We start from the raw sequence: 57671 nt of genomic DNA on the forward strand, positions 1-57671 counted from the left end.
GCAGGCGCCAGGGCGAGGCCACGTCGTCGAGGTGGAGCAGGTTCTCGCCCGCGTCGTAGAACTGCACGTCCACCGGGCCGGTCGCGGTCACCTCGTAGACGACGGTGAACCGTCCGGGCCCGCCCGACGGGGTGGTCACCGGCGCCGTGGGGGTCGGCTCCTCGACGATCCCGTCCGGGTCGTCGAGGTACGGGTCGTCATAGGGTTCCCCGGACGAGGTCGAGTCGTCCACGAACGCCCCGAGCACGCCCAGGCCGACGCAGCCGCAGAAGGCCAGCACCAGCGCGGCGACCACGGTGACCACCAGGCCGACCGCCCATCCACCGGTGGACCGGCGCGGGGTCCCGCCGGGATACGCGTACGGCGGCGGGTACGGCCCGGGCGGGTACGCCCCCGGCGGATAGGCGGCCGGCGGATAGGCCGCGGGCGGATAGGCGGCCGGCGGCCAACCGGGCGCGGCCGGGCCACCGGGCGGCGGCCCGCCGGTGTCGCCGGGCGACGGGACGGCCGGGTCGCCGGACCAGCCGGCAGGCGTGACGGCGGGTGGGACGGCCGGTCGGGGGTGGCCGGCCGCTTCCGGCGCCGCCCAGCCCGCGCCGCCGGCCGGTGCCCCCGTCGGTCGGCCCGGTCCTTGGTTGACGCCCTGCCCGGGGGTGTCGGGCCGGTCGGTAGGGCCGGGCGTGCCGGCAGGGTCGGATGTGCCGGAGTGATCGCCGGTCCAGGGGCCCGGTGCCCAGGTCGGCGGCGACCACGGGGCCGGCGGCGTCCACGGCTGCGGGGCGGCCAGCGGGTCGGGCGGCGTCCAGGACGATGCCGCTGGCGGCGCGATCGGGTCGCTGGGCGTCGCGGCCGGGTGGGCCGGTGTCGGGGGTGGGTCGCTCGGCCCGGAGCCCGGCTCGGGGGCGGGGGTCGTTTCGGACATCGGCTCAGCTCACAGGGGTACGGCGCGGACGTCCGCGGAGGGGTGGGCGCGGCCCTCAATGTAGGGCGTGCCAGCCACCCCCGCGGCCCCGCCGCTCACGTCGACCGGTCAGCGCGCCGGGTGAGATGAGCAATTTTGTCCGATCCGCTCCATCCGCTCACCGGTTCGCTCATGTTCAGTGATCGTTAACCCGCCTTCCGAGCACGCGCGGTGAGCGAAACTCGGCTAGGCTGCGGACCATGTGTGGAATCGTGGGTTACGCCGGTGCGCGCCCGGCGCTCGGCATCGTGCTCGACGGACTGCGGCGGCTGGAATACCGCGGCTACGACTCGGCCGGGGTCGCCGTCGTCTGCGACGACGAGCTGCTGACCGAGAAGAAGGCCGGCAAGCTGGCCAACCTGGAGAAGGTCCTCTCCGAGCGGGCCGCGAGCAACCCCGAGGACTGCGCCGCCAGCCCGATCGGCATCGGCGACGGCACCACCGGCATCGGCCACACCCGGTGGGCCACCCACGGCGGGCCGACCGACCGCAACGCCCACCCCCACCTCGCCCCCGACGGCCGGGTCGCCGTGATCCACAACGGCATCATCGAGAACTTCGCGAAGCTGCGCGCCGAGCTGGAGGACGAGGGCGTCGAGTTCGCCAGCGACACCGACACCGAGTGCGCCGCGCACCTGATCGCCCGCGCGCTGGCCGACCTGCGCTCGGCCGGTGAGACCGACAGCCCGCAGCTCCTCGCCGCCGCCATGCGGGTGGTGTGCGCCCGTCTGGAGGGTGCGTTCACGCTGCTCGCCGTCGACGCCGGCATCCCCGGCGCGGTGGTCGGCGCCCGGCGCAACTCGCCGCTGGTCGTGGGCCGGGGCGACGGCGAGAACTACCTGGCCAGCGACGTGGCGGCGTTCATCGAGCACACCCGGGACGCGGTCGAGCTGGGGCAGGACCAGATCGTCCTGATCACGCCGGACAGCATCGACATCACCGACTTCGCCGGCCAGCCGGCGAGCGGCAAGGACTTCCACATCGACTGGGACTCGTCGGCCGCCGAGAAGGGCGGTTACGACTGGTTCATGCTCAAGGAGATCGAGGAGCAGCCGCAGGCCATCGCCGACACGCTGCTCGGCCGGCTCACCGAGAGCGGTGAGATCGCGCTCGACGAGGTCCGCCTCAGCGAGCAGGACCTGCGTGACGTCGACAAGATCTTCATCGTCGCCTGCGGCACCTCCTACCACGCCGGCCTGGTCGCGAAGTACGCCATCGAGCACTGGACCCGCATCCCCTGCGAGGTGGAGCTGGCCAGCGAGTTCCGCTACCGCGACCCGGTGCTGGACCGGTCCACCCTGATCGTGGTGATCTCGCAGTCCGGCGAGACGATGGACACGCTGATGGCGCTGCGCCACGCCAAGGAGCAGAAGGCCCGCGTGCTGGCCATCTGCAACACCAACGGCTCCACCATCCCGCGTGAGTCCGACGCGGTGCTCTACACCCACGGCGGCCCGGAGATCGCGGTCGCCTCCACCAAGGCGTTCCTCACCCAGGTCGTCGCGTGCTACCTGATCGGGCTGCACCTGGCCCAGGTGCGCGGCATCAAGTTCGCCGACGAGGTGGGCGCGGTGGTGGCCCAGCTCCAGGAGATGCCGGGCAAGCTGCGGGAGCTGCTGGATCGGATCGAGCCGGTCCGCGAGCTGGGCCGCGAGCTGAAGTCCGAGCCGACGGTGCTGTTCATCGGCCGGCACGTGGGCTACCCGGTCGCCCTGGAGGGTGCGCTGAAGCTCAAGGAGCTGGCGTACATGCACGCCGAGGGCTTCGCCGCCGGCGAGCTGAAGCACGGCCCGATCTCGCTGATCGACCAGGGCACGCCGGTGATCTGCATCGTGCCGTCGCCGGTCGGTCGGGGCATGCTGCACGACAAGGTCGTCTCCAACATCCAGGAGGTGCGCGCCCGGGGCGCCCGCACCATCGTGATCGCGGAGGAGGGCGACCAGGCGGTGGTCCGCTACGCCGACCACCTGATCTACGTGCCGCGTACGCCCACGCTGCTGGCGCCGCTGGTGACGACCGTGCCGCTCCAGGTGCTCGCCGCCGAGATCGCCGCCGCCCGGGGGCACGACGTCGACCAGCCGCGGAACCTCGCCAAGTCGGTCACTGTCGAGTAACCCACCCGTTCCGGCCCCCTCCGCCCCACGACGGAGGGGGCCGCGTCGTCTCACCCACCCAGCACGATCCGCGCCATCCCGTCCAACGCCGGGTTGTCGGGATCCCAGTAGCCGGTGTGGCCGTGCGGGGCGCTGGGGAAGCGCCGGCCGCCGAAGCCCGGGCCGCTCGGGTCGGCGCCGAACCACAGCCGCCCGGCGTGCGGGTCGAGCGCGGCCAGCGCCGGACCGAGCGGCGTGCCGGCCAGCAGGGTCCGGCGGGCCAGTTCGTCCGGTGGACGGGCCAGCCGGATGACGTCGTCGGGCGCGGTCGCCGCCCACACCTGCCCGGCCGGCATCCGCAGCTCGGTGGCGTGGTCGACGCCCACCCCCGGGGACCCCACGAAGACCAGCGCGTCGGCGCCCAGGCCGTGGTCCCGGGCGGCGGCGCCGACCACCACGGAGCCGTAGCTGTGCCCGAGCACGGTCTGCCGGGCCGGCGGTCCCTCGTGCGTGGCCCGCAACCCCTCCTGGAAGCGGTGCAACGCCGGCCCGGCGTCCTCGGCCTGCCGGGCGCCGGCTGCCTCGGTGAGCCGGTCCGGCGCGTCGTAGTCCAGCCAGAGCACCGCCGCCGTCTCCGCGCCCGGCCCGATCGCGTCGCACCGCTGGAGCACCCGGGCGGCCCGCCCCAGTTCGGCCGGCGCGTCGGCGAGGTCCGAGGTCATGCCCGGCACGTAGGTCAGCACCGCGCCGGCCCGGTCCGGGTTGCCGAGCGCCACCACCGCCCGCCCGTCCCCGGCCGGGTCGAGACCCAACAGGTACGCCCGTGGCGCCCCGGGCGCGGCCAGCCGCTCGGCCAACCCGTCGAGCCCGCGCAGCGCCGCCTCCACCCCGGCCAGCCGGGCACGGCGGGCCACCTCGAACGGCGCCGCCGGCAACGGGCGCGACAGGGCGATCCGACGGGCGAGCAGCTCCTCCCGCCGGTCGGCGAGCAGGAGTCGGTTGGCCTGGTCGCGGGCGGTCACGGGCACCCCGTCGAGCCGGCCCACCCGGCCCGGCTCCCGCCCGACCAGCCACCGCCGTTCGGCCGGGCTCAGGCCGGCCCACCAGCGGCTCACCTCGGCCGGCCCGGCGCCCGGCCCGGGCCGCCAGGCCGGTGGCACGCTCACCCAGCCGCGTGCCGCCGCCGTGGTCAGCTCGGCCAGCCGGCCGGCGGCCTCCCGGTCCGCCGCACCGGCCAGCGTCAGCGCGTCCCGGATCCCGGCCCGTGCGCGCACCACCGCCGGGCCGGCCCGGTCGACGGGCCGGCCGGGAGGCGACCGGACGGCGCCGTGGCGGTCCACCAGCAGGCCGCCGCTCTCGGCCCGGGCCACCTCGGCGCCGAGCCGTGCCTTCGCGACGCCCAGCCGGGCGCCGAACTCGGCGAGCGCCTGGTCGGCCTCGACCAACGCCGGCAGCACGTCGGTGAGCGCCGTCCGCAGCTCTCCGATCCGGCGCTGGGCGGCCGTGGACGCGACACCGGTCCAGCCCGGGCGGAGTTTCTCGACCCGGGCGGTCAGCCCGTCGGCGCGGCGGCGCACCGGGCCGGCGAGCCCACGCCAGGCCGCGCCGGCGGCGGGCCAGGCGACCGGGTCGGCCCGCCAGAGCTGCGCGTAGCCGGCCGGTGCGTCCCGGTCCGGGGCGGAGGCCGGCGCGGGGCGCGAACGCGGCGCGCTCACCGGGAGATCCCGGCGAGGCGGTGGGCGGCCCGGTCGTCCACCGCGTCGTAGCCGTCGGCCCCGGCGCGCAACGCCTCGGCGGTGTCGGCGACCCGGGCCGCCAGCGTGCCCGACCAGCGCTGCACCGCCGCCTCCAGGTCGGCCAGCGCACCGCCCGACCGCCAGCCGTCCGCCGGTGCCACCAGCAGCGGTTCCGACGCCTCGCCCGGCAGAGCGGCCAGCCGGAGCGCGTCGTCGCCCAGCTCCCGCGCCACCGCCCGCAGCAGTTCCGGATCGACGTCGAACGGCTCCTCCACCACGTGCCCTCCCCGCCTCGACCGGCCCCACCGGCCGGCTCCGCACGGCGACGACGCTAGGCGGAACGGTGGTGGCGCCGTCGACCCTGTGGACAACGGGCGAGGTTTTCCACAGGCGCGTTCGTGGGCGGGTTCCGGGCACCTGCCGCCGGTAGGGTGAGGCCTGATCGAGACCCGCGCGCGGGCCCTCGGTCGACCACCGGCACGGTGATCGGCACGCCGGACGGGCGGCACGACGAAACGGGACGGGGTGGCATGAGACCGGTGTGGCGGGTCGCGGACGTTCGCGCGGCGGAGGCGGGTCTGATGGCCACCCTCCCGGCCGGGGCGTTGATGCACCGGGCCGCGGCCGGGCTGTCCCGGCGGTGCGCGCTGTTGCTCGCCGACCGGGGCGGCGTCTACGGCGCCCGGGTCCTGCTGCTGGTCGGCTCCGGCGACAACGGCGGCGACGCGCTCTACGCGGGCGCGCACCTGGCCCGCCGGGGCGTCGCGGTCGACGCGCTGCTCCTCACCCCCGGGCGGGCACACGCCGACGGTCTGGCCGCGCTGCGTGCCGCCGGCGGGCGGGTGGTCGACCGGCCGCCCGCCGTGGTCGACCTGGTGCTCGACGGCATCGTGGGCATCGGCGGTGCCGGTGGTCTGCGGGAGACCGCCGAGCAGCTCGCGGCGAGCCTGGCCGGGCGTTGTGGACGCGACGGCACGCGCGCCACGGTGGTCGCGGTGGACGTGCCGAGCGGCGTCGCGGTCGACACCGGGCACGTCCCGCTGACCGACGCCGGCCGGCCCTGCGCCGTCCGCGCCGACGTGACCGTGGCCTTCGGCGCGCTCAAGCCGGCCCTGGTGGTCGGCCCGGCCGCCGCGCTGGCCGGGCAGGTCGAGCTGGTCGACATCGGGCTGACGCCGTGGCTGCGCGGCTCGCCCGCGCTCCGGGTGACCGAGTGGTCGGACGTGGTCGACTGGTGGCCCGCGCTCGGCCCGGCGTCGGAGAAATACTCGCGGGGCGTGGTCGGGGTGGCCACCGGGTCGGCCACCTATCCGGGCGCGGCGGTGCTCTCGGTCGCCGGTGCGCTGGCCGGTCCCACCGGCCTGGTCCGCTATGCCGGGGGTGCCCGCGCCGAAGTGGTCCACCAGCACCCGTCGGTGATCGCCACCGGCCGGGTCGCCGACGCCGGGCGGGTGCAGGCCTGGGTCTGCGGGTCCGGGCTCGGCACCGGCGAGGAGTCCGCCGCCGAGCTGCGCGCGGTGCTGGCCGCGCCGGTGCCGGTGGTGCTGGACGCCGACGCGTTGACCCTGCTCGTCGACGGCAAGCTGGCCGACCGGCTGCGCGGCCGGGACGCCCCGATCGTGGTGACCCCGCACGACCGGGAATACGCCCGGCTCTGCGGCGAGATGCCGGGGGAGGACCGGGTCGCGGCGGCGCTGCGGCTGGCCGCCTGGATGAACGCGGTGGTGCTGCTGAAGGGCGATCGGACGATCGTCGGCACGCCCGACGGGCGGGCGTACGTCAACCCGACCGGCACCCCGGTGCTGGCCACCGGTGGCACCGGCGACGTGCTGGCCGGGCTGCTCGGCTCGCTGCTCGCCGGCGGCCTGGCCCCCGAGCGGGCGGCCGCCGCCGCGGCGTACCTGCACGGGCTGGCCGGTCGGGAGGCGGCGCGCGGCGGCCCGGTGACCGCACCCGACGTGGCCGCCGCGTTGCGCCCGGTGCTGGCCCGACTGGGCTGATCCGGGCGCGGCCGTGACGCCGGCCGCGCGGCTCACGGCCACGATGATCACCGGCGGAAGTAGGCTGGGGGTATGTGGCAGTCGGAGGTGCGCGTCGATCTCGACGCGATCCGGGAGAACGTGGCCCGGCTCAAGGCCGGTACCAGCGCCGAGCTGATGGCGGTGGTGAAGGCCGACGGATACGGGCACGGCATGGTGCCGGCGGCCCGCGCGGCGCTCGACGCCGGGGCGGACCAGCTCGGTGTCTGCACCCTGGACGAGGCGCTCCGGCTGCGCCAGGAGGGGATCACCGCGCCGGTCCTGGCCTGGCTGCTCGATCCGGGCCTGCCGCTGCACGACGGCATCGCGGTCGGGGTCGACCTGGGCTGCGCCAGCCTTCCCCAGCTCGACGAGATGATCGAGGCGAGCCGCCGGGCCGACCGCCCGGCCCGGCTGCACCTCAAGATCGACACCGGGTTGTCCCGGGGCGGGGCCACCGTGGCCGACTGGCCCACCCTGCTGGAGGCCGCCGCGAAGGCCCAGGCCGACGGTCTGGTCGAGGTGGTCGGCGTGTGGAGCCACTTCGTGTACGCGGACTCGCCCGGCCATCCCACCACCGACCGCCAGCTCGCCGTCTTCCGCGAGGGGCTGGAGATGGTGACCCGCGCCGGCCTGCGGCCCCGCTACCGCCACCTGGCCAACTCGGCGGCCACGCTGACCCGGCCGGACACCCACTTCGACCTGGTCCGTCCCGGCATCGCGGTCTACGGTCTGTCGCCGATCGCGGGCGAGCGGTTCGGCCTGCGGCCCGCGATGACGGCCCGGGCCCGGGTGATGCTGACCAAGCGTGTCCCGGCCGGCACCGGCGTCTCCTACGGCCACACCTACCTCACCGAGAACGAGAGCAACCTGGCCGTGGTGCCGCTGGGCTACGCCGACGGGGTGCCCCGGCACGCCTCGAACACCGGTCCGGTGCTGCTCGCCGGCGAGCGGCGGACCATCTCGGGGCGGGTCTGCATGGACCAGTTCGTGGTCGACTGCGGTGACGACGAGGTGGCCGCCGGGGACGTGGCGACGCTGTTCGGCAGCGGCGCGGACGGCGAGCCCACCGCCGACGACTGGGCCGAGGCGGTCGGCACCATCAACTACGAGATCGTGACCCGCTTCGGTGGGGTGCGGGTGCCCCGCGTCTACGACGGCGAGCGCGTATGAACCTGCGGGTGCCCCGTCCGCGCAGCGCCGCCGGCAAGGTCGCCGGCCTGGTCGGCGCGGCCGTCGGGGTGGCCGCGGCCGGGCTCGCGGCGGGCGTGGTCAGCGAGCGGGTGCTGGTCCGCCGGCTCAAGAACGACCCCGCCGACCGGTACGCCCACGAGGTCTTCGACCAGCAGCGCTACGACGAGGCGTACGAGCTGGAGATGCCGGACGGCACCGACGTCCACGTCGAGGTGGTCGAGCCGACCCGGCCGGTCCCCGGCCGTCCGACCGTCGTGCTCGTGCACGGGTTCTGCCTCGACATGGGGACGTTCCACTTCCAGCGCAAGCTGCTCACGGAGCGCGGGGACTACCGCGTGGTCGCGTACGACCAGCCGGGGCACGGCCGTTCCGGGAGGCTGGAGTCCGGCGAGTACGACCTGGTCGCGCTGGGCCGCACGTTGCGCCGGGTGCTCGACGAGGTGGCGCCGGAGGGGCCGCTGGTGCTGGTCGGGCACTCGATGGGCGGCATGACCATCATGGCGCTCGCCGAGATATACCCGGAGCTGTTCGGCGACCGGGTGGTCGGCACCGTGCTGATGGCCACCTCCGGCGGCCTGGCCGCGGAGACGAAGCTGGTGGCCCCCGCGCTGCTCGGCCGGGTCGGCGCGCCGGTGCTCTACATGATGAGCAACGCCACCCGCTACGGCGGCACGGTGATCGACAAGGCCCGCAGGTCGACGTCGAACGTGGCCTGGCTGCTCACCCGCAAGTACGGCTTCGGCACCCCGAAGCCCAGCCCGGCCCTGGTGTCGTACGTCGAGACGATGAACTCCCGTACCTCGGCCGACACCGTCACCCGCTACCTGCGCACCCTGGCCACCCACTCGCGCTTCCCGGCGCTGGCCGCATTGGCCGGCACGCCCGTGCTGGTGATCGTGGGGGACAAGGACATGATCACGCCGGTGACGCACTCCGAGGAGATCGTCCGGCGGTTGCCGCACGCCGAGTTCGTGAAGATCCACGACAGCGGGCACGTGGTGATGCTCGAGCACGCGGACGACGTGAACGCGGCGCTGGAAAGGTTCCTGGAATCCCTGTGACGGTGGAGCTGACGACCCTCGACGACACGCACCGGTTCGGCCGCCGGCTGGCCGGCGTGCTGCGCGCCGGCGACCTGCTGCTGCTCAGCGGCCCGCTGGGGGCCGGCAAGACCGCGCTGACCCAGGGCATCGGCGCCGGCCTCGGCGTCCGCGGGGACATCACCTCGCCCACGTTCGTCATCGCCCGGGTGCACCGGCCGGACCCGGCGCGCGGCGGCCGGGTGACGCTCGTGCACGCCGACGCCTACCGGCTGGGGGAGTCCGCCGACCCGCGCGCCGAGATCGACGACCTCGACCTGGACGCCTCGGTGGACGAGGCGGTCACCGTGGTGGAGTGGGGCGAGGGGATGGTCGAGCAGCTGGTCGACGCGCACCTGCGGGTCCGCATCGACCGGCGCGACGACGACACCCGGGTGGTCACCCTGGAACCGGTCGGCGGCGACTGGGCGGCGAGGCTGGCGACCCTCGGCTGAGCGCTGTCGTACCCGCTGCCTAGAGTCCCGGGGACGACTGCGAAAGGTTGCCGATGCCCGACGACGCCCCCGCCCTCGACCTGTTGGCGCTCCTGCCCGAGCCGTGGCGGGAGGCGATCGCCCCGCACCTCGACCCGGCCCGCACCGCGGCGCTGGCCGAGTTCGTCGCCCGGGAATACGCGACCGCCACGGTCTTCCCCCCGGTGGAGGACCTGTTCTCGGCCTACCGCCTGTGCGGGCCGGCGCAGACGCGGGTGCTCATCCTCGGGCAGGACCCCTACCACAAGGCGGGGCAGGCGCACGGGCTGAGCTTCAGCGTGCGTGAGGGCGTGACGGTGCCGCCGTCGCTGCGCAACGTCTTCAAGGAGCTGGGCGAGGACCTGGGCGTGCCGAAGCCGCGCAGCGGCAACCTCGACGGCTGGGCGGCGCAGGGCGTGTTGCTGCTCAACTCGGTGCTCACGGTCCGCCAGGCCACGCCGGGCTCGCACGCCAACCGGGGCTGGGAGGAGTTCACCGACGCCACCATCAGGGCGCTCGACGCGCTCGACCAGCGGGTGGTGTTCCTGCTCTGGGGCGGCTACGCCCGCAAGAAGGCGGCGCTGGTCACCAACCCGCGGCACGTGGTGCTGGAGGCCGGGCACCCGAGCCCGATGAACCCGCGCGGCTTCCTCGGCAGCCGCCCGTTCAGCGCGGCCAACAAGGCGCTCGCCGACGCCGGCCTGCCCACCGTCGACTGGGAACGCTCAGCCGGCTGAGTCGTCCGGCGCCTCGCCGGCTGCGGCGAGGCGCCGCCGGTGCCGGCGGAGCAGCTCGGCCGTGCGCGGGTCCGTCACCTCGATTTCGACCAGTGGCTCGACCGGGTACGTACGCTCTCCGAGGCGGATCTCGACGGGCTCGGGCAACTCCTCGCACATCCGGGCGCGCAGTTCGCCGTGGCGGGTCCGCCAACGGTGCGCGCCCGGCTCCTCGGGCTCCGGGTGCATCCCGCCCCACTCCTCCCAGCGTGCGTTCCACCGCTGCGCGTGGGCCCGCTCCAGCCACTCGGTGAAGCGGGGCGCGTCCCGCCAGCGCACCGCGATCTCGACCGCGTCCACCGGCAGCGGAGCGCCCTGGAGCAGGGCCGCCGTGCCGCCGGTCAGCACGTACGGCAGGTCGTCCAGGGCGTCGATGATCCGGTCCAGCCCGAGATCCGCGATCCGGTCGGTCAACGCAGTCCCGGCGGCTTTGTCGAGCGTCGCGTCGAGGTGGCTGTCCAGCGGCTCCACCTCGATCCGGAGCTGGCGCCCGAGCGCGCCGAGCAGCCGTTCCACGGTCGGCAGGCTCGGTAGCCGGTCGCCCCGCTCGATCCGGGCGACGGCGGCCTGGCTCAGCCCCGCCCGCCCGGCCAGCGCCTGCTGGGTCAGTCCCGCCTGTTCCCGCTCGTGCCGGACGGCGTGGGCGACCTGCCCGGCGAGGCGACTCTCGGTCATCCCGAAAGGATGGCACCTCAGTTTCGAGCGATATACCGCTCAGTCATAAATATGACCCAGCGGTATATCGCTCTCGAGGGGTGCCGTGACCCGACGGCGTCACCGTCCGTCGCGGGCGCGGGCGGCGGCGGCGAGGGCGTGGCCTGACCGGCCGGGCGGGACGGCTAGGCTGGCTAACCGTGCTCGTACTCGTGGTGGACTCCTCGACGCCCGCGGTGACCGCGGCGCTGGTCGAGGTCTCGGCGGCCGGCGTCGCGGTCCGCGCGTCCCGGTGCACGGTCGACGCCCGGGCCCACGGCGAGTTGCTTGCGCCGCAGGTCGACGCGGTGCTGGCCGACGTGGACGCGCGCCCGGCCGACCTGGCCGCGATCGTCGCCGGGCTCGGCCCGGGGCCGTTCACCGGGCTGCGGGTCGGCCTGGTCACCGCCGCCACCATGGCCCAGGTGCTCGGCATCCCCACGTACGGTGTCTGTTCTCTCGACGGGATCGGTCACCCGGCGGCCGCCGGCGACCCGGTGCTGGCCGCGAGCGACGCGCGCCGCCGGGAGGTCTACTGGGCCGTCTACGACGGCGCCGGCGAACGCGTCGCCGGGCCGGACGTGGCGGCGCCGGCGGTGGTCGCGGAGCGGGCCCGCGACCTGGCGGTCGGCGTCGCGGTCGGCGACGGCGCGCACCGGTACGCGGACGTGCTCGGGCTGCCGGTGCGCGAGGAGCCCCGGTACCCGGACCCGCTGGCGCTGGCCCGCCTCGCCGCCGAGCGGATCCGCGCGGGCGCCCCCGGTGAGCCGCTGACCCCGCTCTACCTGCGCCGACCGGACGCCGTCGCGGCCACCGGCCACAAGCCGGTCCTGCCGTGAGGATCGGCCGGTTCCGCTGGTGGCACGTCGAGGAGGTGCTGCCCCTCGAGGCGGACCTGTTCGGCGCCGAGCAGTGGTCCCCGGCGATGTTCTGGAACGAACTCGCGAACGGGCACTTCTACCTGGTGGCCACCGACGACGACGGCGCCGTGCTCGGCTACGCCGGGCTGGCCGTCTACCCGCCCGACGAGGCGTGGGTGCAGAACGTCGCGGTCCGCCGGGACGTCCAGCGTCGGGGTGTCGGCCGGCAGCTGCTGGAGGCGTTGCTCGCCGAGACGGCCCGGCGGGGCGTCCGCAACACGCTGCTGGAGGTCGCCGCCGACAACGCCCCGGCCCAGCGCCTCTACGCCACCCACGGCTTCGAGCCGATCGGCGTGCGGCGCGGCTACTACCAATCGAGCAACACCGACGCGCTGGTCATGCAGCGCACCGAGGACTGACGAGCATGGCTGACGAACCCCTGATCCTCGGCATCGAGACCTCCTGCGACGAGACCGGCGTGGGCATCGTGCGCGGGCACACGCTGCTCGCCGACGCGCTGGCCTCCAGCGTCGAGGAGCACGCCCGGTTCGGCGGGGTGGTGCCCGAGGTGGCCAGCCGGGCCCACCTGGAGGCGATCGTGCCGACCATGGACCGGGCGCTGCGCGAGGCCGGGGTCACCATCGCGGACATCGACGCGATCGCGGTGACCTCCGGACCGGGCCTGGCCGGCGCGCTGCTCGTCGGCGTCGCCGCCGCGAAGGGCTACGCGGTGGCCGCGGAGAAGCCGGTGTACGGGGTGAACCACCTCGCCGCACACGTGGCCGTGGACACGCTGGAGCACGGACCGCTGCCCGAGCCGGCGATCGCGCTGCTGGTCTCCGGCGGGCACTCCTCGCTGCTGCGCGTCGACGACCTGGCCCGGGACGTCGTGCCGCTCGGCGCGACCATCGACGACGCGGCCGGGGAGGCGTTCGACAAGGTGGCCCGGCTGCTCGGGCTGCCGTTCCCCGGCGGACCGTACATCGACCGGGAGGCGCGGGCCGGCGACCCGGCGGCGATCGCGTTCCCGCGCGGGCTGACCGCCGCGAAGGACCTGGTCGGTCACCGCTTCGACTTCTCCTTCTCCGGGCTGAAGACGGCGGTGGCCCGGTGGGTGGAGGCGCGGCAGCGGGCCGGCGAGCCGGTGCCGGTGGCCGACGTGGCGGCGTCCTTCCAGGAGGCGGTCTGCGACGTGCTGGTCGGCAAGGCGCTGGACGCGTGCCGCAGCAGCGGCATCGACACGCTGGTGATCGGCGGCGGGGTCGCCGCCAACTCCCGGCTGCGGGCGATGGCCGAGCACCGGGCCGACAAGTACGGCGTCCGGGTCCGTACGCCCCGGCCGAAACTCTGCACGGACAACGGCGCGATGGTGGCCGCGCTCGGGTCGCACCTGGTCGCCGCGGGCGTCGCGCCGAGCCGGCTCGACCTGCCGGCCGACTCCGCGATGCCGCTGACCGTGGTCAGCGTCTGAACGGGGAGGGGACCGACATGATCGTCCGGATGTGGGAGGCGAAGGCCGAGTCGTACGGCTTCGCCGAGCTGATCACCTGGGTATGCGAGACCGCGCTGCCCGAGTTCGAGCACGACCCGATGCACGTCTCCAGCGAGGTGTTCTCCTCCACCGACCACCGGCTGGTGGTCGTCTCCAAGTGGCGGAGCAACCCGCGTGAGCTGCCCGAGCCGCCCATGCGCCTGGTCGCCCGGCCGCCGCACAGCTGGGACTTCACCCAGGTCGACCGCTGACCGTACGAGAAAGGGGCCCCGGTCGGCGACCGGGGCCCGACGTCCCTCAGGCGCGGCGCATCAGCCGCCAGGTCGTGAACCCGCCGGTGCCCAGCGCGATCAGGAAGACCGCCCACACGATCCCGGTGCCCACCTGGAGCCCGCTCCCGCTGCCCACGTTCGCCTGGGCGGCCGCGACCAGCGAGTCGCTCTGCGCCGGCGGGAGCGCGGGCGGCGGCAGCTGCTGCCAGCGGACCAGTCCGGTGCTCTCTAGCATGGTCATGTGGTCGTTGACGAACTTGTTGGCGTCCTCGGCGAGCTTGCGCACGATCGGATCCTTGGTGCTGGCCCGGACCGCGCCGATCACCGGGAAGATGTTGCCGTGGGCGACCCGGAGCCGGGTGACGAAGATCTGGTCGAACTGCGCGCCGTTGGCGTTCTGCATCTCGGTCAGCCAGCCCTTCTGCTGGGCCGTCGGGTCCGTCGGCAGGACCGCCCCCAACTTGTTGGCCGCCTCGACCACCAGCTGGTCCAGCACGCCGTGCTGGCGGGCGATCTCCGCGCCGACCTCCCGGACCCGGGGGGACTTGCCCTTCTCCGCGGCCATCGTCCCGGCCGGCATCTCCCAGAGCCCGGCCAGCCGTACGCCGTTGAGCAGCGTCATGTCGGCGGCGTTCATCTGCACGCCGGGGTTGGGCGCGGCCAGCGCCGCGCCGGGAAGGACGCCGATCCCCGCGCCGATCGCGACGAGCAGCAGGGTCACCCGGTGCGCCAGCCGGCGACGTGCGGATTCCAGCGATGCCATGGTTGGGTTGCCTCCTCGGTCCGGACCGCTTCGTGGGGTCGCGGACGGCCGAGCCCGCCGGCCGTCCGCACACTGGTACGGATCGCCGGGCCGATCAGTTCAGCGGGTCGGCCAGGAGGCGTTCGAAGGCCAGTTCGGCCGCGCCGATCAGCGCCGCGTCGTCACCGAGTTTCGGGGTACGCAGGCGCACGTGCTCCAGGCACGCGGGCAGCCCGTTGGAGTTGAGCCGGCTGCGGACCTGGGCCGCGGCGGCCAGGTAGAGGTCGCGCATGGTGCCGCCGAAGATGACCATCTCCGGGTTGAAGATGTTGACCAGGTTGGCCACGCCGAAACCGAGCCAGTCGCCGGCCTGCCGCACCGCGCTCTGCGCCCGGGCGTCGCCCCGGTCGGCCGCGTCGAACACGGCCAGCAGAGCCTCCCGCCCGCGCGCCTCGGACCGGCCGGCCGCGCGCAGCAGCCCGTGCTCGCCGACCTCGGTCTCCCAGCAGCCGCGCCGGCCGCAGTCGCAGCGCACACCGTCGCGGACCACCACCATGTGGCCGACCTCGCCGCCGTAGCCGCCGTGCCCGGTCAACCGTCGGCCGCCGGCGATGATGCCCGCCCCCACGCCGACGTCGCCGTACAGGTAGATGACGTTGTCGCAGCCGGTCGCCGCGCCCCGGGCGTGCTCGGCGTACGCGGCCACGTCGGCCACGTTCCCCACCGTTATCGGCACGTCGATGCCCAGCTCGTCGGCGAGCGCCGCGCCGATCGGCTCGTCCACCCAGCCGGTGGTCGGGCTGAGCCGGACCAGCCCGTCGTCGCGGCGCACCATGCCGCACACGGCCACCCCGGCGCCCACGCAGAACGAGTCCGGCGGCACCGCATGGTGCATCTCCTTGACCGCGCCGGCCAGCAGCGGGGCGGCCTCCCCGGCGACCAGGTTGCGCGGCCGGTCCAGCTCCCGGCGGTCGAGCACCTCACCGCCGAGGCCGACCCGCGCGGCCCGCAGCCGGTCCACCTCGACGCTGTACGCGTACGCGTAGACCCGTCCCGACTCGGGCCGGACGACCAGTGACGGTCGCCCGGCCCGGCCGGTCTCCTTCGGCGTCCCCTCGCTGACCAGACCGGCGCCGGCCAGGTCCGCGGTCAGCGCGCCGATGGTGCTGCGGTTGAGCCCGAGCGCGGTGGTCAGCTCCGCGCGCGTGGTGGCCCCGTGCACGTGCACGTAGCGGAGCAATGCGCCCAGGTTCTGCCGGCGGATCTCGTCCTGGCTGGGACCCGCGCGCATTGCCACTGCCATGGTGTGTCCGTACCCGGGGTCAGCGCACGCCGGTGGCGGCGGCGCGCCGTCGCGACAACGCGTCGATGGTCGCCGCGGCGAGCAGCACCACGCCGGTGACCACGAACTTCACGCCCGAGCTGTACCCCATCAGTCCCATACCGTTGTCGATCACCGCGACCACCGCGCCACCGAGCACGGCGTCGAGGACCCGGCCCTTGCCGCCGAAGAGGCTGGTGCCGCCGATCACCGCCGCGCCGACGGCGTAGAGCAGTACGTTACTGCCACCGGTGTTGGGGTCGACCGAGTTGGCCCGGCTGGCCGCCACGATGCCGCCGATGGCGGCCATCCCGGAGCAGATGACGAACACGGAGATGCGGATCCGGTCCACGCTGATGCCGGCCCGGCGGGCCGCCTCGGCGTTGCCGCCGACGGCGTAGATGTGCCGGCCGTAGCTGGTGCGCTGGAGCACGAACGTCCAGACGACCAGCAGCACCGCGATGATCGGCACCACGATCGGCACGCCCTTGAGCGAGACGACCAGCACGTTGCGGCTGCGCTCCAGGTTGAGCACGTAGACCGCGAGGCCGAGGATCACGGCGAGCCCGCCGATCCGGGCCGCGACCACCGCGATCGGGTCGGTGAGCAGGCCGCGGGCGGACCGGTTGCGGTGCCGCAGCAGCTGCACGGCCGCGTAGCCGGCGACGGCCACCGCGGCCAGCGCCCAGCCCAGCGCGGGGGAGAGGTTGCGGTTGGCGATCGCGACCAGGGTGTCGTCGCGGACCGCGATGTTGGCGCCCTCGTCCATGAGCGTCAGCACGACGCCCTGGAAGGCGAGGAAGCCGGCGAGGGTGACCACGAAGGACGGGATGCCGACCTTCGCGACCAGCAGGCCGAGCACGGTGCCGATGACCACGCCGGTGACGACGGCGGCGAGCACCGCCACGTACCAGGGGTAGCCGAGCACGGTGACCACGTTGGCCAGGATCGCGGCGCAGACGCCGCTGGCGAAGCCGGCGGAGAGGTCGATCTCGCCGAGCAGCAGCACGAACACCAGACCCATGGCGATCAACGTGACCGCGGCGCCCTGGGTGAACAGGTTCGCCAGGTTGCCGGCGGTGAAGAACGACGGGCGGGCGATCGAGAAGCCGACGGCGAGCACGAGGAGCATGATCACCGCGGGCAGGGCGCCGATGTCGCCGCCACGTACCCGGCGCCAGTAGTTGTTCACGTGGCTGCCCACGGTCGGCGCCGGGGCGACGCCGGCGGGGCCTTCCTTCTTCACGGCGGTGGCGGTCATCGGACGGCTCCTGGGGTGGTGTCGGCGGGCGCGGCGCCGGTGCCGTTGCTGCCCGGTTCGCCGGCGAGGCCGAGGGCGCCGGAACGGCCGGCGGTGATCAGCTCGACCACCTGCGAGTGGGTGATGTCGGTGGTCTTCACCTGGGCGACCATCTGGCCGAGGTAGAGCGCGGCGATCCGGTCGGAGACGGCGAAGACGTCGTTCATGTTGTGCGAGATGAGCACGACGGCCAGGCCGTTGTCGGCCAGCCGCCGGACCAGCTCCAGCACCTGGGCGGTCTGCGCGACGCCGAGCGCGGCGGTCGGCTCGTCCAGGATGACCAGCTTGCTGTTCCAGAGCACCGCCTTGGCGATGGCGACGGTCTGCCGCTGGCCGCCGGAGAGGCTGGACACGTGCTGGCGCAGCGACTTCACGGTGCGCACGCTCAGGCCGGCCAGGGTCTCGGCGGCCATCTGCTCCATGGTCGGCTCGTCGAGCACGATGCCGCTGCGCTTCTCCCGGCCGAGGAACATGTTCTGCACGATGTCGAGGTTGTCGCAGAGCGCCAGGTCCTGGTAGACGACCTCGATCCCGAGCGCGGCGGCGTCCCGGGGGCTGCTGATGCTCACCGGACGGCCGTCGAAGAGGAACTCGCCGGCGTCGGTGGGGTAGATGCCGCTGATGCACTTGACCAGGGTCGACTTGCCGGCGCCGTTGTCGCCGACCAGCGCGGTCACCTCGCCGGGGTGGGCGGTGAAGGCGACGTCACGCAGCACCTGGACGGGACCGAAGCTCTTGTCGATCCCGCGTAGCTCCAGCAGGGGGGTTGCGGACACGGGTGTCTCCTTTGGGCGGAGGGAGGTCTCGGATCCCGTCCGGCGTGGGCGCCGCCCGACCCGGGTTTCCCCGTGCCGGGCGGCGCCGCCTGAGCGGGTTGGGTCAGCTCACGCCGGCGTCGGTGCAGAGCTTGGCGAACGCACCGGTGCAGAGCTCTTCCTTGGTGACGTAGTTGTCGGCCACCACGTCCTTGACGTTGTCCTTGTAGATGGCCTTCGGCTCCAGCAGCACGGCCGGCACGTCCCGGTTGCCCTCCGGGTCCTTGACGGTCTGGCCGGTCTCCTTCTTCTCGCCCTTGGCGAGCGCGATGGCCAGCTCGGCGGCGGCGTCCGCCTCCTTCTTGACCGCCTTGTAGACGGTCATGCACTGGTCACCGGCGAGGATGTTCTGCAGGCCCTCCTTGGTGGCGTCCTGACCGGTCACCGGGACCTTGCCGTTGAGCTTGTTCTTCTTGAGCACCGAGATGGCCGCGTTGCCCAGACCGTCGTTGGCGGCGAGCACGCCGTCGATCTTGCCGCCGGCCTTGGTCAGCTGCTGCTCGAAGATCGTGGCGGCCTGCGCGTTGTCCCAGGCCGGCACCGAGTCGTCGGCGACCTTGGTGTACTCCTTCGAGTCGAACTTCGGCTTGAGGACCGAGTCGTACCCGTTCTTGAACAGGGTGGCGTTGTTGTCGGTCGGCGAGCCGTTGAGGTACGCGATCGACGGGTTCTTGACGCCCTTGTCCGTCAGGCACTTGCTCAGGCCCTCGCCCTGGAGCTTGCCGACGGCCTCGTTGTCGAAGCTGACGTAGTACTGGGCGGAGCCGCCCAGGGTCAGCCGGTCGTAGTCGATGGTGGCGACGCCCTGCGACTTGGCCTTGTCGAGCACGGCCTTGCCGGTGCCGGAGTCCAGGTTGACGATCATCAGGACGTTGACGCCGTTGGTGATCATCTGGTCGGCGATGGTCTGGAACGCGGTCTTGTCGTTCTGCGCGTTCTGGATGTCCGACTCCACGCCGGCGGCGTCGAACGCCTCCTTGAGGAACTTGCGGTCCGCGCCCTCCCAGCGGGCGGAGGACTTGCTGTCCGGCAGGATCACGCCGATCTTCGGCTTCTTGTCGCTGGAGCCGCCGGCCTGGTCGGAAGAACCGCCGTTGTCACCACAGGCGGCCATGCTGCCGGTCGCGAGGAGACCGACGGCCGCGAAGGTGAGGAGTCCCTTGCGCATGTGCACGGGTCCTTTCGGGGGGTGGGGGAGTAGAGGTCGATGTTTTGTTGTGTCCGGCAACGTATTCCGCGCTTCCCGCGCTCCGCAAGAGTGCCGAGGTCAGAAGTTTGTTGGCGGCGGTAACAATTCAGCAACGCGGTTGTCACCCGGCCGACACCCGCGGCGGAAACGCTCCCACCGTCCGCTACGGGTGGTTCAACCGGCGGCGATCGGGGCGGTCCGCGCCCCGGTGAGCGCCACCAGGTCACCCGGCGCGAGCTGCACCTGCAGGCCCCGGCGGCCGGCCGAGACGTACACCGTCGGGTGTGTCGACGCGGAGGCGTCGACCACCGTCGGCAGTCGCCGGCGCTGCCCGAGCGGGCTGATCCCGCCCCGGACGTAGCCGGTCGCCCGTTCGGCCACTGTCCGGTCGGCCAGCGCGGCCCGCTTGCCGCCCACCGCCGCGGCGAGGGCCTTCAGGTCCAGCTCGCCGGTCACCGGCACCACGGCCACGGTCAGCTCGCCGTCCACCTCGGTGACCAGCGACTTGAACACCCGCTCCGGCGGCACCCCGAGCGCGGCGGCGACCAGCGCGCCGTAGTTCGGCGCGTCCGGCGAGACGTCGTACGGGTGCGTGCTGTGCGCGATCTTCCGCTTGGCCAGCAGCGCGGTCGCCGGAGTGCCCTGTCCCGCCATGACCGTCAAGCTAACCCGGCTGCGGCTCCCCGGCGAGCCGGAACGGGCGCCGGCCGGGGACGGCGGTCAGGCGGCGGCCGGCACCGGGCGGCAGATCAGCACGGTGGGCGCACCGGCCACCCGGGTGAGCACCAGGCTGGCCGCCGCCTCGCCGGCCAGGCGCAGGTCGCGGCGCAGCTTCTCCGGCTCCAGCGCCGAACCGCGCTTGAGGATCTCCACCCGGCCGACCCGGCGCTCCCGCAGCAGCGCGCGCAGGCGCTTGAGCGAGAACGGCAGCACGTCGGTGACCTCCAGGCAGCGCGCGTACGGGGTGAGCCGGGCCGCGTCCGCGTAGAGGTAGGCGATCGACGGGTCCGCGAGGGTGGCGTCGAGGTCGGCCGCCAGCTCGGCGACCAGGTGCGCGCGCACCACGGCCGGGTCCGGGTCGTACAGGAACGGCCGGACCGGGCCTACCGCCGCGTCGACCGCGCCGGTGCCGGTGAGGTGATAAGAGGGGGCCCTTCCTCTACCGGAGGCGTTAACAGGGGGCCCTTCCTTCTCCCGCAGCACGGTGGCGCGGCGGGGGACGTCCGCGAGGGGCCCGCACCAGAGCGCGGCCTCCACCAGGTCCCCGTCGACGCTCACCCACTCCGCCTCGGCGCCGGCCGGGATCAGCGCGTGGTCCAGCCCGGGCGCCACCTTGACCACGGTGCGCGGCACCCGCTCGGCCAGCCCGACGACGAAGTCCCACGGCGGCGAGTAGGCGTTCGGGTCGAAGATGCGCCGGCCGGTGCCGGCCCGTCGTCGCGCCGGGTCGCAGAACGCCCCGTCGACCCGGCTCACGTCGAACGTGGTGGCGTCGCCGCACTCCACCGTGACCAGGTCGGCCAGCCTGGCCGCCTCGGCGTTCGCGGCGGCCATCGCCGCGGTGACCGGGTCGGCCTCCACCGCGTACACCCGGATGCCGGCGCGGGCCGCGGCGAGCGCGTCGGCGCCCAGCCCGCAGCCCAGGTCGGCGAGCGTGGTCACGCCCGCGGCGCGCAGCCGCGCGGCCCGCCGGTCGGCGACCGCCCGGCGGGTGGCCTGCTCCAGCCCCGGCCGGGTGAAGAACATCCCGGCCGCCACCGCGCCGAACTTGCCGGCGGCCCGGCGGCGCAGCTCCGCCTGGGTCAGCGCCGCCGCCGCGAGCCCGCCCGGGATCCCGGCCGAGCGCAGCGCGGCGGCCGCCGCCAGGGGGTCGCCGCCGGCCACCCGCGCCGCCGCGGCGAGCGCGGCCGACCCCTCGGGGGTACGCAGCGCGGTGAGCTGGTCGAGGTCCACCCGCTCATTCTCCCGACCCGCCTGGTGGCCGACACGGCGGGCGACGCGCTGGCACTCTCCTTGACGGAGTGCTAGCCGAGGAATAACCTGCGATTAGCACTCTCACCCTGAGGGTGCCAACGCCCGGGCCCGTGCCCGGGGGTTGAGCGCCAGGCGGACCGGCACCCGCGACGACGGCCCCGCCCGGTGGCATGTGGCAGATTGACGCTGGTCGGCATGCCGACCGGTAACGACACCAAGTACCCGGGAGGGTATGCCCGTGACTACCGCGACCAAGGTTGCGATCAAGCCGCTCGAGGACCGCATCGTGGTCCAGGCGAACGAGGCCGAGACCACCACCGCCTCGGGCATCGTGATCCCCGACACCGCCAAGGAGAAGCCGCAGGAGGGCACCGTCCTCGCTGTCGGCCCGGGCCGGATCGACGACAAGGGCAACCGCGTGCCGGTCGACGTGAAGGTCGGCGACACCGTCCTCTACTCGAAGTACGGCGGCACCGAGGTCAAGTACGCCGGCGAGGAGTACCTGGTGCTCTCCGCCCGCGACGTCCTCGCGGTCATCGAGAAGTAAGCAACCGATCAGTGTCGTTGCCCCGGTCCGGCTCGCCGGGCCGGGGCAACGTCGCTTCGAAGGGATACTGATGGCGAAGATCCTCAGCTTCTCGGACGACGCCCGGCACCTGCTCGAGCACGGTGTCAACGCCCTCGCGGACGCGGTCAAGGTCACCCTCGGCCCGCGCGGTCGCAACGTCGTCCTGGACAAGAAGTTCGGTGCGCCCACGATCACCAACGACGGCGTGACCATCGCCAAGGAGATCGAGCTCACCAACCCGTACGAGAACCTCGGCGCGCAGCTGGTCAAGGAGGTGGCGACCAAGACCAACGACGTCGCCGGCGACGGGACCACCACCGCCACCGTGCTGGCCCAGGCCATGGTCCGCGAGGGCCTGCGCAACGTGGCCGCCGGCACCAACCCGACCGGCCTGAAGCGGGGCATCGACGCGGCGGCCGCCAAGGTCTCCGAGGCGCTGCTCGGCAAGGCCGTCGAGGTCGCCAGCAAGGAGTCGATCGCGCACGTCGCGACCGTCTCCGCGCAGGACTCCACCATCGGCGAGCTGATCGCCGAGGCGATGGAGCGGGTCGGCCGCGACGGTGTCATCACCGTCGAGGAGGGCTCGGCGCTCACCACCGAGCTGGAGGTGACCGAGGGTCTCCAGTTCGACAAGGGCTTCATCTCGCCGAACTTCGTCACCGACGTGGAGGGGCAGGAGTCGGTCCTGGAGGACCCGTACATCCTGATCACCACGCAGAAGATCTCGGCCATCGAGGAGCTGCTGCCGCTGCTGGAGAAGGTCCTCCAGAACAACAAGCCGCTGCTCATCGTCGCCGAGGACGTCGAGGGCCAGGCCCTGTCCACGCTGGTGGTCAACGCCATCCGCAAGACCATCAAGGTCTGCGCGGTCAAGGCCCCCGGCTTCGGCGACCGCCGCAAGGCGATGCTCCAGGACATGGCCATCCTGACCGGCGCCGAGCTGGTCGCCCCGGAGCTGGGCTACAAGCTCGACCAGGTCGGCCTGGAGGTGCTCGGCACCGCCCGTCGCGTCGTGGTCGACAAGGAGAACACCACCGTCGTCGACGGTGGCGGTCAGTCCTCCGAGGTCGCCGACCGGGTCGCCCAGATCCGCAAGGAGATCGAGGCCTCGGACTCCGAGTGGGACCGGGAGAAGCTGGCCGAGCGGCTGGCGAAGCTCTCCGGCGGCATCGCGGTGATCAAGGTCGGCGCGGCCACCGAGGTCGAGATGAAGGAGCGCAAGCACCGCATCGAGGACGCCATCGCCGCGACCAAGGCCGCGGTCGAGGAGGGCACGGTCCCGGGCGGCGGCGCCGCGCTGGCCCAGATCCTGCCGGTGCTCGACGACGACCTGGGCTTCACCGGCGAGGAGAAGGTCGGCGTCTCGATCGTGCGCAAGGCGCTGGTCGAGCCGCTGCGCTGGATCGCGCAGAACGCCGGGCACGACGGCTACGTGGTGGTGCAGAAGGTCGTCGCCCAGGAGTGGGGCACCGGCCTCGACGCCGCCACCGGCGAGTACGTCGACCTGGCCAAGTCCGGCATCCTCGACCCGGTGAAGGTGACCCGCAACGCGGTCTCCAACGCCGCGTCGATCGCCGGCCTGCTGCTCACCACCGAGAGCCTGGTCGTGGAGAAGCCGGCCGAGCCGGAGCCGGCCGCCGCCGGTGGGCACGGCCACTCGCACGGCCACGGCCACCAGCACGGCCCGGGCTTCTGACCCGAGGAGTACGCCCGACGTCGGGGCGCACCGCCGAGCCGGCGGTGTGCCCCGACGTGCTTACGGAACGCTGACGAGATTGGCAGCCGGCCCGCCCGGTCGACCAGACTGGACGGCGTGCGCATGATCTCCCGCCGCCACGCGGCGCTTGCCGGTGTCGTCGCCGCCGTGGTGGCGCTCGGCACCGCCGAGCCGGTGGCCGTCCTGACCGGCCCCCGGTCCGCCCCGCTGATCGCCGTCGGCGGTGTCGTCGTCGACCTGGTGCCCGAGCCGCTCAAGCAGTTCGCCATCGCCGTCTTCGGCACGTACGACAAGATCGCCCTGCTGGTCGGGACGGCGCTGCTGCTGGCCGGCTTCGCGGCGCTGCTCGGCCTGGCGGCGGCCCGGCGACTGGCGGTCGGCCTGGCCGGCATCGCCGTGTTCGCCGTGCTCGGCGTCGCCGCCGCGCTGACCCGACCCGGCGCGGACGCGTTCGACGCGCTGCCCTCCCTGGTCGGCGCCGGCCTCGGCGGACTGACGCTCTGGGCGTTCGTCGCCGGCCCGTTGAGCCCGGACCGCGCCGAGGTCGACCGGGCGCGCCCCGGGCAGGGGCCGGACCGCGCCGGGGTCGACCGGGCGCGCGCCGGACAGGTGCCGGACCGCCACGAGGTCGACCTGGCCGCCGGTGAGCCGGCCGGGACGCCCCCTTCCACGCCCCCGCCACCCCCGCCACCCCCGGCGGCTGCCGCGTTCGCGCGCGAGGAGGAGACCCCGGGCGGCTGGGAGCCGGCCCGGCACGACGTTCCGGAGTCGCGACGTCGGTTCCTGCGGGGCGTCGGCCTGCTGACCGGGGCGGCGGCGGTGGCCGGGCTCGGCGGGCACTGGCTGGCCGGCCGGCGTGGCGTCTCGGCGGCCCGGGAGGCGGTGACGCTGCCCGCGCCCGCGATGCCCGCGCCGCCGGTACCGGCCGGCGCGGACCTGTCGCTGCCCCGGCTCGCCCCCTACGTCACGCCGAACCGCGAGTTCTACCGGATCGACACCGCGCTGGTGGTGCCGCAGGTGGACCCGGTGACCTGGCGGCTGCGCATCCACGGCCGGGTCCGCAACCCGATCGAGCTGAGCTTCGACGACCTGCTCGCCCGCCCGATGGTCGAGCGGTACGTGACCCTGGCCTGCGTCTCCAACGAGGTCGGCGGTGACCTGATCGGCAACGCCCGCTGGCTCGGCGTGCCGATCAAGGAGCTGCTCGACGAGGCCGACCCGGAGGAGGGTGCGGACCAGGTGGTCGGGCGCGCGGTGGACGGCTGGACCTGCGGCACCCCCACCTCGGTGCTGCGCGACGGGCGGGACGCGCTGCTGGCGGTGGGGATGAACGGCGAGCCGCTGCCGGTCCAGCACGGCTTCCCGGTGCGGATGGTGGTGCCCGGCCTCTACGGGTACGTCTCGGCGTGCAAGTGGGTCACCGAGCTGGAGCTGACCAGCTTCGCCGACTTCGACGCGTACTGGGTGCCGCGCGGCTGGTCCGCCCAGGGCCCGGTCAAGACCCAGTCCCGGATCGACACCCCGCGTGCCCGCAGCCGCCCGGCCGCCGGCCCGGTGACGGTCGCCGGGGTGGCGTGGGCGCAGCACCGCGGCGTCCGCCGCGTCGAGGTACGCGTGGACGACGGCCCATGGCGGGAGGCGACGCTGGCCCCGGCGGTGTCGACGGACACCTGGGTGCAGTGGTCGTGGCGATGGGACGCCGCGCCCGGGGAGCACACCCTCCAGGTACGCGCCACCGACGCGGCCGGCGAGACGCAGCCGGAGCGGCGCAGCCCGGTGGCCCCCGACGGCGCCACCGGCTGGCACACCGTCACGGTCACCGTCGCCTGACCGGTCCAGGCCCGTCGGCGCCGTCAGACGCTACGGACCGCGACGCGGTGTGGCGATGCGGGGCGCGGCGGTCCGGGGCGTGACCGGGCGGGACGGGGTGACCGCGTTGGCGGGCCGTGCGGCGGTCGGCCAGGTGAGGCAGAGGCGATCCGCGGGGGTCGGGAAGGGCCTCGGACCTGCCTAGGAACTTGATGACGTGAACGATTCGGTTTCGGGGTCGACCCCCACGCCTCGGGGCGGCCGCTGCTGCGGGCGCTGCCGTCACTCGCCTGAGTCGTTCAGGTCATCAAGTTCCTAGGCAGCCGGAAGGGTGGCCGAAGCGGCGATGCCGCGCCCCGGGACGGGGCGCGGCATCGGAAGGAGCGCGGTGGGTCAGGCAACCTTGCGCTGGTCCGGCACGGCGGTCTTGTGCGGCCGGCCGAGGCGCGCCTCCAGCCGGGCGATGTCCACCCGGCTCTGCCGGCGGTCGGCCAGGTCCTCCCAGCCGAGGGCGAGCAGGCGCAGCCGCTCGGACTCGCTGAAGCCGCCCCAGACGCCGTAGGGCTCGCGGACCGCGAGGGCGTGGGCGGCGCACTCGGCGCGCACCGGGCAGGCGCGGCACACGGACTTGGCGCCGGTCTCCCGGCGCAGTCGGGAGGAGCCGCGCTCGCCGTCCGGGTGGAAGAACTGGGCGCTGTCGCGGCCACGGCAGGCGCCGAGCCGCTGCCAGTCCCAGAGGTCGACGATGGGTCCAGGCAGCCTACGTACGTTCGACATCAGCACCCCTCCTCCCGCGCGGCACCGCGGAGAATGTTCGTGGCCAGCTACCGGGCGGCGGTCCGCGCGGGATGCCGGTTCCGGATGAACGACTCGGTACCCGAGCTGACCCCGCCTCACACATCTGTGATCGAAAACCTCGGACAGTCAGCGGCATATGCACCAGATGTCGGAAAAGTTCGGATGATTGCCCGGAACCCCCTCCCCGGCCGACCCCCACGTGGTCTGCTCTGAGTCGGAGAGGAGACCACAGTGCGTAGCGTTCTCGTGTGCGTTCGGACACCATTGGCGGCCCAGCATCTGACCTCCGCGGCGGCGCGGCTCGGGCTGTCCGGCGTCGTCCGGACGGCCGTCTCCGATCCCGAGGTGATGTTGCGGCTCGCCGAGCGTCCGGTCGACGTGGTGCTGGCCGACACCGCCCTCACCCGGCCGGACAGCCCCGGTTTCGTGCGTCGGGTGCTCGCCCGCGCCCCGCAGGCCGCGGTGCTGCTGCTGGGCCCGGAGGAGTCGGAGTCGGCGGCGGCCACGATCAGTGCCGGTGCGCGCGGTCTGATCCAGAACGCCGACCACGATCTGACCAGCGCGGTGGCGAAGGCGCTGCTGCTGCTCTCCGCCCCCGGGCGGACCAACCGGCACCGGGTGGCCGACCCGGCTCGGGACGCGGCGGCAGTCGGCGGGTCGACCCGGGCGGCGGCGTCGGGGCGTACCCCGGGCGGGCCCGGCTGGCCGGCGACCGCGACGGACGCCGCCGGCCTGCCCACGGTGGTGCCGGTGCAGCGCGGCGAGGACCCGAACGACCCGGCTGCGGACGGGGCCGAGGCGCCCCCGGCCGGTGGCGCCCAGCGACCGGCGCGGACGCCGCGCAGCGCGGTCGGGCTGACCGAGCGTGAGCTTCAGGTGCTGCTCGGCATGGCGGAGGGCAAGAGCAACGCGGAAATCGGGCGGGAGTTGTTCGTCTCCGAGGACACCGTCAAGACGCACGCCCGGCGACTGTTCCGCAAGCTGGGCGCCCGGGACCGGGCACACGCCGTGGCGGCCGGGTTCCGGGCCGGCCTGGTCGCCTGACCGGGGCGGCGATCACTCGTCCGCGGTGTCGTCAGTGCCCTCGGTGAGCGTGTCGTGCACGCCGTCGGCGTAGCCGCGGGCGTAGTCCCAGCTCACGTAGTGGTCGGGGTCGGGGTCGTAGGCCGGCTCGTGCACCCGGGGCCGCCCCGAGTTGAGCAGGTGGCGCAGGTTGCCCCGGAGCAGGTCCCAGTCGAAGTAGTGCGGCTCGCGGCAGTCCTCGCACTCGATCACCAGCCCGCGCACCCCGATCGGCTGGAGCAGCGCCTGGTAGATCTCCAGGTCGGCGAGATCCTCCAGGACGTCCTGCCGCTCGACCTCGGTCAGCGGGTCGAGCGCGTCGTCGTCGCCGGGATCGTGCAGGCCGGCAGCCGGATCGGCCGGGTCGCCGTTGAACGGGTCGATGGGCTCGTCGTGCACCCCCTCACCGTAGACCCCGCGCCGCCGGAAAGCCCGCCCACGGCCGTGCTGTGGCCCGGCCTACGCCGGGCCCGCCGCTGCCCGGGGCGGGGCAGGCCAGTGGGTACGATGAGGCGACGCGCCGTCACGCCGGCGCACGCCGGTGCCCGCGCGCGCCGCCTCGCTGCAGCCCGTTCGACCAGCTCAGGGGAGCAATCGTGGAGAATTCGCCCAGCACCGAGATCCCGGCCGGCCGCGACGGCGGGGAGCTGGGTGGCCATCTGCCCGAGTTGCCGGCCGGTTCGGCCCGGGTGGTGCCGCTCGGGCTGACCTTCGACGACGTGCTGCTGCAGCCGGGCGAGTCGGACGTCGTGCCGAGCCGGGTCAACACCCGCACCCGCCTCACCCGCAACATCGAGCTGACCGTGCCGCTGCTGTCCAGCGCGATGGACACCGTCACCGAGGCCCGGATGGCCATCGCCATGGCCCGCCAGGGCGGCATCGGCGTGCTGCACCGCAACCTCTCCGTCGAGGACCAGGCGCTCCAGGTCGACCTGGTCAAGCGCTCCGAGTCCGGCATGATCACCAACCCGGTGACCGCCAGCCCGGACGACACGCTCCGTGACGTGGACGCGCTCTGCGGGCGCTACCGCATCTCCGGCGTGCCCGTGGTCGACGGGCAGGGCCAGCTGGTCGGCATCGTGACGAACCGCGACATGCGCTTCGTCTCCGACCCGGCCACGCCGGTCCGCGACATCATGACCCGGACGCCGCTGATCACCGCCCCGGTCGGGGTGAGCAAGGACGACGCGCTCGACCTGCTGCGCCGCCACAAGGTGGAGAAGCTCCCGATCGTCGACGAGTCCGGCGCGCTGCGCGGCCTCATCACGGTCAAGGACTTCACCAAGAGCGAGCAGTACCCGGAGGCCACCAAGGACGAGGCGGGCCGGCTCCGGGTCGCCGCCGCGATCGGCGTGGGCGAGGACTCGTACAAGCGGGCCCGGACGCTCGTCGACGCGGGCGTCGACGTGCTGATCGTGGACACCGCGCACGGTCACCAGCGGGCGGTGCTGGAGATGGTCGGCCGGCTCAAGCGGGACGTGACCATCGACATCGTGGGTGGCAACATCGCCACCTACGCCGGCGCGAAGGCGCTCGTCGACGCCGGCGCCGACGGCGTCAAGGTGGGCGTCGGCCCGGGGGCCATCTGCACCACCCGGATCGTGGCCGGGGTGGGTGTCCCGCAGATCACCGCGATCATGGAGGCGGCGCGGGCGGCCCGGCCGGCCGGCGTCCCGGTGATCGGCGACGGCGGCATCCAATACTCCGGCGACATCGCCAAGGCGCTGGTGGCCGGCGCCGACACGGTGATGCTCGGCAGCCTGCTGGCCGGCTGCGAGGAGAGCCCCGGTGAGCTGATCTTCGTCAACGGCAAGCAGTACAAGGCCTACCGGGGCATGGGCTCGCTCGGCGCGATGCAGTCCCGCGGCCAGGTCAAGTCGTACTCCAAGGACCGCTACTTCCAGCAGGACGTGACCAGCGACGAGAAGCTGGTGCCCGAGGGCGTCGAGGGCCAGGTGCCCTACCGCGGCCCGCTCGCCCAGGTCGCCCACCAGCTCACCGGCGGTCTGCGACTCGCCATGGGATACGCGGGCGCGGAGAGCATCGCCGAGCTGCACCAGCGTGGGCAGCTCATCCGGATCACCGCGGCCGGGCTCAAGGAGAGCCACCCGCACGACATCCAGATGACCGTCGAGGCGCCCAACTACCACACCCGCTGACCCCCCTCCACCCCCGAACACATCTGGAGTCCCCATGCGTGACGTGGTCGAGATCGGGCTGGGCAAGACCGCGCAGCGCGGTTACCACCTGGACGACATCGCCATCGTGCCGAGCCGCCGCACCCGGGACGTCGACGACGTCTCCACGGCCTGGCAGCTCGACGCCTACCCGTTCGGCATCCCCTGTGTCGGGCACCCCTCGGACGCGACCATGAGCCCCGCCTCCGCGGTGCGCCTCGGCCAGCTCGGCGGCCTCGGCGTGCTCAACGTCGAGGGCCTCTGGACCCGCTACGAGAACCCGGCGAAGATCCTGGAGGAGCTGGCCGGCCTCGGCGAGGACGCGCGGGCGACCAAGCGCCTCCAGGAGGTCTACGCCGAGCCGATCCGCCCCGACCTGATCGCCGAGCGGGTCCGCGAGCTGCGGGCCGGCGGCGGCACCGTGGCGGTCCGGGTGTCGCCGCAGCACACCCTGGCGCTGGCCCCGGTGATCCTCGACGCCGGCGTCGACATCCTGGTCATCCAGGGCACGCTGGTCTCCGCCGAGCACGTCTCCACCACCGACGAGCCGCTCAACCTCAAGGAGTTCATCGCCGACCTCGACCTGCCGGTCATCGTCGGCGGCTGCACCGACTACAAGACCGCGCTGCACCTCATGCGCACCGGCGCGGCCGGCGTGATCGTGGGCATCGGCGGCGACGACTGGTCCACCACCGAGTCGGTGCTCGGCATCCGGGTGCCGATGGCCACCGCCATCGCCGACGCCGCCGCGGCCCGCCGCGACTACCTGGACGAGACCGGCGGCCGGTACGTGCACCTGATCGCCGACGGCGACATGCAGACCTCCGGCGACATCGCCAAGGCCCTCGGCTGCGGCGCCGACGCGGTGATGCTCGGCGAGCCGCTCTCGCTCTGCGCGGAGGCCCCGGCCGGCGGCGCCTGGTGGCACTCCGCGGCCAGCCACCCGTCCCTGCCCCGGGGCGCGTTCGAGGTGGCCGGCGAGCCGCTCGGCTCGATGGAGCGGCTGCTGTTCGGCCCGGCCGACGAGCCGGACGGCCAGCTCAACCTCTTCGGCGGGCTGCGCCGCGCGATGGCCAAGTGCGGCTACCGCGACCTCAAGGAGTTCCAGAAGGTCGGCCTGGTCCTCGACCGCTGAGCGGACCCGACGTGACGGCGCGGACGCGGGTTCGACCCCGTCCGCGCTGTCGCGCGTCTAGGCTCGCCGGGTGAGACGGGTGCGGTGGTGCGCGACCGCGCTGGCGGTGGCGCTGTTGGCGACCGGGTGTACCGGGGACGACCGGGGCGGGTTCCGGCCCGGCGCGGCGGACGCCGGTGACCCGTACGTGCCGGGGGCCGGCAACGGTGGCTACGACGTCGGGCACTACGCGCTGGACGTCCGCTACGACCCGGGCGACGACCGGCTCACCGGCACGGCCACGGTGACCGCGACCGCCACCGAGGCGTTGTCCCGGTTCCAGCTCGACCTGGCCGGCCTCGACGTCGACCGGGTCCGGGTGGACGGCGAGCTGGCGAAGCACCGCCACGACGACGCCGAACTGGTCGTCACCCCGGCACACGGGTTGCCGTCGGGCCGGCGGTTCACCGTCGAGGTGACCTACGGCGGGGTGCCGAAGCCGCTGCCCAACGAGGTGCTGGGCGACGGCGGCTTCCACCACACCCCGGACGGCGCGATCGCGCTCGGCCAGCCCGAGTCCGCGAGCACCTGGTACCCGGTCAACGACCACCCGTCGGACAAGGCCACCTACGACATCGCGATCACCGTGCCGGACGGGCTCGCCGCGCTGAGCAACGGCGTCCCGAAGGGACGGACGAGCAGCGGCGGCCGGACCACCTGGCGCTGGTCCGAGGGTTCGCCGATGGCCAGTTACCTGACCACGCTGGTGATCGGCGACTACCGGGTCACCAGCGGCACCCATGCCGGTCGGCCACTGGTCACGGCCGTGGCCTCGGCGTTGCCCGCGGACGGCCCGGCCGCCGCGTCGGTCGCCCGCACCGGCGAGGTCGCCGACTTCCTGGCCGCCCGCTTCGGGCCGTACCCGTTCGACGCGTACGGCGGTGTGGTGGTGGCCGACGACCGGATCCGGTACGCGCTGGAGACGCAGAGCCGCCCGGTCTACGGGCCGGGATTCTTCCGGGGCGGGCCGAACACCGAGGTGGTCGCGCACGAGCTGGCCCACCAGTGGTTCGGCGACAGCGTCTCGGTGGCCCGGTGGAGCGACATCTGGCTGAACGAGGGCTTCGCCACGTACGCCGAGTGGCTCTGGGCCGAGCACGACGGCGGGCGGACCGTGGCGCGGACCGTCGCCGACCGGTACGCCACCACCGACTGGAGCCGGCCCACCGTCGACCCGGGCCGGGCCGGGATGTTCGGCGACGCGGTCTACCAGCGGGGCGCGCTGGCGGTGCACGCGCTGCGCCGCGCGGTCGGCGACGACACGTTCTACCGGATCCTGCGCGGCTGGCTGGCGCGGCACCGGGACGGCAACGCCACCACCGCCGACTTCGTCGGGTACGCCGAGCGGACCGCCGGGCGGCCCTTGCGCGCGCTGCTTGACGCGTGGTTGGTCGGGGCGACCCCGCCGGGCCTGCCGTGACGCGGACGTGATCGCCGCTCGGTAGGCTGCCGCGGGCGGAGCGGCCCGCGGGCGGGGCCGCCGTTCGGACCCCGGGAGGGATCGAGATCATGGCGCGGCGCGGCGGACGACGAGGGCTCGGGCTGCTGGCCTGTGGGACGCTGCTGCTGGCCGGCTGCGGATCGCCCGAGGCGGACCGGAGCGCCGCGGCCCCGACCGCGCCCGAGCCGTCGGCCACGCGCCGCTTCGCGCCCGGGTCGCCCGGCGCCGGCGACCCCTACTTCCCGGGGTACGGCAACGGGGGCTACGACGTCGCGCACTACACCGTGAAGGTGCGCTACGACCCGGACACCGACAAGCTCACCGGCACCACCACGGTGCGGGCCACCGCCACCGCCGACCTGTCCACGTTCAACCTGGACCTGGCCGGGCTGACCGTCCGTTCGGTCACCGTCGACGGCGCCGCCGCCCGGCACGCCCGCGACGACGACGAGCTGGTCGTCACGCCCGCCACCGGCCTGACCTCCGGCAACGGTTTCGTGGCCGAGATCCGGTACGACGGTCGGCCGGAGGCGCTGCGCAACGAGGTGCTCGGCGAGGGCGGCTGGCTGCACACCGCGGACGGGGCGATCGCGCTCGGCCAGCCGGAGTCGGCGAGCACCTGGTACCCGGTGAACGACCACCCGTCGGACAAGGCCACCTACGACCTGGAGATCACCGTTCCCAAAGGGCTGACGGCGGTCGGCAACGGCGTGCCGAAGGGGCGGACGACCACCGGTGGCTGGACCACCTGGCGCTGGTCGGAGGGCTCGCCGATGGCGAGCTACCTGACCACTGTGGTGATCGGGAAGTTCCGCGTCACCACCGGGCAGCACAAGGGACGGCCGGTCTACAGCGCGGTCACCACCCGGGTGGCCGAGGGCGCGCCGGACCGGTCGATCGCCCGTACCGTCGAGGTCGCCGACTACCTGGAGAGCCTCTTCGGGCCGTACCCGTTCGACGCGTACGGCGGTGTGGTGGTGGCCGACGACCGGATCCGCTACGCGCTGGAGACGCAGAGCCGCCCGGTCTACTCCGCCGGCTTCTTCCGGCAGGGCGACAACACCGACGTGGTCGCGCACGAGCTGGCCCACCAGTGGTACGGCGACAGCGTGTCGCTCCAGCGCTGGCAGGACATCTGGCTCAACGAGGGGCTGGCCACGTACGCCGAGTGGCTGTGGGCCGAGCACAGCGGCTCCTCGACCGTCCAGCGCACGTTCGAGCAGCAGTACGCCAACGCCCCCGGCCAGGTCTGGCGGACGCCGCCGGGCAAGCCGGGGGTGGAGAACCTGTTCGGCCGCTCGGTCTACGACCGGGGTGGGATGACCGTGCACGCGTTGCGGGTGGCGGTGGGCGACACCGCGTTCTTCGCCATCCTGCGCACCTGGGCGGCCGAGCGGCGGAACGGCAACGGCACCACCGCCGACTTCGTGGCGCTGGCCGAGCGGGTGTCGGGCAAGAAGCTCGGCAAGGTGTTCGACGCCTGGCTGTACGGGACGGAGCGGCCGGCCGCCCCGAAGCCGTTGTAGCGGCTAGGTCTTGACGCGCAGCGTCGGGTGGGCGGCCAGGAACGCCTCGGCCCGCCCGCCGCGCAGCGCGGTGAGGAAGTCCCGGCCCAGCGGCCGGAGCTGCTCGCCCCGGTAGGCGCCGCCGCTGCCCACGCCGGCGCCGGGGAGCGCGACCAGGGTGAGGCGCTCCGCCGGCAGGCCACCGAGGGCGTACGCGAAGTCGACCAGCTTCCGCCCGCCCCCGACGTACACCAGGGTCTTCCCGAGCGCGGCGACGATCTGCTCGACGCGCTGCGGGTCGCGGGCGGTGCCCTGCTCGACGAGCTTGCGGGCGAGCGACCGGAGCAGTTGCTGCTGGTGCCGCTGGCGGGTGTAGTCGCCGCCGGCGGTGTAGCGCTGCCGCGCGTAGTCGAGCGCCTGCCAGCCGGTCAGGTGCCGGGTGCCCTTCTCGTAGACCATCTGCGGGCCGGTGTAGCCGCCGCCGCCCAGCGGCCGCATCGTCCCGTCCGGCCGGCGGTGCCGGGAGGCGACCCGCTGGTCGACGTAGAGGTCGACCCCGCCGAGCGTGTCCACCAGCTTGTCGAAGCCGCCGAAGGTGATCACCGCGCCGGCGTCGATGCGCAGCCCGGTGTAGCGGGAGACGGTGGTGCGCAGCAGCTCGTACCCCTGCGCGGTGCTGGGGTGCCGCTTGTCGCCCGGCACCCGGCTGCCGTAGCTCATCGCGTGGGTGAGCTTGGTCCGGCCGCCCGGGTAGCGGGCCTTGGGAAAGGCGGGGATGTCGACCACCAGGTCGCGGGGGAGCGAGAACAGGTACGCCTGGCCCAGCCCGGCGGGCACGTGCAGCACCAGCACGGCGTCGGCGTGCGGCTCCCAGCCGGGGATGCTGACCCGGGTGTCGACCCCGACGAGCATCAGGTTGAGCGGCCCGGTCAGGTCGGCGCCGGGCGGCGGGGTCGGACTGGCGGTGGTCGGGGCCGGGGTGGGTGACGCCGGCGCCGAGGTGACCGGCGCGGCGGCCCGGTCGGGGGAGCGGTGCGCCACCAGCCGGGTGGTCACCACCGCCCCGGCGGCGACCAGCAGCACCGCCACCAGGGCGGCCAGGCCCAGCAGGCGTCGTCTCGTCACGGTCTCGTCCTCTCCCCGTCGTATTCGACGCCTCGGGGGGTGCCAGCGGTTGCAGCGGCGGGAATCCCAGCGGTCGAAGCGCTCTGCATGATCTGCGAAAAACTCTTGCTGGCGCCATAGCTACCCGTCGGTAATGATGCGTTCATGCGCTACGACGTGGTCGTCATCGGATCGGGCTTCGGCGGCAGCGTCACCGCGCTCCGGCTGGCCGAGAAGGGTTACTCGGTCGGCGTGCTGGAGGCCGGCCGACGCTTCGCCGACGAGGAGTTCCCCCGCACCTCCTGGCAGGCGCGGCGGTTCCTCTGGGCGCCGAAGCTGGGTTGTTTCGGGCTCCAGCGGATCACCCTGCTCCGCTCCGCCGACCGCAGGAGCGGCGGCGGCGTGCTGGTGCTCTCCGGCGCCGGGGTGGGCGGCGGCTCGCTCGTCTACGCGAACACGCTCTACGAACCGCTCGACGCGTTCTACGCCGACCCGCAGTGGCGCGACATCACCGACTGGCGCGACGAGCTGGCCCGCCACTACGACCAGGCGAAGCGGATGCTCGGCGTCACCACGTACCCGATCGTCACCGGCGCGGACCGGGCGATGCGGGCGGTGGCCGAGCGGATGGGGGTGGCGCACACGTTCCACCCCACCCCGGTCGGCGTGCACATCGGCCGCCCCGGCCAGCGCGTGCCCGACCCGTACTTCGGCGGCGTCGGCCCCGACCGCACCGGGTGCAGCCACTGCGGCTCGTGCATGACCGGTTGTCGGCACGGCGCCAAGAACACGCTGGTCAAGAACTACCTCTGGCTGGCCGAGCGGCTCGGCGCGCAGGTGCACCCGCTGACCACGGTCACCGCCGTCCGGCCGGACCCGGCGGGCGGTTACACGGTGCACACCGAGCGCACCGGAGCCTGGCTGCGCAAGCGACGCGCGGTGATCCACGCCGACCAGGTGGTCTTCGCGGCCGGCGCGCTGGGCACCCAGCGGCTGCTGCACGAGATGCGGGCCACCGGCGCGCTGCCGGCGCTCTCACCCCGGCTCGGCGAGCTGACCCGGACCAACTCCGAGGCCATCCTCGGCGCCTCGGTGGCCTCCGGCCCGGCCCGGCGGCGCGGCCTGGACTTCTCCGAGGGGGTGGCGATCACCAGCTCGTTCCACCCCGACCCGCAGACCCACATCGAGCCGGTCCGCTACGGCAAGGGCTCCAACGCCATGGGCCTGTTCCAGTCGCTGCTGGTCGACGGCGGCCCGCGCCGGGTCCGGCGCTGGCTGGGCAGCATCGTCCGGCAGCCGGGGCTGGCGGCGCGGATGCTGTCCGTCCGCGGCTGGTCCGAGCGCACCGTCATCGCGCTGGTCATGCAGTCGGTCGACAACTCGCTGACCACCCGCTACCGGCGGGGCCGGCTGGTCTCCGGGCCCGGCCACGGCGCGCCCAACCCGACCTGGATCCCGGCCGGGAACGAGGCGGTCCGGATGCTCGCCGAGGAGATCGACGGCACCCCGGGCGGCGCGGTCACCGAGCCGTTCAACGTCCCGATGACCGCGCACATCCTCGGCGGCGCGGTGATCGGCGCCACCCCGGACGACGGCGTGGTGGACCCGTGGCACCGGGTGTACGGCCACCCGGGGCTGCACGTGGTGGACGGCGCCGCGGTCTCGGCGAACCTGGGCGTCAACCCGTCGCTGACGATCACCGCCCAGGCCGAGCGGGCCATGTCGTTCTGGCCCAACAAGGGCGAGGCGGACCCGCGGCCGGCGCTCGGCTCGGCGTACGCCCGGCTCGACCCGGTGCCACCGCGCAACCCGGCGGTCCCGGCCCACGCCCCCGCCGCGCTGCGGTGAAAGGAAGGGCCCCCTCTTAACGCCTCCGGTAGAGGCGGGGCCCCTTCTTAACACCCTGGGAGCGACGCGCCGCCGGGGCGCGTCCGCCGGGCCGGTGACTGTCGGTAGGCTTTGCGCACATGAGCACGCCTCGCCCCGTCCTCGTGGTGGACTTCGGAGCCCAGTACGCCCAGCTCATCGCGCGCCGCGTCCGCGAGGCGAGGGTCTACTCGGAGATCGTCCCGCATTCCATGCCGGTGTCCGAGATGCTGGCGAAGAACCCGGCCGCGATCATCCTGTCCGGCGGCCCGTCCAGCGTCTACGCCCCGGACGCCCCGCAGATCGACGCCGGCATGTTCGACACCGACGTGCCGGTCTTCGGCATCTGCTACGGCTTCCAGGCGATGGCCCAGGCGCTCGGCGGCACGGTCGCGCGGACCGGCAACCGCGAGTACGGCGGCACCCCGCTGCGCCCGCGCCTGACCGAGCCCGGCGTGCTGTTGCGGGACCTGCCGGCCGACCTGCCGGTGTGGATGAGCCACGGCGACTGCGTGACCGAGGCCCCGGAGGGCTTCACCGTCACCGCCGAGTCGGCGGGCGCACCGGTCGCCGCGTTCGAGGACCTGGCCGGCCGCCGGGCCGGCGTGCAGTTCCACCCCGAGGTGGGGCACACCGCGCACGGGCAGGAGATGCTGACCCGCTTCCTCTACGACATCGCCGGCGTCGCGCCGACCTGGACGCCCGAGAACATCATCGACGAGCAGGTCGCCCGGATCCGCGAGCAGATCGGCGACAAGGAGGTCATCTGCGGCCTCTCCGGCGGCGTCGACTCGGCGGTCGCCGCGGCGCTGGTCCACCGGGCCGTGGGCGACCAGCTCACCTGCGTGTTCGTCGACCACGGGCTGCTGCGGGCCGGTGAGGCCGAGCAGGTGGAGAAGGACTACGTCGCGGCGACCGGCATCAAGCTCAAGGTGGTCGACGCGCGGGAGCGGTTCCTCGGCGCGCTCGCCGGGGTGACCGATCCGGAACAGAAGCGCAAGATCATCGGCCGGGAGTTCATCCGGGTCTTCGAGGCCGCCGCCCGGGAGATCGCCGCCCACGGCGACGTCGAGTTCCTGGTGCAGGGCACCCTCTACCCGGACGTGGTGGAGTCCGGCGGTGGTACCGGCACCGCCAACATCAAGAGCCACCACAACGTCGGCGGCCTGCCCGAGGACCTGAAGTTCTCCCTGGTCGAGCCGTTGCGCACGCTGTTCAAGGACGAGGTCCGCACGATCGGCCTGGAGCTGGGGCTGCCCGAGGCGATGGTGTGGCGGCACCCGTTCCCCGGCCCGGGCCTGGCCATCCGGATCATCGGCGCGGTCGACGAGGAGCGCCTCGCCGTGCTCCGCCGGGCCGACCTGATCGCCCGGCAGGAGCTGACCGCGGCCGGCCTGGACCGGGGCGTCTGGCAGTTCCCGGTGGTGTTGCTGGCCGACGTCCGCAGCGTCGGGGTGCAGGGCGACGGGCGCACCTACGGCCATCCGGTGGTGCTGCGCCCGGTCTCCAGCGAGGACGCGATGACCGCCGACTGGTCCCGGCTGCCCTACGACGTGGTGGCCCGGATCTCCACCCGGATCACCAACGAGGTCGCCGAGGTCAACCGCGTGGTCCTGGACGTGACCAGCAAGCCGCCGGGCACCATCGAGTGGGAGTGACGCCCGTTCAGGCGGCGGGCGGCGGCCCGGCCTGCGGCCCCGCCGGCGGGACCGGCGGCCAGCCGGGCGCGGTGCCCGGCGGGTGCGGCCAGGCGGGCGCGCCGGCCGGCTCCTCGGGCATCAGGAACCACATCACCGGGTACGCGAGCGCGGCCAGCCCGCCGGTGAGCACGGTGGCGGTCGCGAAGACCACCCGGACCAGGGTGGGGTCGAGCGCGAAGTAGCGGCCGAGGCCGCTGGCCACACCGGCGATCATGCGGTCGCTGACCGGCCGGCGGAGCTGCTTGTACGGGGCCTGGGAGGGGTTCGTGGAGGTCATGTCTCCACGGTCCCGCGCCGGTCGGCGGGCGACCTCGGTGACCGCCCGGACGCCTACCCTGATCCGTCCCTGAGGCGCCAGCGGAGAGTCAGGAATCTGACTCTTTTCGATGGAGGTAACCCGGGCCGGGGAGAATTTGCTCCCGTGACCACCTCGCTGGAGCCGCTGCGCAGGATCGCGGCATACGCAGTTTGTGCTGATTCAAACGGCCGAGTGTTGCTGGTCCGCGCATCGGAGCGCTCCGGCACCCCCGGCACCTGGTCGCTCCCCGGAGGAGCGGTCGACCACGGTGAGGACCCGAAGCACACGGTCGTACGGGAGACCGCGGCCGAGACCGGGCTCTCGGTGGCCGTCGCCACGCTCCAGGACGTGCTCGCCGACATGCGGGCGCTGCCCGAGCGGCGCATCACGATCCACACCGACCGGCTGCTCTACACCGTGTCGGTCCGGGGCGGGACGCTGACCGAGCGGGTCGACCGCCCCACCGACCTGGCCCGCTGGTTCACCCTCGACGAGGCCCGGGAGCTGCCGCTGCGGTCGTTCACCGCACGCGCGCTGGGCCTGCCCACCTCCACCGACGACATCGTGCCGGAAGAGGTCCCCGAGTTTCCCTCGTTCTACGCCGTCCCCGGCCCCGACGGGCTGCACCGGGCGCAGCGCTTCGCCGCGTACGCCGTGGTCACCGACCCGGAGGAGCGGGTGCTGCTGACCCGGGTGTCCGACGGCTACCCGGGCGCCGGCTGCTGGCACCTGCCCGGCGGCGGCACCGACTACGGCGAGCAGCCGGGCGCCGCGCTGATCCGGGAGCTGGTCGAGGAGACCGGGCAGACCGGCCGCCTGGTCGAGCTGCTCGGGGTGGCCAGCCACCGCGACGCCGCCTCGCTCGGCCCCGAGGGCTACCCGATCGACTGGCACGGCGTGCGCGCCTTCTACCGGGTGGTGGTCGACCAGCCCGCGCCGCCTACCGTCACGGACGTCGGCGGCTCGACCTGCGAGGCCCGCTGGTTCCGTCGGGAGGAGCTCGGCGCCCTCCCCACCGACCGCCTCACCGAGGTCACGGCCGAAGCGGTCCAGGCCGCCCACCTTCTCTGACCCCACCCCGGCCCGTACCCACGGGCCCCACCCCGGCGATCATGAAGTTGACGGCGCGAGATGTCCGTCTCGGTACCGCTAACCTCATGATCGACGGAGTGGTACGGCCGGACGGGGTGGGTGCGGGGTGCGGGAAGAGCGGCGGGTCGGGGCGTACGGGGTGCTGCGAGGCTCCGACGGACGGGTGCTGTTGGCGCGCGGGGCGGCCGGATGCCCCTGTCCGGGGGTGTGGCAACTGCCCGGCGGCGGGGTCGAGCACGCGGAGCACCCGGCCGACGCCGTGGTACGCGAGTTCGCCGAGGAGACCGGGCTGAGCGTGGTGGTCGCCGGGATCCGGGCCGCCGTCGCCGACGTGTCCGTCTTCCGGGACGAGGGCGTCGCGCTGCACACCGACCGGCTGATCTTCGACGTCGAGGCCCGGGGCGGTCGGCTGCGTCCCGAACCGGGCGGCGGCACCGACGAGGTGGGCTGGCACACCCCCGGGGAGGCCGCGACCCGGCCGTTGATGCCGTTCACCGCCGAGCTGCTCGGCCTGCCGGTGACGCCGCTGCCGGCCGACCTGCCCCGGGCCCGGCCCGCCGAGCCGGCCGGTCCGACCACCGACCGCCGGCAGCGTTTCGCCGCGTACGGGCTGGTCACCGATCCGACCGACCGGGTGCTGCTCACCATGATCGCGGACGGCTACCCGGGCGCCGGGCGGTGGCACCTGCCCGGTGGTGGCACCGACCACGGTGAGCAGCCGGCCGCCGGGCTGCTGCGGGAACTGGTCGAGGAGGCCGGGCAGCTGGGGCGGGTGGTCGACCTGCTGGCAGTGGACAACCTGCACAATCCGGGCGCCCTCGGCCCGGAACGCCGCCCACTGGACTGGCACGGCATCCGGGTGATCTACCGGGTACGCGTGGACGCGCCGACCGAGGCGGTGGTGACCGAGCAGGCGGGTGGTTCCACCGCCCGGGCCGCCTGGTTCGCGCCGGCCGAGGTCGCCGCACTACGGATGACCGACGTGGCGGCCCGGGCCACCGGACGGCGAGTGAGCTGAACCGCTCGCCGAGCCGGCCTGGGCCACCTCCGGTACAGTCGGGAGTTGGGATTGGTCGACGAAAACGGGCGTTGAGGCCCGAGATGGGAATAAGTGAGCGGTTCGCGCGGTTAAGGGAGTTATAAGTACCGCCGGCAGCTATCGCCAAGCCCCTATCCCCTGTGCAATGGTGTACTCCGCAAATGGGCTGCCGGGCCCGAAAGGTCCGGCACGAGACAGCCGGACACCCGCCCCGACGTGGGCGGTCAGCCGATCCGGTGATGGAGGAAACGTGCCGAGAGCCCCATGGCGCCGGCGTCGTACGACTGACAGTCCGCGCCCCGCAGGGCGTCGCTGGGCGGGCCGGTTGCGCCGCAGCAGCACGTTCGCCCGCCAGGTGCTGCTGGTCCGGGTGGGCCGCCGTGACGGCGCCCCCGGGACCGACCTGGTCACCCCCGACCACCGCTACGCCGACCGCCAGCGGCTCCGCTACGGCCGGCTCGACGCCGAGATCGAGGCGGTACGCCCGATCAGCCCGGTGCTCGTCCCGGCCGTGCCGGTCGACGAGTCCCCGGCGATGTCCATCCCGCTCCTGCCCGGCGAGCGCACCGCCGCCCGCCGTGCCAAGTTCGCGCTGGTCAACGCCTGCACCCTGAGCAGCCTCATGCTCGGCATGCTGGCCATCTTCCTGGCCATGCAGGGCGAGGTGCGGATCGCCGCCGTCTGCCTGATCGCGTGCGTCGCGTTCGACGGCCTCGACGGCGCCCTGGCCCGCAAGCTCGGCGTGGCCAGCCCGTTCGGCGCGCAGATGGACTCGCTGGCCGACATGTGCTCGTTCGGCCTCGCCGCGCCGGTGGTGGTCTACGCCTCGCTGGCCGGCTCGGTGCCCCCGGCCGCCGCCGCGGTCGCCTGTGCCCTGGTCGCGGCGTGCGCGGCGATCCGGCTCGCCCGCTTCAACGTCTCGCCCAAGGACGGCCGCTTCTTCTGCGGCGTGCCGACCACCATGGCGGCGGCGGTGCTCGCCCTGACCGTGGCGATCGGCGTGCCGGTCTCCGGTCTGGTGATGGTCGCCGGCGTGGCGCTGCTCGCCTTCGCCATGGTGTCGAGCTTCCCCTACGCCAAGCTCGCCCGGCTGCTGAAGCTGCCGCCGTGGCTCTGGCTGGCCCCGGTGGTCGGCGCGCTCGTCGACATCCGGCTCACCTTCGCCCTCGTGGTGGTGGGCTACCTGGTCAGCGGGCCGCTGCTCTGGCTGCACCAGCGCCGGGCCGCCTGACCCGGACCCGTACGACGGAAGGGGCGCCGCGCATCGCGCGGCGCCCCTTCCCGCGTTCTCGCGGTCAGCGCCAGCGGGCGATGACCGTGCTGCCACCGACCACCTTGTCGCCCGGCCCGACCAGCGGGTCCGCGGCGTCGGCCGGCAGGTAGACGTCGGTCCGCGAGCCGAAGCGGATCAGGCCGAAACGCTCGCCCCGGGCCAGCAGCGAGCCGACCGGCGCCCGCTGCACGATCCGGCGGGCGATCAGCCCGGTGCGCTGGGCCACCACCACCGTGCCGTGGTCGGTGTCCAACACCGTGTACGCCGCCACGTTGTGCTCGGCGTCCGGCTTCATGGCGTTGACGAACCCGCCGTCGGCGACGAAGTAGTCGATCACCTTGCCGGCCACCGGCGCGCGGTTGACGTGCACGTCCAGCACCGACAGGAACACCGCGATCCGCAGCCACTCGCCGTCGCCGAAACGCTCGTCCTGCAACCGCTGCACGGAGAGGACCTGGCCGTCCGCGGACGCGACCACCGCCGACGGGTCCTCCGGGACGTCCCGCTCCGGGTCCCGGAAGAACGCGGCCACCGGGGCGGCGGCCAGCGCCGGCAGCAGCCAGAGCCGCGACTTCGGCCGGGCGGCCCGGGCCAGGGCGGCCAGGCCGAGCGTGATGCCGGCGGCGGCCACGCCGTTGGAGTCGATGTGCATCTGCCGGGTCAGCGGCACGCTCGACGGTCGGTACGCCGGCGACAGCGAGGCTGCCAGCGCGGCCGGCGCCGGGGTGAAGCGCAGGTGGTGCACGCGTACCGGCGGGGAGTTGCGCAGCACCACGTCGGTGCGGACGCCGTGCAGCACGCCCTGCCGGTCCAGCTCGGCGCCCGCGCCCTCGGTGCGTAACAGCGGCGCGGCGACGCTCAGCACCGCCCCGTCGGCCAGGTACTTCGACAGCCCGTCGACCGCGGCGCGGGCCTCCTCGGCGGTCCCGGTGAACGGCTCGGCGACGACGACCGCCGCCGCGGCGTCCGCCTCGGCGAGGGCGTCGACGACGCGTACCCGGTCGGCGACCCAGCGGCCCTGGGCCGTCACGTGCTCCCGCAGCGCGGCCGCCGCGGCGCCCTCCGCCGGTACCACGACGAGCCGGTCGCCGGGGAGCAGCGCCTCGATCGCCGCGGCCAGCACCGCGGACTCCGGGGTCGCGCCGACCAGCAGGCCGGCCTTGGGGTCGTTACGCCGGGCGAACTCGCTGACGAGCGTACGGGCGGCGCGCTCGCCGATGCGGACCGCACCGGACGGAGCGGTGACGCGCACGGCGGGGGACTGGGTCATGTCTGACGAGCTCCTGACGAGTGAGAGACGGACGGGGACCGCCTCGGCGGCGGCCGGGGAGCGCCCTGCGTGGTCGGGGTGGCGGGGCCGGCCGGCGGAGGCGGGATCTCCACCGACCAGCATAGGCCGCGTCGTCGCGCCGCCGCACCGGCGCGGTCGGGCCGTCACCCGGCCCGGCCCGCCCGCGATCCGTCGTCGTCACCCGGGTCGAGCGGTGGCAGCTCGCGGGTGGCCGGTTCGGCCCGGCCCGCGGGGCCGCCGGTGCCCAGCTCCTCGGTCGCCGGCTCGGCCGGTGACCGGAGCGGTTCCGGGTCGGCGGGCCGGTCCCCCCACGCCGGGGGTTCCGGGTCGGCGGGCCGGTCCTCCGACGCCGGCGTCGGCACGGCGGTCGTCGCGTCGGTGGGCCACTCGTCGGCCTCCGCGGGCACCGCCCGGCCGCCGGCCGGGACGCCGTCGCGGTACGGCGCGGCCACCGTCGTCTCCGGTCCCTCGGCCGGGCCCGCCTGGTCGGACTGGTCCGCCCGGTCCGGCCCGCGACCCGAGCGCAACGCCCCGACCAGCCCGAGCAGTCCGATCAGGACCAGCCCGCCGGCGAGGAACCAACCGACCGGCGGAACGGCCAGCCCGAGGATCCGGGCCAGCAGCCACCAGAGGGCCAGCCCGAGGAAGACGAGCCCGAAGGCGAACGACACGACGTCGGTGCGGTGGGCCTTCACCGGGTCACCTCCAGGTTTCCGGCGTTCACGTGGACGTAGAGACGCAGCTTGCCGCCGCCGGGGCCGTCCGCGCCGGCGTCGGTGCTCTCCCAGTGGCGGCCGTTGAGCCCGCCGGTGCGCCGGCCGAAGACCGTTGCCTCACCGGCATTGACGTCCGCCACCGTGGTCACGTCCACGTCCGGCGGCACGACCACTGTCGCGTTGCCGAGGTTCACGTCGACGGTCACCTGGACGTCCTGCTCGTCGAAGTCGATGGCGCGCAGGTCGAGCACCGCGTCACCGAGGTTGTTCTCGTACCGGTTGGCCAGGTCGCGCCGGTCGGTGGGGGCCCAGGTGACGTTTCCGTCGATGCCGCGGACCCGGTCGTAGGACTCGGCGACGGTGGCGACGCCGAGCGCCGCCGCCGTGACCAGACCGAGAGCGATCAGCCACCGGGCCCGGCCGAACCAGGTGCCCACGAGCAGCCCGAGGCCGATGGTGGCCAACACCGCGGCGAAGTAGCCGGCCGCGCCGACCGGGAAGACGTCGAGCAGGTCGAGCATCGCCACCAGGCCCAGCGCCAGGAAGATCAGCGAGAACGTGATCGCGCCGAGGGCCGAGCGCTCCTTCGGCCGCTTCGGCGGTCGCGGCGGTCGGACCGGCGCCGGGGAGGGGCGCGATCCGGCGTACGGGCCGTGCGGGGCGAACGGCGGGCGGTAGCCCCCCGGTGGCGGGGGCGCTCCCACCGGAGCCGGCGGTGGCACGGCCGCCGGGTCGCCGAGCGGGCCGCCCGTGGTGGGCGCGACCGGCCACGTCGGGGCCGCGCCGGAGACCGGCGGGGTGACCGCGGGAAGCGCGGCGGTCACCGGCTCGGGCCGGACCGGTCGGGCGCCGGCCGCGGCGGGCCAGCCCGGAGCGGACAACGGCGTGGCCGGGTAGCCCGGCTCGACCGGGGTGGGCGGGAGACCCGACCCGACCGGCGTGGCCGGGTAGCCCGGCGGCTCGGGCCAGGCGGACGGCGCGGGTGGGTAGCCCGGCTCGGCCGGGGTGGCCGGCGGGTAGCCCGGTTCGGGGTGGGCCCCGGTCACCGACGGGCCGGTGGCGGTCGGCGGCGTGCCCTCGACCGGTCCGTGCGACGCGACCGAGGGGGAGGGTCCGCCGGCCCACGGCACGCCCGGGGCGGCGGACCCGGCCCAGGCCCCGGGGGCCGGGCCGGCGGGGGAGGGCGCCGGCCAGGCCACCGGTGGCACCGGACCCGGCGCCGGCCCGGGCGCGGGCGTGCCCGTCCGGCCCGCCGGGTCGCGGGGCTCGCGGTTGAGCAGCAGCGCGCCGCCGACCAGGATCACCGCACCGAGCAGGATGGCCCGGAAGCCGTCGGTGACGACGTAGGCGAAGCCGACCGCGACCACGAGGCCGAGCACGATCACCGTGATCGGGGACATGCTGGAGCGCCCCCGGCCGAGCATCGACTCCACCGGCGAGGCGGTGTCCCCCTCGCCGGGGATGATCAGCCACGCGGCGACGTAGACGAGGATGCCGATGCCGCCGAAGAAGCCGAGCACGGCCAACAGGACGCGCCACAGCACCGGGTCGGTGTTCGTGGCCCGGCCGATGGCCGCGCAGACGCCGGCCAGGTAGCGGCCCTCCCGGGGGCGGACCAGCCCGTACCGGGTGGTGAAGCCGGCCGCACCGGGCGGTGGGGCGTACCCACCGGGTGGTGGATCGGCGAACGGCGCGCCGCCCGGCGGCGGGGTCGCGTCGTCGGCGGCGGATGCCGACCCCGGCGGGGGCGGCGGCGGATCGTCCTGTGCTGCCGCCCAGGGGCGGGGCGGACGGGCAGCGTCCTCGGTCATGACTCCGATACTGCTGCCCCGGCCGCCCGGCCGACCTCAGGACCCGACCCTGACCCCACCCTGAGATCCGCCGATGGTGAATGTCCGGGGCGTCCCCGTGGTCCGGGGCGTTCCCGCCGTGTGACGATCGGGTCGTCGGCGGTCGCCGGCATCTCGCGCCGACCCGGGAGCCTCCCATCAGCAGCACCGTCACGCCCCACCCGCCGCGCCTCTACCGGGCCACCGAGCACCGGTTGGCCGCCGGGGTGGCCGCCGGCATCGCCGACCACCTGGGCATCCCGGTGCTGCGGGTGCGGATGGCGTTCATGGTCCTGCTCGGGCTCAGCGGTCTCGGGCTGCTGCTCTACGCCGCCTTCTGGGCGGTGGTCCCGCCCCGCCCCGGCGACACCGCCGCTCCGCCCCGCCGCGACCTCACCCAACTGCTGCCGTTCGTGGCGATCGGGCTGGGCGTGCTGCTGTTGCAGGTGTTCGCCTTCAACTCGGTGGGCGCCGCCGGGACCGCCGGCTGGCTGGTGGCGATCATCGCGGTCGGCGCCGGCGTCATCTGGCACCAGTCCGGGCCGGAGCGCCGCCGGCAGTGGGGCGACTCGGCCGTGCCCTGGCTGGGCGCCGTGGTGGAGGAGAGCGACCGGCGGGCGTTCGTGCTCCGCTTCATCGGCGGCGGCGTGCTCGTCGCGGTCGGCATCATCGGCGTGGCCGCGGTCTACTCGCCGGCACAGAACTTCGACGCGGTGCTCAACGGCGTCATCTTCGCCCTGGTCGGGCTCGCCGGAGTGGGCGTGGTGACCGGCCCGGTGCTCTGGCGCACCTGGAACCAGCTCCGGTCGGAGCGGGAGGGGCGGATCCGCGAGCAGGAGCGCGCCGAACTGGCCGCCATGGTGCACGACCAGGTGCTGCACACGCTCGCCCTGATCCAGCGCAACGCCGGCGACGTCAAGACGGTGCAGCGGCTGGCCCGGGGCCAGGAACGGTCGTTGCGCAACTGGCTCTACAAGCCGACCGCCTCGCCGACCGAGCGGTTCGCGGCCGCCCTGGAGCAGGCCGCGGCGGAGGTGGAGGACACGTTCGCCATCACCGTGGAGGCGGTGGTGGTCGGTGACCGCGAGACCGACGAGCGGGTCGGGGCGCTGGTCGCCGCCGCCCGGGAGGCGCTGGTCAACGCGGCCCGGCACGCCGGGGTGCAGACCGTGTCGCTCTACGCCGAGGTCGAGCCGGAGCAGGTCAGCGTCTTCGTCCGGGACCGGGGCAAGGGCTTCGACCCGGATACGGTGGAGAATCACCGGCACGGCGTCCGAGGCTCGATCATCGGACGGATGAAGCGGCACGGCGGCCGGGCGGAGATCCGGTCCGAGCCCGGAGAGGGGACCGAGGTCCGGCTGATCCTGCCGATCAGCGGCTCCGGCGCCACCACGGAAAGGGACAGGTGACCATGTCCGAGCAGGAACCGGTCGAGGGCGCGACGCCGCGGGGTCCGCTGCGGGTGTTCCTCGTCGACGACCACGCCATGTTCCGCGCCGGCGTCCGCGCCGAGCTGGGCGCGCGGGTCGACGTGGTGGGCGAGGCCAGTTCGGTGGCCGAGGCGGTGACCCGGATCGCGGCGACCCAGCCGGACGTGGTGCTGCTCGACGTGCACATGCCGGACGGCGGTGGCCGGGCCGTGCTGGAGGCGATGCGGCGGACCCACCCGCAGGTGAAGTTCCTGGCGTTGAGCGTGTCCGACGCCGCCGAGGACGTGATCGGCCTGATCCGGGCGGGTGCCCGGGGCTACGTCACGAAGACCATCTCGCCCGAGGAGCTGACCGACGCGATCCGTCGGGTGGCCGACGGCGACGCCGTGTTCAGCCCGCGGCTGGCCGGGTTCGTGCTGGACGCGTTCGCGTCCCGGCCGGACGCGCCGGTCGCCGATCCCGAGCTGGACCAGCTCACCAACCGGGAGCGCGAGGTGCTCCGGCTGCTCGCCCGGGGCTACGCGTACAAGGAGATCGCCAAGGAGCTGTTCATCTCGATCAAGACGGTCGAGACGCACGTCTCCAACGTGCTGCGCAAGCTCCAGATGTCGAACCGGTACGAGTTGTCCCGCTGGGCCGCCGACCGTCGGCTGGTCTGACCCCGGCCGACCGGGTCACCTCGGCACCCTCGTCCGGCCGGTCGGCCGTGGCGTACGGCCGGCCGAGGCCGGCATCGTCCGGATGGTCAGAACCGCGAGCGTCCGTCGCGTACCGGCGTGGGCGGGGCGCATCTCACAGCGCCGGACGTACGGGGTGGTCCCGGCAGGTCTGGGCACGTCCTTCCTGTTCAGAGCCGTGCGATCGGTGACGTTTGTGATCTTTTCTCAAGTATCGGCAACGTGGCGGGCAACTAACGGCTTGATAACGGCACCTTCACGGAAAGGGCCGGTGGGTGTCACAGTGGCAGCACCTCACCCCCCGGTGTGAGGCACCTCGTCGGGCCCGCCGACCACGTGACGCGCTCTCCGCGCCGCTGCGTGGTCGTCGACCCTGCGCGGTGTCCTCGTCGAAGGGTGTGGCGCCCGGCGATCGGTACCCCTGGGGTGTCCCGATTTCCTCTGCGGTAAACCGGCGATCTGTGGTTCGGGTCGTCGGCGGTGTCACCCCCCCAACGTGCGTGAAACCCACGACGGAACCAGGTTAGAAAGAGGAGGCCCCTCGGAATGAGAGTCTCGAAGCGGGCGAGCGGCGCCCTCGCGGTTGGCGCGGCATTCGCGCTCGTCGCGTCCGGCTGCTCCAGCGGGAACAGCGACGGTGGTGACGCCGGCGCCAGCAAGGACGGCGCCATCACGATCCACGGCGTGCAGCCGGAGAACCCTCTGGTTCCGGCCAACACCACCGAGACCGGTGGCGGCAAGATCATCGACATGATGTGGACGGGTCTCGTCGAGTACCCGAACAACGGCGGCGCGCCCCAGAACGCGCTGGCGGACACCATCGAGACCAAGGACTCGAAGGTGTTCAACATCAAGATCAAGCAGAACACCAAGTTCCACGACGGCACCCCGGTGAAGGCGAAGAACTTCGTCGACGCCTGGAACTGGGCCGCCTACTCGCCGAACGGCGCCGCCAACGGCTCCTTCTTCTCCGACATCCAGGGCTACGGCGACGTGGCCACCTCCGACCCGGACGGCGACGGCCCGCAGAAGGCCCCGCAGCCCAAGGTCGACAAGATGTCCGGCCTGAAGGTCGTCGACGACTGGACCTTCGAGGTCACCCTCGCCGCCCCGACCGCGGTCTTCCCGACCAAGCTCGGCTACAGCGCGTTCATGCCGCTGCCGGACGCCTTCTTCACCCAGAAGGCCGAGGACTTCGGCAAGAAGCCGATCGGCAACGGCCCGGTCAAGTTCGTGTCGTGGCAGGACAACGTCGAGATCAAGCTGACCCGCTTCGACGACTACACCCTGCGTGACAAGGTGAAGATCAAGGACGTCGGGATCAAGCTGTACCAGGACGAGAACGCCGCCTACAGCGACCTGATCTCCGGCAACCTGGACTTCATGGAGACGGTTCCGACCTCCGCGCTCGCCGGCGAGAAGTACAAGGCCGACCTCGGTGACCGGGCGCTGAACACCGTCACCCCGTCGACCGCGTTCATCGCCTTCCCGATCTACGACAAGCGGTTCGCGAACAAGGACCTGCGCAAGGCCGTCTCGCTGTCGATCGACCGGCAGGCGATCAGCGACAAGATCTTCTTCGGCACCCGCAAGCCGGCCGACAGCTGGGCCAACCCGCTGACCCCGGGCGCCCCGGCGGGCAACTGCACCTCCTGCAAGTTCGACCCGGCCCAGGCCAAGGAGCTGCTCGCCAAGGCCGGCGGCTTCACCGGTGAGATGGTCTTCTACTACAACGCCGACTCCAGCCACAAGGACTGGATGGAGGCCGTCGCGCAGCAGGTGAAGACCAACCTCAACATCAACGCGCGTGCCGAGGGTGTCCCCACCTTCGCGGTGTTCCGTCAGAACATCAACGCCTACAAGATGAAGGGCCCGTACCGCGCGGCCTGGCAGCAGGACTACCCGGACATCGAGAACTGGGTGAACCCGCTCTTCACCTCGACCGGCTCCTCGAACGACGGCAAGTACGTCAACCCGGCCGTGGACGCGGGCGCCAAGGAGGCCAGCGCCGCTGGCAGCCTGGAGGACTCGCACAAGAAGTTCGAAGAGGTTCTGAAGCTGGTCGACGAGGACGTCCCGACCATCCCGATCTACTTCTACGGCCAGCAGGCCGGCCACTCGGAGAAGATCAAGAAGCTCGAGCTCACCAACGTGGGCGAGCTGGACCTGAGCTCGGTCGAGCTCTGATCCGATCGGTCTGACCCCTGGGTCGGGCTCGCCGAACCCGGTGAGCCCGGCCCGGGGGCCGTTCCGCGACTGGGTGTCACCACGCCCACCCTCGCACCTGACCGCCATCCCGTGTCGGCGTACCGTCGTCCGACGCCCCCTGTTCCTGGAGGCCACCCCATGGGCCGTTATCTGGTGAGACGGCTACTCCAACTCGTGCCGGTCTTCATCGGCACGACGTTCCTGATCTACTGGCTCGTCTGGTCGGTGCCGGGCGACCCGTTCGCCGGCAAGTGCGGTGAGCGGCGCTGCCCGCAGCAGTACATCGACTTCATGACCGACAAGTACCACCTGGATCAGAACATCTTCGTCCAGTACTTCACGTACATGCAGAACCTGCTGCAGGGCGACTTCGGCGAGACGTTCAGCGGTCGGTCGATCAACGACATCATCCTGACGTCCTACCCGAACACCATGAAGCTGGCCGTCGTGGCGCTGGCGATCGAGGCGCTCATCGGCCTCACCGCCGGTGTGCTGACCGGCCTGCGGCGCAACGGCTTCCTGGACAACCTGGTGCTCGTCTCCACGCTGTTCCTGATCGCGCTGCCGGTCTTCGTGGTCGGCTTCGTGCTGCAGTGGCTGTTCGGCGTGAAGTGGGGCATCGTGACGCCGACGGTCTCCAGCGAGATGCGCCTCACGGAACTGATCATTCCGGGCTTCGTGCTGGGAAGCGCCTCGACGGCGTACATCGCCCGGGTCGCGCGCACCAGCATCGCCGAGAACCGGCGGTCGGACTACGTGCGCACCGCGATCGCCAAGGGCCTGCCGATGCGCCGGGTGGTCGGGGTGCACCTGCTGCGCAACTCGCTGATCCCGGTGGTCACGCTGCTCGGCACGGACCTGGGCGCCCTGATGGGTGGCGCGATCGTCACCGAGGGCATCTTCCAGATCAACGGAATCGGCCGACAGGTCTTCCGTTCGATCGTCACCAAGGAGAGCGCTACCGTTGTCTCCATCGTGATCGTGCTGGTGCTTGTCTACCTGCTGATGAACCTGCTGGTGGACCTGCTGTACGCAGCCCTGGACCCGAGGATCCGCTATGAGTGACCCCTCCACCGCATCGATCGTCAGCACCCCCCGTCCCGAGGAGCCGCGCGAGCTCGCGGCGCCGCCCGGCGCCGGGCAGCCCGAGGGCGCCCGCAAGGAGAAGCCGCGCGGCCTGCTCGGCGACGCCTGGCGCGACCTGCGTCGCAAGCCGCTCTTCTGGATCTCGGCGGCGTTCATCCTGCTGTTCATCGTGATGGCCGCCTTCCCGTCGCTGTTCAGCTCGGGTGACGCCGTCAACGGCGACCTGGCCCGCAGCCTCGGCAAGCCGTCGTCGGACGCCTGGTTCGGGTACGACGTGCAGGGCCGCGACGTGTACGCGCGCACCATCTACGGCGCCCGCGCCTCCATCGTCGTGGCGCTGCTGTCGGTGCTCGGCACGATGCTCATCGGCGGCGCCATGGGCATGATGTCCGGCTACCGCGGCGGCTGGGTCGACTCGCTGCTCTCCCGGATCGCGGACGTCTTCTTCGGCCTGCCGTTCGTGCTGGGCGCGATCGTCATCCTGACCACCTTCAACGGCTCGGGCAGCAGCAACAGCAAGGCCCAGATCATGTTCCTGGTGATCATGTCGCTGACGGTGCTGAGCTGGCCGGTGGTCATGCGGCTCATGCGCTCCTCGGTCCTCGCCACCCGGGAGGCCGACTACATCGTGGCGGCCCGCGCCCTGGGCGCGGGCACCGGCCGGATCGTGCTGAAGCACCTGCTGCCGAACTGCCTGGCCCCGCTGCTGGTCTACGGCACCATCATGGTCGGGTCGTTCATCGGCGCGGAGGCGACGCTGTCCTTCCTGGGCGTCGGCCTGAAGAGTCCGGTCGTGTCGTGGGGCATCATGATCAGCGAGGCGCAGAACTACATCCGTGTCGCGCCGTACCTGCTCTTCTTCCCTGCCGCGTTCCTCGTCGCGGCCGTGCTGAGCTTCGTGATGCTCGGCGAGGCGGTCCGCGAGGCCCTCGACCCGAAGCTCCGATAGGGGAACTGAGTTGTCCGACATTCTCGTGTCCGAGCAGTCCGCTCCGGGCGCCGACGGATCCGGCCGCCCCTCGGGCCGCCTGCTCGAGGTCGACGACCTGCGGGTGGAGTTCCGCACCAGGGACGGCGTCGCCAAGGTCATCAACGGGGTGACGTACCACGTCGACGCGGGGGAGACCCTCGCCGTGCTCGGCGAGTCCGGCTCCGGTAAGAGCGTCACCGCGCAGACCATCATGGGCATCCTGGACACCCCGCCCGGGTTCGTCACCGGCGGCCAGGTGCGCTTCCACGGCAAGGACATGCTCAAGATGTCCGCCGAGCAGCGGCGTCGGATCCGTGGCGAGGGCATCGCCATGATCTTCCAGGACTCGCTCTCGGCCCTCAACCCGGTTTTCACCGTCGGCTTCCAGATCGCGGAGCAGTTCCGCGTCCGTCGTGGCATGAGCCGCTCGGACGCCAAGAAGCGCGCGATCGAGATGCTCGACCAGGTGAAGATCCCGAACGCCAAGGGTCGGTTCAGCAACTACCCGCACCAGTTCTCCGGCGGTATGCGGCAGCGGGCGATGATCGCCATGTCGCTGGCGCTCGACCCGGAGGTGCTGATCGCGGACGAGCCGACCACCGCGCTGGACGTGACCGTGCAGGCCCAGATCATGGACCTGCTCGGCGAGCTCCAGCGGGAACGGCAGATGGGCATGATCCTGATCACCCACGACCTCGGCGTGGTCGCCGACGTCGCGGACCGGATCGCGGTCATGTACGCCGGTCGGATCGTCGAGGAAGCCGACGTCTACGACCTGTACGGCAAGCCCGCCCACCCGTACACGCTCGGCCTGCTCAACTCGATCCCGCGGATGGACGAGAAGGGGCAGGAGCTCCGGACCATCAAGGGGCTCCCGCCGAACCTGATGAACATCCCGTCGGGTTGCGCCTTCAACCCACGCTGCCCGATGGCGCAGCCGGTGTGCCGGGAGAAGGTGCCGCCGCTGCTGCAGCTGGGCAACGGCCGGGCCAGCGCCTGCCACTTCGCCGAGGAGCTCGTGAACCGTGACTGAGAACATCATCGAGGTCCGTGACCTGGTCAAGCACTACCCCGTGACCCGGGGCGTCGTGTTCAAGAAGACCATCGGGCACGTCAAGGCGGTCGACGGCGTCTCCTTCGACCTCAAGGCCGGCGAGACGCTCGGCGTGGTCGGCGAGTCCGGCTGCGGCAAGTCGACGCTCGCCCGGGTGCTGATGAACCTGGAGAAGCCGACCGCCGGTCAGGTGCTCTACAAGGGTCAGGACATCTCCAAGCTCTCCGGTGGCGCGCTGCGGCGGCTGCGCCGGCAGATCCAGCTGGTGATGCAGGACCCGTACACCTCGCTGAACCCCCGCATGACGGTGGGTGACCTGATCGGCGAGCCGTTCGAGATCCACTCCGAGGTGGCTCCGAAGGGCAGCCGGCGCGGCAAGGTCAAGGAGCTGCTCGACCTGGTCGGCCTCAACCCGGAGCACATCAACCGGTACCCGCACCAGTTCTCCGGCGGCCAGCGGCAGCGCATCGGCATCGCCCGGGCGCTGGCGCTGCGGCCCGAGGTGATCGTCTGCGACGAGCCGGTGTCGGCCCTGGACGTGTCCATCCAGGCGCAGGTGATGAACCTGCTGGAGCAGCTCCAGGCCGAGTTCGGCCTGTCGTACGTCTTCATCGCCCACGACCTGTCGGTCGTGCGTCACCTGTCCGACCGGGTCGCCGTCATGTACCTGGGCAAGATGGTGGAGATCGGCACCGAGGACGAGATCTACGAGCGGCCGACCCACCCGTACACCCAGGCGCTGCTGTCCGCGGTGCCGGTGCCGGACCCGACGCTGCGGGAGAGCAAGTCGATCATCCGGCTCCAGGGTGACGTCCCCTCGCCGGTCAGCCCGCCCTCGGGCTGCCGGTTCCGCACCCGGTGCTGGAAGGCGCAGGACCTCTGCGCCCAGGAGGTGCCGCTGCTCCAGATCCGGCCGGGCTCGGACCACCCGAGCGCCTGCCACTTCGCGGAGAAGCGGGAGATCGTCGCCACCCACGGCGCGGCCTGATCCGACCGGACCGCCTGCCCGCGTCAGCCGACGCGGGCAGGCGGTCCGTCGTATCCGGCGCCGGTCACAGCGGGCCGCGGCCGGCGCGCAGCAGCAGCAGCGCGAGCTGGGTGCCGTCGGCGCCCAGCTCGGAGCGGAAGCGCTCCAGGATCTCCCGCTCGCGGGAGAGCACCAGCCGGGTCCCGCCGGAGGCCATCCGGGTCGCGCCGACCTCCTGGGAGAGCGCGGCGCGCTCCTGCCAGAGCGCGATCAGCGTCCGGTCGATCTCGTCGATCCGTCGCCGGATCTCCCCGATCCGTTCGGCCGCCGCCGAGTCGTCGGTGCCGGTCCGGGCCGCCGCGGCGCCGGTCGGGTCACCACCGGCCGGCCGGTCGTGCCGCGCCAGGCTGCCGCTGGACTCCACCACGTCAGTCATCATCGTCGTCCCTCTCGGGGCTCGGACCCGGTACCCGGATCCCGGGACGGAAAAGCCCCGGGCTCGGGGAGCCCGGGGCGTTTCGTAGGTCTGAATGATCAGGCGCGACCCACGGCTGCCGGACTCCCGGTGCCGTAGTAAAAGAAGCGCTGATCGAACACGCCGTCGAGTATGCCGACCGGCGGGGCGGACGCGCAAGGAAACCGGCCAACAGGTGGGACGTGACGCCGCCCGCGCACCCGGGCGCGCGGGCGGGGAAGTGTCCGGCCGACGGCATAGACTCGGACTGCGATGCATCCTCTCTTCGACATTCCCGCGTCCCCGCCCGCGCCGGAGTCCCGGCCGACCCCGCCGCGCCGCTCCGGGGCCGCCCGGTCCGACCCGCAGGCCCTCCTCGACGGCCTGAACGGCCCCCAGCGGGACGCGGTGACCCATGCCGGCTCCCCGCTGCTGATCGTGGCCGGCGCCGGCTCCGGCAAGACCCGGGTGCTGACCAACCGGATCGCCTACCTGCTCGGCGCCCGGGACGTGCACCCCGGCGAGATCATCGCGATCACGTTCACCAACAAGGCCGCCGGCGAGATGAAGGAGCGGGTGGCCGCGCTGGTCGGCCCGCGCGCCCGGCTCATGTGGGTCTCCACGTTCCACTCGGCCTGCGTACGCATCCTGCGCGCCGAGCACGAGCACGCCGGCCTGAAGTCCACCTTCTCGATCTACGACGCCGACGACTCCCGGCGGCTGATGCAGATGGTCGCCCGCGAGCTGGACCTGGACCCGAAGCGCTATCCCGCCCGGGGCCTCGCCGCGCAGGTCTCCAACCTGAAGAACGAGCTGGTCGACCCCGAGGAGTTCGCCGGCCGGGCCAAGGGGCCGAACGAGCGGGCCCTGGCCGAGGCCTACACGCTCTACCAGCGGCGGCTGCGGGAGGCGCACGCGCTCGACTTCGACGACCTGATCATGACGACGGTGCACCTGCTCCAGTCCCACCCGCACGTGGCGGAGAGCTACCGGCGCCGGTTCCGGCACGTGCTGGTGGACGAATACCAGGACACCAACCACGCCCAGTACGTGCTGATCAAGGAGCTGGTCTCCGGCACCGAGGGCGTCCCGCCGGCCGAGCTGTGCGTGGTCGGTGACGCCGACCAGTCGATCTACGCGTTCCGCGGCGCGACCATCCGCAACATCCTGGAGTTCGAGCGGGACTTCACCGACGCCCGCACGATCCTGCTGGAGCAGAACTACCGCTCGACCCAGACCATCCTCAACGCGGCCAACGCGGTGATCGACCGCAACACCTCGCGCAAGCCCAAGCGGCTGTGGAGCGACGCCGGCGCCGGCGAGCAGATCGTCGGCTACGTCGCCGACACCGAGCACGCCGAGGCGGACTGGGTGGCCCGGGAGATCGACCGGCTGGTCGACGGCGGCGACACCCGCCCGGGCGACGTGGCCGTCTTCTACCGCACCAACGCCATGTCGCGGGTGTTCGAAGAGGTCTTCATCCGGGTCGGCCTGCCCTACAAGGTGGTCGGCGGGGTGCGCTTCTACGAGCGCAAGGAGGTCCGCGACGCGCTGGCCTACCTGCGGGCGGTGGTCAACGACGACGACACGGTCAGCCTGCGCCGGATCCTCAACACCCCGCGCCGGGGCATCGGCGAGCGGGCCGAGGCCTGCGTCGAGGCGCTGGCGTCGCGGGACCGCGTCTCCTTCGGCGCCGCGTTGCGCCGCGCGAAGGCGGCGCCGGGGATCTCCACCCGGGCGGCCAACGGCATCGGCGAGTTCGTCGCGCTGCTCGACGAGGCGCGTGAGCTGGCCGCCACCGGCACCCCGGAGGAGGTGCTGGAGGCGCTGCTGACCCGCTCGGGCTACCTGGCCGAGCTGGAGGAGAGCCTCGACCCGCAGGACGCCGGCCGGGTGGACAACCTCCAGGAGCTGGTGAGCGTCGCCCGGGAATACACCGAGCGGATCGAGGCGCTGGGCGCCGACGACGAGCGGGCCACCCTGGCCGGTTTCCTGGAGCAGGTGGCGTTGGTCGCCGACGCCGACCAGATCCCCTCCGACGACCCGGACCATCAGGGTGTCGTCACGCTCATGACGCTGCACACGGCCAAGGGCCTGGAGTTCCCGGTGGTCTTCCTGACCGGCCTGGAGGACGGCGTCTTCCCGCACCTGCGCTCGCTCGGCGACACCCGCGAGCTGGAGGAGGAGCGGCGCCTGGCGTACGTGGGCATCACCCGGGCCCGGCAGCGCCTCTACCTGTCCCGGGCGGTCACCCGGTCGGCCTGGGGCGCGCCGGCCTACAACCCGCCGTCGCGGTTCCTGGAGGAGTTGCCGCCGGAGCTGGTCCGGTGGGAGCGCACCGAGGGCTCGTACACCTCGTGGGGCGGCGGTGGGGGCGGCGTCGGCGGCCGGGCGGACCGGATGGGCCGCGGCGGCTTCGCCGGTGGCACCCCGAAGGCGACCGAGCTGGCCAAGCGTCTGGGCGTGGACGCCAGCCGGCTGTCCACCGCGAGCGAGCTGAAGCAGGCGCCCAAGGTCTCGGCCGGCGACCGGGTCAACCACCAGCGCTACGGCCTGGGTCGGGTGCTGGCGGTGGAGGGCGCCGGCCCGGGCGCCCGGGCCCAGATCGACTTCGGCGACCAGACCATGTGGCTGGTGCTGCGGCACGCCCCGATCGACAAGCTCTGAACGGCGGGCGGGGCCCGGTCCGGCGTGCCGCCGGGCCGGGCCCCTCCTCGTGCGGTGGCCGTCAGCAGGCCACGTCGACGCCCCGGGCGCGCAGGAACGGCGCCGGGTCGATCTGGTTCCACATCGCGCCCTTGTGCACCTCGAAGTGCAGGTGCGGTCCGGTCGCGTCACCGGTCGCGCCCTCGTAGCCGATGACCTGGCCGGCCTTGACCTTGTCGCCGACGTCGACGAGGAGCCGGCTCTGGTGCGCGTAGTGGGTCAGGTAGCCGTTGTGGTGGTCGACGAAGACCGAGTTGCCGTAACCGTCACCGACGTCGCCGGCCTTGACCACGGTGCCCGCGGCGGCGGCCCGGATCGGCGTGCCGGCGGGCATGGCGAAGTCGATGCCCGCGTGCAGGGTTCCCCACCGCGGCCCGTAGCAGGAGGTGATCTCGGCGCCCTTCATCGGGATGACCCAGCCGGGCTTCGGCGCGGCCTTCTTCTTCGGCTTCGGCTTCGCCGTCTTCCTCGGCTTCGGGGTGGCCGCGCTCGGGCTGGGGGACGGGCTGGCCGGGGTGGCGGACGGCGTGACGGGACTGACCGACTCCCGGGCCGAGCGGTCGGCGCGGGCGGCGTCCTCCGCGCGTGCCCGCGCGTCGAAGTCGACCGCCGCCGGCACCGGGGTCGGTTCGTCGGTGGTCGCGACCACGACGCCGCCGAGGCCGAGCCCGA

At 73.5% G+C, this 57671-nt stretch carries 49 protein-coding genes and 3 pseudogenes (2 of these 52 cut by a window edge); 32 read left to right on the forward strand and 20 right to left on the reverse strand.

Annotation, left to right across the window (positions count from 1 at the left end; translation table 11 throughout):
* Window positions 1-922, reverse strand: partial view of an MmpS family transport accessory protein gene (locus tag CO540_RS23570; protein ID WP_099163665.1) — the 5' portion only. It extends 149 nt beyond the left edge of the window; 922 of the gene's 1071 nt are visible here — the first part of the coding sequence; it begins with the start codon at window positions 920-922; its stop codon lies beyond the left edge, outside the window.
* A gap of 239 nt (window positions 923-1161) precedes the next feature.
* On the opposite strand from CO540_RS23570, the gene glmS reads away from it, so the two are divergent.
* A complete protein-coding gene (gene glmS / locus CO540_RS23575) occupies window positions 1162-3075 on the forward strand; it encodes a glutamine--fructose-6-phosphate transaminase (isomerizing) (protein WP_099163666.1) in 1914 nt (637 codons plus the stop codon).
* Between the two features lie 50 nt (window positions 3076-3125).
* On the opposite strand, the gene CO540_RS23580 is transcribed toward glmS, so the two are convergent.
* On the reverse strand, window positions 3126-4769 hold the full coding sequence (locus CO540_RS23580) for an alpha/beta hydrolase (protein WP_099163667.1): 1644 nt from the start codon (window positions 4767-4769) through the stop codon (window positions 3126-3128).
* Complete coding sequence (locus CO540_RS23585; protein WP_099163668.1) at window positions 4766-5068, reverse strand: type VII secretion target; 303 nt, start codon at window positions 5066-5068, stop codon at window positions 4766-4768. Before CO540_RS23585 ends, CO540_RS23580 begins: the two co-directional genes overlap by 4 nt.
* A gap of 252 nt (window positions 5069-5320) precedes the next feature.
* Here CO540_RS23585 and CO540_RS23590 point away from each other — a divergent pair, with 252 nt between their 5' ends.
* The 5 genes from CO540_RS23590 to ung all read left to right on the forward strand — a co-directional run bounded on the left by CO540_RS23590 (window position 5321) and on the right by ung (window position 10291).
* The gene (locus CO540_RS23590; protein ID WP_099163669.1) at window positions 5321-6790 is read left to right on the forward strand and encodes an NAD(P)H-hydrate dehydratase; all 1470 of its coding nucleotides are present in this window, start codon (window positions 5321-5323) and stop codon (window positions 6788-6790) included.
* Between the two features lie 72 nt (window positions 6791-6862).
* Window positions 6863-7981: an alanine racemase gene (gene alr, locus CO540_RS23595; protein ID WP_099163670.1), complete on the forward strand. Its 1119-nt coding sequence runs from the start codon at window positions 6863-6865 to the stop codon at window positions 7979-7981.
* Complete coding sequence (locus CO540_RS23600) at window positions 7978-9063, forward strand: alpha/beta fold hydrolase (protein WP_099163671.1); 1086 nt, start codon at window positions 7978-7980, stop codon at window positions 9061-9063. Before alr ends, CO540_RS23600 begins: the two co-directional genes overlap by 4 nt.
* Window positions 9054-9536, forward strand: coding sequence for a tRNA (adenosine(37)-N6)-threonylcarbamoyltransferase complex ATPase subunit type 1 TsaE (gene tsaE / locus CO540_RS23605; protein ID WP_098747404.1), 483 nt, complete (start codon window positions 9054-9056; stop codon window positions 9534-9536). The genes CO540_RS23600 and tsaE overlap by 10 nt, the downstream gene beginning before the upstream one ends.
* Before the next feature lie 53 nt (window positions 9537-9589).
* The gene (gene ung / locus CO540_RS23610; RefSeq protein ID WP_099163672.1) at window positions 9590-10291 is read left to right on the forward strand and encodes a uracil-DNA glycosylase; all 702 of its coding nucleotides are present in this window, start codon (window positions 9590-9592) and stop codon (window positions 10289-10291) included.
* On the opposite strand, the gene CO540_RS23615 is transcribed toward ung, so the two are convergent.
* Complete coding sequence (locus CO540_RS23615; RefSeq protein ID WP_099163673.1) at window positions 10280-11005, reverse strand: helix-turn-helix domain-containing protein; 726 nt, start codon at window positions 11003-11005, stop codon at window positions 10280-10282. The two genes, ung and CO540_RS23615, sit on opposite strands and share 12 nt — an antisense overlap.
* A 179-nt stretch (window positions 11006-11184) precedes the next feature.
* On the opposite strand from CO540_RS23615, the gene tsaB reads away from it, so the two are divergent.
* The 4 genes from tsaB to CO540_RS23635 are packed head-to-tail and all read left to right on the forward strand — an operon-like array spanning window position 11185 to window position 13626.
* Window positions 11185-11862, forward strand: coding sequence for a tRNA (adenosine(37)-N6)-threonylcarbamoyltransferase complex dimerization subunit type 1 TsaB (gene tsaB, locus CO540_RS23620; RefSeq protein ID WP_099163674.1), 678 nt, complete (start codon window positions 11185-11187; stop codon window positions 11860-11862).
* The gene (rimI, locus tag CO540_RS23625) at window positions 11859-12302 is read left to right on the forward strand and encodes a ribosomal protein S18-alanine N-acetyltransferase (protein ID WP_099163675.1); all 444 of its coding nucleotides are present in this window, start codon (window positions 11859-11861) and stop codon (window positions 12300-12302) included. Before tsaB ends, rimI begins: the two co-directional genes overlap by 4 nt.
* Window positions 12303-12307: 5 nt before the next feature.
* Window positions 12308-13354 carry a tRNA (adenosine(37)-N6)-threonylcarbamoyltransferase complex transferase subunit TsaD gene (tsaD, locus tag CO540_RS23630; protein ID WP_099163676.1) on the forward strand — a complete coding sequence of 349 codons (1047 nt, stop codon included), beginning with the start codon at window positions 12308-12310 and terminating at the stop codon, window positions 13352-13354.
* Between the two features lie 17 nt (window positions 13355-13371).
* Window positions 13372-13626, forward strand: a complete 255-nt coding sequence (locus tag CO540_RS23635) for a hypothetical protein (protein ID WP_091570300.1) — start codon at window positions 13372-13374, stop codon at window positions 13624-13626.
* 46 nt (window positions 13627-13672) lie between these two features.
* On the opposite strand, the gene CO540_RS23640 is transcribed toward CO540_RS23635, so the two are convergent.
* The 7 genes from CO540_RS23640 to CO540_RS23670 form a co-directional block, all read right to left on the reverse strand.
* Window positions 13673-14410, reverse strand: a complete 738-nt coding sequence (locus tag CO540_RS23640; RefSeq protein ID WP_099163677.1) for a DUF4142 domain-containing protein — start codon at window positions 14408-14410, stop codon at window positions 13673-13675.
* Between the two features lie 94 nt (window positions 14411-14504).
* A complete protein-coding gene (locus CO540_RS23645) occupies window positions 14505-15680 on the reverse strand; it encodes an ROK family protein (RefSeq protein ID WP_099163678.1) in 1176 nt (391 codons plus the stop codon).
* Between the two features lie 31 nt (window positions 15681-15711).
* Window positions 15712-16971: a sugar ABC transporter permease gene (locus tag CO540_RS23650; RefSeq protein ID WP_099163679.1), complete on the reverse strand. Its 1260-nt coding sequence runs from the start codon at window positions 16969-16971 to the stop codon at window positions 15712-15714.
* Window positions 16968-17786 carry an ATP-binding cassette domain-containing protein gene (locus CO540_RS23655; protein ID WP_099163680.1) on the reverse strand — a complete coding sequence of 273 codons (819 nt, stop codon included), beginning with the start codon at window positions 17784-17786 and terminating at the stop codon, window positions 16968-16970. The genes CO540_RS23650 and CO540_RS23655 overlap by 4 nt, the downstream gene beginning before the upstream one ends.
* 103 nt (window positions 17787-17889) lie before the next feature.
* On the reverse strand, window positions 17890-18993 hold the full coding sequence (locus tag CO540_RS23660; protein WP_099163681.1) for a sugar ABC transporter substrate-binding protein: 1104 nt from the start codon (window positions 18991-18993) through the stop codon (window positions 17890-17892).
* A 195-nt stretch (window positions 18994-19188) separates the two neighbouring features.
* Window positions 19189-19668, reverse strand: coding sequence for a Cys-tRNA(Pro) deacylase (ybaK, locus tag CO540_RS23665; RefSeq protein ID WP_099163682.1), 480 nt, complete (start codon window positions 19666-19668; stop codon window positions 19189-19191).
* A gap of 66 nt (window positions 19669-19734) precedes the next feature.
* Entirely contained in the window at window positions 19735-20967 is a 1233-nt protein-coding gene (locus CO540_RS23670; RefSeq protein ID WP_099163683.1) for a methyltransferase domain-containing protein, read from the reverse strand.
* A gap of 253 nt (window positions 20968-21220) precedes the next feature.
* Here CO540_RS23670 and groES point away from each other — a divergent pair, with 253 nt between their 5' ends.
* The 4 genes and pseudogenes from groES to CO540_RS31385 form a co-directional block, all read left to right on the forward strand.
* A complete protein-coding gene (gene groES, locus CO540_RS23675) occupies window positions 21221-21535 on the forward strand; it encodes a co-chaperone GroES (RefSeq protein ID WP_088998427.1) in 315 nt (104 codons plus the stop codon).
* 70 nt (window positions 21536-21605) lie between these two features.
* Window positions 21606-23252 carry a chaperonin GroEL gene (groL, locus tag CO540_RS23680; RefSeq protein ID WP_098747289.1) on the forward strand — a complete coding sequence of 549 codons (1647 nt, stop codon included), beginning with the start codon at window positions 21606-21608 and terminating at the stop codon, window positions 23250-23252.
* Window positions 23253-23375: 123 nt separating this feature from the next.
* Window positions 23376-23807, forward strand: a pseudogene (locus CO540_RS31380) (molybdopterin-binding oxidoreductase); the annotation flags it as partial.
* Between the two features lie 225 nt (window positions 23808-24032).
* Window positions 24033-25103, forward strand: a pseudogene (locus CO540_RS31385) (molybdopterin-dependent oxidoreductase); the annotation flags it as partial.
* A gap of 372 nt (window positions 25104-25475) precedes the next feature.
* Here the strand turns inward: CO540_RS31385 and CO540_RS23690 are convergent.
* Window positions 25476-25859: a WhiB family transcriptional regulator gene (locus tag CO540_RS23690; protein WP_091576957.1), complete on the reverse strand. Its 384-nt coding sequence runs from the start codon at window positions 25857-25859 to the stop codon at window positions 25476-25478.
* 252 nt (window positions 25860-26111) lie between these two features.
* Here CO540_RS23690 and CO540_RS23695 point away from each other — a divergent pair, with 252 nt between their 5' ends.
* Window positions 26112-26924, forward strand: coding sequence for a response regulator transcription factor (locus CO540_RS23695; protein WP_099163685.1), 813 nt, complete (start codon window positions 26112-26114; stop codon window positions 26922-26924).
* Window positions 26925-26936: 12 nt separating this feature from the next.
* Here the strand turns inward: CO540_RS23695 and CO540_RS23700 are convergent, their stop codons facing one another.
* Window positions 26937-27341, reverse strand: coding sequence for a DUF5319 domain-containing protein (locus CO540_RS23700; protein ID WP_099163686.1), 405 nt, complete (start codon window positions 27339-27341; stop codon window positions 26937-26939).
* 197 nt (window positions 27342-27538) lie between these two features.
* On the opposite strand from CO540_RS23700, the gene guaB reads away from it, so the two are divergent.
* From guaB to CO540_RS23720, 4 genes are all read left to right on the forward strand, one after another.
* The gene (guaB, locus tag CO540_RS23705; protein WP_091570342.1) at window positions 27539-29101 is read left to right on the forward strand and encodes an IMP dehydrogenase; all 1563 of its coding nucleotides are present in this window, start codon (window positions 27539-27541) and stop codon (window positions 29099-29101) included.
* A gap of 34 nt (window positions 29102-29135) precedes the next feature.
* Window positions 29136-30254 carry a GuaB3 family IMP dehydrogenase-related protein gene (locus CO540_RS23710; protein ID WP_099163687.1) on the forward strand — a complete coding sequence of 373 codons (1119 nt, stop codon included), beginning with the start codon at window positions 29136-29138 and terminating at the stop codon, window positions 30252-30254.
* A 70-nt stretch (window positions 30255-30324) separates the two neighbouring features.
* Window positions 30325-31713, forward strand: coding sequence for a M1 family metallopeptidase (locus CO540_RS23715; RefSeq protein WP_099163688.1), 1389 nt, complete (start codon window positions 30325-30327; stop codon window positions 31711-31713).
* Window positions 31714-31802: 89 nt separating this feature from the next.
* The gene (locus tag CO540_RS23720; protein ID WP_099163689.1) at window positions 31803-33260 is read left to right on the forward strand and encodes a M1 family metallopeptidase; all 1458 of its coding nucleotides are present in this window, start codon (window positions 31803-31805) and stop codon (window positions 33258-33260) included.
* A 3-nt stretch (window positions 33261-33263) separates the two neighbouring features.
* Here CO540_RS23720 and CO540_RS23725 read toward each other — a convergent pair whose 3' ends face one another.
* The gene (locus CO540_RS23725; protein ID WP_099163690.1) at window positions 33264-34364 is read right to left on the reverse strand and encodes an LCP family protein; all 1101 of its coding nucleotides are present in this window, start codon (window positions 34362-34364) and stop codon (window positions 33264-33266) included.
* A 144-nt stretch (window positions 34365-34508) separates the two neighbouring features.
* Between CO540_RS23725 and CO540_RS23730 the strand changes: the two genes are divergently transcribed.
* Complete coding sequence (locus tag CO540_RS23730) at window positions 34509-36191, forward strand: FAD-dependent oxidoreductase (RefSeq protein ID WP_099163691.1); 1683 nt, start codon at window positions 34509-34511, stop codon at window positions 36189-36191.
* Between the two features lie 119 nt (window positions 36192-36310).
* Window positions 36311-37867, forward strand: coding sequence for a glutamine-hydrolyzing GMP synthase (gene guaA / locus CO540_RS23735; RefSeq protein ID WP_091570365.1), 1557 nt, complete (start codon window positions 36311-36313; stop codon window positions 37865-37867).
* Window positions 37868-37874: 7 nt separating this feature from the next.
* On the opposite strand, the gene CO540_RS23740 is transcribed toward guaA, so the two are convergent.
* On the reverse strand, window positions 37875-38186 hold the full coding sequence (locus CO540_RS23740; RefSeq protein WP_099163692.1) for a PspC domain-containing protein: 312 nt from the start codon (window positions 38184-38186) through the stop codon (window positions 37875-37877).
* A gap of 144 nt (window positions 38187-38330) precedes the next feature.
* On the opposite strand from CO540_RS23740, the gene CO540_RS23745 reads away from it, so the two are divergent.
* The 3 genes from CO540_RS23745 to CO540_RS23755 all read left to right on the forward strand — a co-directional run bounded on the left by CO540_RS23745 (window position 38331) and on the right by CO540_RS23755 (window position 41569).
* On the forward strand, window positions 38331-39278 hold the full coding sequence (locus tag CO540_RS23745) for an NUDIX hydrolase (protein ID WP_099163693.1): 948 nt from the start codon (window positions 38331-38333) through the stop codon (window positions 39276-39278).
* Window positions 39279-39405: 127 nt separating this feature from the next.
* Window positions 39406-40317, forward strand: coding sequence for an NUDIX hydrolase (locus CO540_RS23750; RefSeq protein ID WP_099163694.1), 912 nt, complete (start codon window positions 39406-39408; stop codon window positions 40315-40317).
* Window positions 40318-40663: 346 nt separating this feature from the next.
* Window positions 40664-41569: a phosphatidylcholine/phosphatidylserine synthase gene (locus CO540_RS23755; RefSeq protein WP_091570384.1), complete on the forward strand. Its 906-nt coding sequence runs from the start codon at window positions 40664-40666 to the stop codon at window positions 41567-41569.
* A gap of 64 nt (window positions 41570-41633) precedes the next feature.
* Here CO540_RS23755 and CO540_RS23760 read toward each other — a convergent pair whose 3' ends face one another.
* From CO540_RS23760 to CO540_RS23770, 3 genes and pseudogenes are all read right to left on the reverse strand, one after another.
* Window positions 41634-42881 (reverse strand): phosphatidylserine decarboxylase, encoded by a 1248-nt coding sequence (locus tag CO540_RS23760; RefSeq protein WP_099163695.1) that lies wholly within the window; start codon window positions 42879-42881, stop codon window positions 41634-41636.
* A 497-nt stretch (window positions 42882-43378) separates the two neighbouring features.
* Window positions 43379-43597: pseudogene (locus CO540_RS31390) on the reverse strand (hypothetical protein); the annotation flags it as partial.
* On the reverse strand, window positions 43594-45429 hold the full coding sequence (locus CO540_RS23770) for a PspC domain-containing protein (RefSeq protein WP_099163697.1): 1836 nt from the start codon (window positions 45427-45429) through the stop codon (window positions 43594-43596). The gene CO540_RS23770 and the pseudogene CO540_RS31390, both read right to left, overlap by 4 nt.
* A 245-nt stretch (window positions 45430-45674) precedes the next feature.
* Here CO540_RS23770 and CO540_RS23775 point away from each other — a divergent pair, with 245 nt between their 5' ends.
* From CO540_RS23775 to CO540_RS23805, 7 genes are all read left to right on the forward strand, one after another.
* Entirely contained in the window at window positions 45675-46856 is a 1182-nt protein-coding gene (locus tag CO540_RS23775; protein WP_245666550.1) for an ATP-binding protein, read from the forward strand.
* A gap of 2 nt (window positions 46857-46858) precedes the next feature.
* Complete coding sequence (locus CO540_RS23780) at window positions 46859-47536, forward strand: response regulator transcription factor (RefSeq protein ID WP_099164908.1); 678 nt, start codon at window positions 46859-46861, stop codon at window positions 47534-47536.
* A 564-nt stretch (window positions 47537-48100) separates the two neighbouring features.
* Window positions 48101-49741: an ABC transporter substrate-binding protein gene (locus CO540_RS23785; protein WP_099163698.1), complete on the forward strand. Its 1641-nt coding sequence runs from the start codon at window positions 48101-48103 to the stop codon at window positions 49739-49741.
* Between the two features lie 159 nt (window positions 49742-49900).
* The gene (locus CO540_RS23790) at window positions 49901-50827 is read left to right on the forward strand and encodes an ABC transporter permease (RefSeq protein ID WP_099163699.1); all 927 of its coding nucleotides are present in this window, start codon (window positions 49901-49903) and stop codon (window positions 50825-50827) included.
* Window positions 50820-51797, forward strand: a complete 978-nt coding sequence (locus tag CO540_RS23795) for an ABC transporter permease (RefSeq protein WP_099163700.1) — start codon at window positions 50820-50822, stop codon at window positions 51795-51797. Before CO540_RS23790 ends, CO540_RS23795 begins: the two co-directional genes overlap by 8 nt.
* Before the next feature lie 25 nt (window positions 51798-51822).
* Complete coding sequence (locus CO540_RS23800) at window positions 51823-52851, forward strand: ABC transporter ATP-binding protein (protein WP_099163701.1); 1029 nt, start codon at window positions 51823-51825, stop codon at window positions 52849-52851.
* On the forward strand, window positions 52844-53860 hold the full coding sequence (locus CO540_RS23805; protein ID WP_099163702.1) for an ABC transporter ATP-binding protein: 1017 nt from the start codon (window positions 52844-52846) through the stop codon (window positions 53858-53860). Before CO540_RS23800 ends, CO540_RS23805 begins: the two co-directional genes overlap by 8 nt.
* A 64-nt stretch (window positions 53861-53924) precedes the next feature.
* On the opposite strand, the gene CO540_RS23810 is transcribed toward CO540_RS23805, so the two are convergent.
* Window positions 53925-54278: a chorismate mutase gene (locus CO540_RS23810; RefSeq protein WP_091570427.1), complete on the reverse strand. Its 354-nt coding sequence runs from the start codon at window positions 54276-54278 to the stop codon at window positions 53925-53927.
* Window positions 54279-54566: 288 nt separating this feature from the next.
* On the opposite strand from CO540_RS23810, the gene pcrA reads away from it, so the two are divergent.
* Window positions 54567-56960, forward strand: coding sequence for a DNA helicase PcrA (gene pcrA, locus CO540_RS23815; protein WP_099163703.1), 2394 nt, complete (start codon window positions 54567-54569; stop codon window positions 56958-56960).
* 61 nt (window positions 56961-57021) lie between these two features.
* Here the strand turns inward: pcrA and CO540_RS23820 are convergent, their stop codons facing one another.
* Window positions 57022-57671 carry the 3' portion of a M23 family metallopeptidase gene (locus tag CO540_RS23820; protein WP_371682241.1) on the reverse strand. Its footprint extends 118 nt past the window's final position, so 650 of the gene's 768 nt are visible here — the last part of the coding sequence; its start codon lies off the right edge, out of view — the gene reads right to left on this strand; it ends in the stop codon at window positions 57022-57024.

The sequence above is a fragment of the Micromonospora sp. WMMA2032 genome (assembly GCF_002688545.1).
Taxonomy (GTDB): Bacteria; Actinomycetota; Actinomycetes; order Mycobacteriales; family Micromonosporaceae; genus Micromonospora; species Micromonospora sediminicola.

Excerpts from the sequence above, each read along its gene's own strand:
- glmS (WP_099163666.1), top strand. The coding sequence starts at position 1,162 with ATGTGTGGAATCGTGGGTTACGCCGGTGCGCGCCCGGCGCTCGGCATC.
- CO540_RS23590 (WP_099163669.1), top strand. The coding sequence starts at position 5,321 with ATGAGACCGGTGTGGCGGGTCGCGGACGTTCGCGCGGCGGAGGCGGGT.
- alr (WP_099163670.1), top strand. The coding sequence starts at position 6,863 with ATGTGGCAGTCGGAGGTGCGCGTCGATCTCGACGCGATCCGGGAGAAC.
- CO540_RS23600 (WP_099163671.1), top strand. The coding sequence starts at position 7,978 with ATGAACCTGCGGGTGCCCCGTCCGCGCAGCGCCGCCGGCAAGGTCGCC.
- ung (WP_099163672.1), top strand. The coding sequence starts at position 9,590 with ATGCCCGACGACGCCCCCGCCCTCGACCTGTTGGCGCTCCTGCCCGAG.
- CO540_RS23615 (WP_099163673.1), bottom strand. The coding sequence starts at position 11,005 with ATGACCGAGAGTCGCCTCGCCGGGCAGGTCGCCCACGCCGTCCGGCAC.
- tsaD (WP_099163676.1), top strand. The coding sequence starts at position 12,308 with ATGGCTGACGAACCCCTGATCCTCGGCATCGAGACCTCCTGCGACGAG.
- CO540_RS23635 (WP_091570300.1), top strand. The coding sequence starts at position 13,372 with ATGATCGTCCGGATGTGGGAGGCGAAGGCCGAGTCGTACGGCTTCGCC.
- CO540_RS23640 (WP_099163677.1), bottom strand. The coding sequence starts at position 14,410 with ATGGCATCGCTGGAATCCGCACGTCGCCGGCTGGCGCACCGGGTGACC.
- CO540_RS23645 (WP_099163678.1), bottom strand. The coding sequence starts at position 15,680 with ATGCGCGCGGGTCCCAGCCAGGACGAGATCCGCCGGCAGAACCTGGGC.
- CO540_RS23650 (WP_099163679.1), bottom strand. The coding sequence starts at position 16,971 with ATGACCGCCACCGCCGTGAAGAAGGAAGGCCCCGCCGGCGTCGCCCCG.
- CO540_RS23660 (WP_099163681.1), bottom strand. The coding sequence starts at position 18,993 with ATGCGCAAGGGACTCCTCACCTTCGCGGCCGTCGGTCTCCTCGCGACC.
- ybaK (WP_099163682.1), bottom strand. The coding sequence starts at position 19,668 with ATGGCGGGACAGGGCACTCCGGCGACCGCGCTGCTGGCCAAGCGGAAG.
- groES (WP_088998427.1), top strand. The coding sequence starts at position 21,221 with ATGCCCGTGACTACCGCGACCAAGGTTGCGATCAAGCCGCTCGAGGAC.
- groL (WP_098747289.1), top strand. The coding sequence starts at position 21,606 with ATGGCGAAGATCCTCAGCTTCTCGGACGACGCCCGGCACCTGCTCGAG.
- CO540_RS23690 (WP_091576957.1), bottom strand. The coding sequence starts at position 25,859 with ATGTCGAACGTACGTAGGCTGCCTGGACCCATCGTCGACCTCTGGGAC.
- CO540_RS23710 (WP_099163687.1), top strand. The coding sequence starts at position 29,136 with ATGCGTGACGTGGTCGAGATCGGGCTGGGCAAGACCGCGCAGCGCGGT.
- CO540_RS23720 (WP_099163689.1), top strand. The coding sequence starts at position 31,803 with ATGGCGCGGCGCGGCGGACGACGAGGGCTCGGGCTGCTGGCCTGTGGG.
- CO540_RS23730 (WP_099163691.1), top strand. The coding sequence starts at position 34,509 with ATGCGCTACGACGTGGTCGTCATCGGATCGGGCTTCGGCGGCAGCGTC.
- guaA (WP_091570365.1), top strand. The coding sequence starts at position 36,311 with ATGAGCACGCCTCGCCCCGTCCTCGTGGTGGACTTCGGAGCCCAGTAC.
- CO540_RS23740 (WP_099163692.1), bottom strand. The coding sequence starts at position 38,186 with ATGACCTCCACGAACCCCTCCCAGGCCCCGTACAAGCAGCTCCGCCGG.
- CO540_RS23760 (WP_099163695.1), bottom strand. The coding sequence starts at position 42,881 with ATGACCCAGTCCCCCGCCGTGCGCGTCACCGCTCCGTCCGGTGCGGTC.
- CO540_RS23770 (WP_099163697.1), bottom strand. The coding sequence starts at position 45,429 with ATGACCGAGGACGCTGCCCGTCCGCCCCGCCCCTGGGCGGCAGCACAG.
- CO540_RS23780 (WP_099164908.1), top strand. The coding sequence starts at position 46,859 with ATGTCCGAGCAGGAACCGGTCGAGGGCGCGACGCCGCGGGGTCCGCTG.
- CO540_RS23785 (WP_099163698.1), top strand. The coding sequence starts at position 48,101 with ATGAGAGTCTCGAAGCGGGCGAGCGGCGCCCTCGCGGTTGGCGCGGCA.
- CO540_RS23790 (WP_099163699.1), top strand. The coding sequence starts at position 49,901 with ATGGGCCGTTATCTGGTGAGACGGCTACTCCAACTCGTGCCGGTCTTC.
- CO540_RS23795 (WP_099163700.1), top strand. The coding sequence starts at position 50,820 with ATGAGTGACCCCTCCACCGCATCGATCGTCAGCACCCCCCGTCCCGAG.
- CO540_RS23810 (WP_091570427.1), bottom strand. The coding sequence starts at position 54,278 with ATGATGACTGACGTGGTGGAGTCCAGCGGCAGCCTGGCGCGGCACGAC.
- pcrA (WP_099163703.1), top strand. The coding sequence starts at position 54,567 with ATGCATCCTCTCTTCGACATTCCCGCGTCCCCGCCCGCGCCGGAGTCC.